This window comes from Pseudomonas sp. MAG002Y (assembly GCF_019400845.1).
Taxonomy (GTDB): domain Bacteria; phylum Pseudomonadota; class Gammaproteobacteria; order Pseudomonadales; family Pseudomonadaceae; genus Chryseomonas; species Chryseomonas luteola.
The window spans coordinates 1-57,235 of the sequence record NZ_WOEJ01000009.1 but is presented as its reverse complement, the minus strand read 5'-3'; the positions used below and the strand labels follow the sequence as shown (position 1 = coordinate 57,235).

At 54.2% G+C, this 57,235-nt stretch carries 57 protein-coding genes, 1 tRNA gene and 1 pseudogene (1 of these 59 cut by a window edge); 33 read left to right on the top strand and 26 right to left on the bottom strand.

Translation table 11 applies throughout. From position 1 onward, the window contains the following. Positions 1-120, bottom strand: the 5' portion of a protein-coding gene (rsmI, locus tag GM154_RS14260) for a 16S rRNA (cytidine(1402)-2'-O)-methyltransferase (RefSeq protein ID WP_074824803.1). The gene continues 729 nt to the left of window position 1, outside the view; only the first 120 of its 849 coding nucleotides appear in the window; it begins with the start codon at positions 118-120; its stop codon lies beyond the left edge, outside the window. A 122-nt stretch (positions 121-242) separates the two neighbouring features. Here rsmI and GM154_RS14255 point away from each other — a divergent pair, with 122 nt between their 5' ends. The 4 genes from GM154_RS14255 to GM154_RS14240 are packed head-to-tail and all read left to right on the top strand — an operon-like array spanning position 243 to position 3,555. Next, entirely contained in the window at positions 243-1,997 is a 1,755-nt protein-coding gene (locus tag GM154_RS14255) for a penicillin-binding protein activator (protein ID WP_010795327.1), read from the top strand. Beyond that, positions 1,994-2,365 (top strand): YraN family protein, encoded by a 372-nt coding sequence (locus tag GM154_RS14250; protein ID WP_219652574.1) that lies wholly within the window; start codon positions 1,994-1,996, stop codon positions 2,363-2,365. Before GM154_RS14255 ends, GM154_RS14250 begins: the two co-directional genes overlap by 4 nt. 27 nt (positions 2,366-2,392) lie before the next feature. Continuing rightward, positions 2,393-2,986: a phosphoheptose isomerase gene (locus GM154_RS14245; protein WP_010795329.1), complete on the top strand. Its 594-nt coding sequence runs from the start codon at positions 2,393-2,395 to the stop codon at positions 2,984-2,986. After that, a complete protein-coding gene (locus GM154_RS14240) occupies positions 2,983-3,555 on the top strand; it encodes a BON domain-containing protein (RefSeq protein WP_010795330.1) in 573 nt (190 codons plus the stop codon). Before GM154_RS14245 ends, GM154_RS14240 begins: the two co-directional genes overlap by 4 nt. 51 nt (positions 3,556-3,606) lie before the next feature. On the opposite strand, the gene GM154_RS14235 is transcribed toward GM154_RS14240, so the two are convergent. The 6 genes from GM154_RS14235 to queA all read right to left on the bottom strand — a co-directional run bounded on the left by GM154_RS14235 (position 3,607) and on the right by queA (position 9,599). Further along, complete coding sequence (locus tag GM154_RS14235) at positions 3,607-4,152, bottom strand: glycine zipper 2TM domain-containing protein (protein WP_010795331.1); 546 nt, start codon at positions 4,150-4,152, stop codon at positions 3,607-3,609. 55 nt (positions 4,153-4,207) lie between these two features. Continuing rightward, positions 4,208-5,116, bottom strand: coding sequence for a protein translocase subunit SecF (gene secF, locus GM154_RS14230; RefSeq protein ID WP_010795332.1), 909 nt, complete (start codon positions 5,114-5,116; stop codon positions 4,208-4,210). 9 nt (positions 5,117-5,125) lie between these two features. Next, on the bottom strand, positions 5,126-6,994 hold the full coding sequence (gene secD, locus GM154_RS14225; RefSeq protein WP_219652573.1) for a protein translocase subunit SecD: 1,869 nt from the start codon (positions 6,992-6,994) through the stop codon (positions 5,126-5,128). Positions 6,995-7,057: 63 nt separating this feature from the next. Continuing rightward, positions 7,058-7,396: a preprotein translocase subunit YajC gene (gene yajC, locus GM154_RS14220; RefSeq protein WP_010795334.1), complete on the bottom strand. Its 339-nt coding sequence runs from the start codon at positions 7,394-7,396 to the stop codon at positions 7,058-7,060. 30 nt (positions 7,397-7,426) lie between these two features. Continuing rightward, on the bottom strand, positions 7,427-8,545 hold the full coding sequence (gene tgt, locus GM154_RS14215; RefSeq protein ID WP_074825177.1) for a tRNA guanosine(34) transglycosylase Tgt: 1,119 nt from the start codon (positions 8,543-8,545) through the stop codon (positions 7,427-7,429). Positions 8,546-8,555: 10 nt separating this feature from the next. Beyond that, positions 8,556-9,599, bottom strand: coding sequence for a tRNA preQ1(34) S-adenosylmethionine ribosyltransferase-isomerase QueA (queA, locus tag GM154_RS14210; protein WP_219652572.1), 1,044 nt, complete (start codon positions 9,597-9,599; stop codon positions 8,556-8,558). A gap of 103 nt (positions 9,600-9,702) precedes the next feature. Here queA and GM154_RS14205 point away from each other — a divergent pair. The 4 genes from GM154_RS14205 to GM154_RS14190 all read left to right on the top strand — a co-directional run bounded on the left by GM154_RS14205 (position 9,703) and on the right by GM154_RS14190 (position 12,333). Next, a tRNA-Leu gene (locus GM154_RS14205) sits at positions 9,703-9,789 on the top strand. Between the two features lie 759 nt (positions 9,790-10,548). Further along, complete coding sequence (locus GM154_RS14200) at positions 10,549-10,797, top strand: hypothetical protein (protein WP_019364186.1); 249 nt, start codon at positions 10,549-10,551, stop codon at positions 10,795-10,797. A gap of 56 nt (positions 10,798-10,853) precedes the next feature. Beyond that, positions 10,854-11,774, top strand: a complete 921-nt coding sequence (locus GM154_RS14195; protein ID WP_219652571.1) for a bestrophin family protein — start codon at positions 10,854-10,856, stop codon at positions 11,772-11,774. 79 nt (positions 11,775-11,853) lie between these two features. Further along, positions 11,854-12,333 carry an RDD family protein gene (locus GM154_RS14190; protein WP_219652570.1) on the top strand — a complete coding sequence of 160 codons (480 nt, stop codon included), beginning with the start codon at positions 11,854-11,856 and terminating at the stop codon, positions 12,331-12,333. Between the two features lie 50 nt (positions 12,334-12,383). On the opposite strand, the gene lptG is transcribed toward GM154_RS14190, so the two are convergent. Together lptG and lptF are read right to left on the bottom strand one after the other, a co-directional pair. Beyond that, on the bottom strand, positions 12,384-13,445 hold the full coding sequence (gene lptG, locus GM154_RS14185; protein ID WP_219652569.1) for an LPS export ABC transporter permease LptG: 1,062 nt from the start codon (positions 13,443-13,445) through the stop codon (positions 12,384-12,386). After that, entirely contained in the window at positions 13,438-14,550 is a 1,113-nt protein-coding gene (gene lptF / locus GM154_RS14180; protein WP_219652568.1) for an LPS export ABC transporter permease LptF, read from the bottom strand. Before lptF ends, lptG begins: the two co-directional genes overlap by 8 nt. A gap of 156 nt (positions 14,551-14,706) precedes the next feature. On the opposite strand from lptF, the gene GM154_RS14175 reads away from it, so the two are divergent. The 7 genes from GM154_RS14175 (at position 14,707) to yejK (ending at position 22,473) form a co-directional block, all read left to right on the top strand. Next, complete coding sequence (locus tag GM154_RS14175) at positions 14,707-16,206, top strand: leucyl aminopeptidase (protein WP_219652567.1); 1,500 nt, start codon at positions 14,707-14,709, stop codon at positions 16,204-16,206. A 69-nt stretch (positions 16,207-16,275) separates the two neighbouring features. After that, positions 16,276-16,704, top strand: coding sequence for a DNA polymerase III subunit chi (locus GM154_RS14170; protein ID WP_219652566.1), 429 nt, complete (start codon positions 16,276-16,278; stop codon positions 16,702-16,704). Between the two features lie 5 nt (positions 16,705-16,709). Then, positions 16,710-17,078: a hypothetical protein gene (locus GM154_RS14165; RefSeq protein WP_010795345.1), complete on the top strand. Its 369-nt coding sequence runs from the start codon at positions 16,710-16,712 to the stop codon at positions 17,076-17,078. Positions 17,079-17,172: 94 nt separating this feature from the next. Next, positions 17,173-20,004, top strand: coding sequence for a valine--tRNA ligase (locus GM154_RS14160; RefSeq protein ID WP_073449445.1), 2,832 nt, complete (start codon positions 17,173-17,175; stop codon positions 20,002-20,004). Between the two features lie 74 nt (positions 20,005-20,078). Beyond that, entirely contained in the window at positions 20,079-20,375 is a 297-nt protein-coding gene (locus tag GM154_RS14155; RefSeq protein WP_010795347.1) for a helix-turn-helix domain-containing protein, read from the top strand. 16 nt (positions 20,376-20,391) lie between these two features. Further along, positions 20,392-21,381 (top strand): 23S rRNA (adenine(1618)-N(6))-methyltransferase RlmF, encoded by a 990-nt coding sequence (gene rlmF, locus GM154_RS14150; protein WP_219652565.1) that lies wholly within the window; start codon positions 20,392-20,394, stop codon positions 21,379-21,381. Positions 21,382-21,465: 84 nt separating this feature from the next. Next, entirely contained in the window at positions 21,466-22,473 is a 1,008-nt protein-coding gene (gene yejK, locus GM154_RS14145; RefSeq protein WP_019364196.1) for a nucleoid-associated protein YejK, read from the top strand. A gap of 43 nt (positions 22,474-22,516) precedes the next feature. Here the strand turns inward: yejK and GM154_RS14140 are convergent, their stop codons facing one another. From GM154_RS14140 to GM154_RS14115, 6 genes are all read right to left on the bottom strand, one after another. Further along, complete coding sequence (locus GM154_RS14140) at positions 22,517-23,452, bottom strand: glutathione S-transferase family protein (protein ID WP_219652564.1); 936 nt, start codon at positions 23,450-23,452, stop codon at positions 22,517-22,519. A 53-nt stretch (positions 23,453-23,505) separates the two neighbouring features. Continuing rightward, positions 23,506-23,772 (bottom strand): GIY-YIG nuclease family protein, encoded by a 267-nt coding sequence (locus tag GM154_RS14135; protein WP_019364198.1) that lies wholly within the window; start codon positions 23,770-23,772, stop codon positions 23,506-23,508. Between the two features lie 131 nt (positions 23,773-23,903). Beyond that, a complete protein-coding gene (locus GM154_RS14130; RefSeq protein ID WP_010795352.1) occupies positions 23,904-24,671 on the bottom strand; it encodes an amino acid ABC transporter ATP-binding protein in 768 nt (255 codons plus the stop codon). 13 nt (positions 24,672-24,684) lie between these two features. Beyond that, positions 24,685-25,782, bottom strand: coding sequence for an amino acid ABC transporter permease (locus GM154_RS14125; RefSeq protein ID WP_019364199.1), 1,098 nt, complete (start codon positions 25,780-25,782; stop codon positions 24,685-24,687). A 9-nt stretch (positions 25,783-25,791) separates the two neighbouring features. Beyond that, on the bottom strand, positions 25,792-26,967 hold the full coding sequence (locus GM154_RS14120; RefSeq protein ID WP_010795354.1) for an amino acid ABC transporter permease: 1,176 nt from the start codon (positions 26,965-26,967) through the stop codon (positions 25,792-25,794). Between the two features lie 71 nt (positions 26,968-27,038). After that, the gene (locus GM154_RS14115; protein WP_074824850.1) at positions 27,039-28,067 is read right to left on the bottom strand and encodes an amino acid ABC transporter substrate-binding protein; all 1,029 of its coding nucleotides are present in this window, start codon (positions 28,065-28,067) and stop codon (positions 27,039-27,041) included. Positions 28,068-28,469: 402 nt separating this feature from the next. Between GM154_RS14115 and GM154_RS14110 the strand changes: the two genes are divergently transcribed. The 3 genes from GM154_RS14110 to rhlB all read left to right on the top strand — a co-directional run bounded on the left by GM154_RS14110 (position 28,470) and on the right by rhlB (position 31,830). Further along, the gene (locus GM154_RS14110; protein ID WP_125887746.1) at positions 28,470-29,129 is read left to right on the top strand and encodes an alpha/beta hydrolase; all 660 of its coding nucleotides are present in this window, start codon (positions 28,470-28,472) and stop codon (positions 29,127-29,129) included. 205 nt (positions 29,130-29,334) lie between these two features. Then, entirely contained in the window at positions 29,335-30,273 is a 939-nt protein-coding gene (locus GM154_RS14105) for a GGDEF domain-containing protein (RefSeq protein WP_037030444.1), read from the top strand. A 105-nt stretch (positions 30,274-30,378) separates the two neighbouring features. Then, a complete protein-coding gene (gene rhlB / locus GM154_RS14100; protein WP_010795358.1) occupies positions 30,379-31,830 on the top strand; it encodes an ATP-dependent RNA helicase RhlB in 1,452 nt (483 codons plus the stop codon). A 44-nt stretch (positions 31,831-31,874) separates the two neighbouring features. Here rhlB and GM154_RS14095 read toward each other — a convergent pair whose 3' ends face one another. The 5 genes from GM154_RS14095 to GM154_RS14075 form a co-directional block, all read right to left on the bottom strand. Next, entirely contained in the window at positions 31,875-32,264 is a 390-nt protein-coding gene (locus tag GM154_RS14095) for a hypothetical protein (RefSeq protein ID WP_219652563.1), read from the bottom strand. A gap of 36 nt (positions 32,265-32,300) precedes the next feature. Beyond that, positions 32,301-32,750 carry a molybdopterin synthase catalytic subunit MoaE gene (moaE, locus tag GM154_RS14090; protein ID WP_219652562.1) on the bottom strand — a complete coding sequence of 150 codons (450 nt, stop codon included), beginning with the start codon at positions 32,748-32,750 and terminating at the stop codon, positions 32,301-32,303. Positions 32,751-32,752: 2 nt separating this feature from the next. Further along, a complete protein-coding gene (locus GM154_RS14085; protein WP_219652561.1) occupies positions 32,753-33,004 on the bottom strand; it encodes a MoaD/ThiS family protein in 252 nt (83 codons plus the stop codon). Next, a complete protein-coding gene (gene moaC, locus GM154_RS14080; protein ID WP_010795362.1) occupies positions 33,001-33,477 on the bottom strand; it encodes a cyclic pyranopterin monophosphate synthase MoaC in 477 nt (158 codons plus the stop codon). Before moaC ends, GM154_RS14085 begins: the two co-directional genes overlap by 4 nt. Before the next feature lie 101 nt (positions 33,478-33,578). After that, a complete protein-coding gene (locus GM154_RS14075) occupies positions 33,579-34,970 on the bottom strand; it encodes a PhoH family protein (RefSeq protein WP_219652560.1) in 1,392 nt (463 codons plus the stop codon). Between the two features lie 378 nt (positions 34,971-35,348). Here GM154_RS14075 and yaaA point away from each other — a divergent pair, with 378 nt between their 5' ends. The 9 genes and pseudogenes from yaaA to GM154_RS25980 all read left to right on the top strand — a co-directional run bounded on the left by yaaA (position 35,349) and on the right by GM154_RS25980 (position 46,411). Continuing rightward, the gene (gene yaaA / locus GM154_RS14070) at positions 35,349-36,131 is read left to right on the top strand and encodes a peroxide stress protein YaaA (RefSeq protein WP_219652559.1); all 783 of its coding nucleotides are present in this window, start codon (positions 35,349-35,351) and stop codon (positions 36,129-36,131) included. A gap of 104 nt (positions 36,132-36,235) precedes the next feature. Next, positions 36,236-36,910, top strand: coding sequence for a PilZ domain-containing protein (locus GM154_RS14065; RefSeq protein WP_219652558.1), 675 nt, complete (start codon positions 36,236-36,238; stop codon positions 36,908-36,910). Between the two features lie 496 nt (positions 36,911-37,406). After that, positions 37,407-38,858, top strand: a complete 1,452-nt coding sequence (locus tag GM154_RS14060) for a mannose-1-phosphate guanylyltransferase/mannose-6-phosphate isomerase (protein ID WP_019364371.1) — start codon at positions 37,407-37,409, stop codon at positions 38,856-38,858. 174 nt (positions 38,859-39,032) lie between these two features. Continuing rightward, on the top strand, positions 39,033-39,908 hold the full coding sequence (locus GM154_RS14055; RefSeq protein WP_219652557.1) for a TIGR01459 family HAD-type hydrolase: 876 nt from the start codon (positions 39,033-39,035) through the stop codon (positions 39,906-39,908). Positions 39,909-39,940: 32 nt separating this feature from the next. After that, entirely contained in the window at positions 39,941-40,912 is a 972-nt protein-coding gene (locus GM154_RS14050) for a D-glycerate dehydrogenase (RefSeq protein WP_219652556.1), read from the top strand. Between the two features lie 162 nt (positions 40,913-41,074). Continuing rightward, positions 41,075-43,693 (top strand): DEAD/DEAH box helicase, encoded by a 2,619-nt coding sequence (locus GM154_RS14045; protein WP_219652555.1) that lies wholly within the window; start codon positions 41,075-41,077, stop codon positions 43,691-43,693. Between the two features lie 157 nt (positions 43,694-43,850). Beyond that, positions 43,851-44,660, top strand: a complete 810-nt coding sequence (locus GM154_RS14040) for a SirB1 family protein (RefSeq protein WP_219652659.1) — start codon at positions 43,851-43,853, stop codon at positions 44,658-44,660. Between the two features lie 125 nt (positions 44,661-44,785). Beyond that, positions 44,786-45,553 (top strand): annotated as a pseudogene (locus GM154_RS25985) (MCP four helix bundle domain-containing protein); the annotation flags it as partial. Continuing rightward, positions 45,533-46,411, top strand: a complete 879-nt coding sequence (locus GM154_RS25980; protein WP_374940322.1) for a methyl-accepting chemotaxis protein — start codon at positions 45,533-45,535, stop codon at positions 46,409-46,411. The pseudogene GM154_RS25985 and the gene GM154_RS25980, both read left to right, overlap by 21 nt. Positions 46,412-46,444: 33 nt before the next feature. Here the strand turns inward: GM154_RS25980 and GM154_RS14030 are convergent, their stop codons facing one another. Both GM154_RS14030 and GM154_RS14025 read right to left on the bottom strand, forming a co-directional pair. Continuing rightward, on the bottom strand, positions 46,445-47,128 hold the full coding sequence (locus GM154_RS14030) for an LrgB family protein (RefSeq protein ID WP_125887754.1): 684 nt from the start codon (positions 47,126-47,128) through the stop codon (positions 46,445-46,447). After that, complete coding sequence (locus GM154_RS14025; RefSeq protein WP_010795374.1) at positions 47,121-47,495, bottom strand: CidA/LrgA family protein; 375 nt, start codon at positions 47,493-47,495, stop codon at positions 47,121-47,123. The genes GM154_RS14030 and GM154_RS14025 overlap by 8 nt, the downstream gene beginning before the upstream one ends. Positions 47,496-47,583: 88 nt before the next feature. Here GM154_RS14025 and GM154_RS14020 point away from each other — a divergent pair, with 88 nt between their 5' ends. Continuing rightward, a complete protein-coding gene (locus GM154_RS14020) occupies positions 47,584-48,486 on the top strand; it encodes a LysR family transcriptional regulator (RefSeq protein ID WP_219652553.1) in 903 nt (300 codons plus the stop codon). A gap of 86 nt (positions 48,487-48,572) precedes the next feature. On the opposite strand, the gene GM154_RS14015 is transcribed toward GM154_RS14020, so the two are convergent. Further along, entirely contained in the window at positions 48,573-49,025 is a 453-nt protein-coding gene (locus GM154_RS14015; RefSeq protein WP_219652552.1) for a flavodoxin, read from the bottom strand. Between the two features lie 280 nt (positions 49,026-49,305). Here GM154_RS14015 and GM154_RS14010 point away from each other — a divergent pair, with 280 nt between their 5' ends. From GM154_RS14010 to GM154_RS13990, 5 genes are all read left to right on the top strand, one after another. Next, positions 49,306-49,878, top strand: a complete 573-nt coding sequence (locus GM154_RS14010; RefSeq protein WP_219652658.1) for an antibiotic biosynthesis monooxygenase — start codon at positions 49,306-49,308, stop codon at positions 49,876-49,878. A 95-nt stretch (positions 49,879-49,973) separates the two neighbouring features. Continuing rightward, positions 49,974-50,684 carry a dihydromonapterin reductase gene (folM, locus tag GM154_RS14005; protein ID WP_150346823.1) on the top strand — a complete coding sequence of 237 codons (711 nt, stop codon included), beginning with the start codon at positions 49,974-49,976 and terminating at the stop codon, positions 50,682-50,684. Positions 50,685-50,719: 35 nt separating this feature from the next. Then, positions 50,720-51,013, top strand: a complete 294-nt coding sequence (locus tag GM154_RS14000; RefSeq protein ID WP_019364360.1) for a DUF1244 domain-containing protein — start codon at positions 50,720-50,722, stop codon at positions 51,011-51,013. Then, complete coding sequence (locus GM154_RS13995) at positions 51,010-51,357, top strand: HopJ type III effector protein (protein WP_219652551.1); 348 nt, start codon at positions 51,010-51,012, stop codon at positions 51,355-51,357. Before GM154_RS14000 ends, GM154_RS13995 begins: the two co-directional genes overlap by 4 nt. 167 nt (positions 51,358-51,524) lie before the next feature. Next, positions 51,525-52,244, top strand: a complete 720-nt coding sequence (locus GM154_RS13990) for a 16S rRNA (uracil(1498)-N(3))-methyltransferase (RefSeq protein WP_010795381.1) — start codon at positions 51,525-51,527, stop codon at positions 52,242-52,244. A gap of 36 nt (positions 52,245-52,280) precedes the next feature. On the opposite strand, the gene GM154_RS13985 is transcribed toward GM154_RS13990, so the two are convergent. The 3 genes from GM154_RS13985 to GM154_RS13975 form a co-directional block, all read right to left on the bottom strand. Further along, positions 52,281-52,760 (bottom strand): chemotaxis protein CheW, encoded by a 480-nt coding sequence (locus GM154_RS13985; protein ID WP_010795382.1) that lies wholly within the window; start codon positions 52,758-52,760, stop codon positions 52,281-52,283. Positions 52,761-52,771: 11 nt separating this feature from the next. Next, complete coding sequence (locus GM154_RS13980) at positions 52,772-53,794, bottom strand: chemotaxis protein CheB (protein ID WP_010795383.1); 1,023 nt, start codon at positions 53,792-53,794, stop codon at positions 52,772-52,774. Continuing rightward, the coding region (locus GM154_RS13975) for an Hpt domain-containing protein (protein WP_219652550.1) at positions 53,787-57,235 on the bottom strand (3,449 nt) is incomplete at its 5' end. The genes GM154_RS13975 and GM154_RS13980, both read right to left, overlap by 8 nt.

Below are 57,235 nucleotides of genomic sequence, written 5' to 3'. Positions count from 1 at the left end.
GCGCGTATCTTCAGCGGCAATCAACGACACTTCTTTCAGAATGCGAAGCGCCCGAGCACTGATGTCCTCCAGATTACCTATGGGGGTCGCGACGATATAAAGCGTGCCGGGAGTGCTCATAATGAAACTCTTGTATCAATAAAGGCCTCCATTGTACGCGTTTCGAGGCATCGCTATTCGCGCCGCTCACCAGCACTCGCTACAATCCAGCCAATTAATTGTTTTGCGCCAGGAATTACGCCATGACTGTTCGCCTGCGTACGCTAGTTAGCGTTCCACTTATTAGCCTACTTGCCGCCTGTGCAAGCTCGCCTTCCAACACATTGGGTGAGCTGCCTCGTATCCCCCAGGCCAACATACAGCAATTGCTTGAACAGGCAGGTAGTGATACATCAGAGAAGGCCAACATGCTGCGCCTCTCCGCTGCCGAGATTGCCTACAAGCAGCAAAACTTCACGCAGGCCAAGCAGATACTGGGCAGCATTCAACTGCAGCAATTGAAGCCTATACCGCAGGTATACGCCGGCACCCTGAGAGGTGAAATTGCTTTAGCGGAAAATCAGCCAAAGGAGGCTCTGAAAGCACTCCAACAGCCTGGCTTCGAACACCTGAGCGAGCTGCCTGTCGAGCAGCAGATCAGTGTATCCATGGTAAAGGCACGCGCCCTGCAGGCAGACAACCAGACCCTGGCGGCAGCCAAGGAGCGCATTTTCATTGCCCCGCTTCTCAAAAGTGATCAGGCCAGCGCCAACCACGAAGCCATCTGGAGTCTGATTTCGGCTCTTCCTGCCGACCAACTCCAACCTGTGGCAGGCAACAATGAGCTTAATGGCTGGCTGGCACTGGCCGCTATCACTCATTCAAACGGCTCACTGGATGATCAGCTCGCCGCCATTGATGACTGGCGCAAGCAGAATCCAAATCATCCAGCCGCCTCGCATCTTCCACAAGCGCTTGAAAAGCTACGCAACCTGGAGCAACAGCCGCTGACACATATCGCCTTGCTGCTACCGCAACAGGGACAACTTGCCAATGTATCGCGCGCCTTACAGGACGGTTTCATGGCTTCGCTTTACGAGAGTCAACAAAACGGCCAGACACCTCCTGCCGTATCCTTTTACGACAGCACACAGGTCCGCTCCATTGACGACTTTTATCGTCAGGCCAAAGCCGACGGCGCCCAGCTGGTGGTTGGTCCGTTAGAGAAAAGCTTGGTCAAGCAACTCAGCGATCATCAACAGCTACCTTTGCCTACTCTTGCGCTCAACTACAGCGACAGCCAAGGCGTAGGCCCAAAGCAGCTCTATCAGTTCGGTCTGGCGGCAGAGGATGAGGCACGCGAAGCGGCCGACCGCGCAGCGGAAGAAGGCAAGCACACTGCGGTAGCGATGGTTCCGCGCGGCGATTGGGGCGACCGTGTACTGGCAGCCTTTGACCAGGAGTGGCGGGCAAAAGGCGGCATGCTGCTTGGAGCCGAGCGAATCGATCAGCCGGTAGAGCTGGCACGCCAGATTACGCGTCTGCTGCAAAACCGTCAGGGCGGGCAAAGCATCGACTTTATCTTCCTTGCAGCAACACCCCAACAGGCTCGCCAGATCAAGCCTACGCTGGCGTATCAATATGCTGGAGATATACCCGTCTACGCCACTTCACACCTGTATTCCGGCAGCAGCAACCCTGCTCAGGATCAGGACCTGAACGGAATTCAGTTCTGTGAAACACCGTGGCTGCTCAATACCAACGATCCTGTTCGCCGCAAGGTTGTCACCCAGTGGCCCCAAGCGTCCAGCAGCCTGGGTCGTCTATATGCCATGGGAGCAGATGCCTACTTGCTTTCTACTCGTCTGCCACAGCTCAAGGCGCTCCCCAATACGCAAATAAATGGCCTGTCAGGTGACCTGACGCTAAGCCCAACGCAGCGCGTGGTGCGCAGACTACCTTGGGCCCAGTTCGTCAATGGGCAGGTTCAGCCTGTTTCACAATCCGGTACGCTGTGAAAACCACGACGCGAGAAAGTGGTCAGGCCGCCGAAGATCAAGCGCTTGCCTACCTGCAGAAACAAGGGCTCAAACTTGTAGTCCGCAACTGGTCGCGGCGTAGCGGCGAGCTTGATCTGGTCATGCTCGACAGGGATACAGTAGTATTTGTGGAAGTACGCTCCAGGCGTCATATTGCCTGGGGCGGAGCCGTTGAAAGCATTGACGCCAGAAAGCGTCAACGTCTGATTGCAACCGCACAGCTTTTTCTTCAAAGCGAGTCTTGTTGGGCTAAATCTCCTTGCCGCTTTGATGTTGTTGCGCTCAGCCCTGCTGTCGGCAGTACCTCTTCGCATCTCGAATGGATCAAGAACGCATTCGATTCCTGAGTAGTTTTACAAGGTCAAGCAAACCCGATGGACACGCAAGCCCGCATTACCAAACTTTTCCTGGACAGCATTGAGACCAAGCGTCAGGCCATGGATGTGCTTGTTCCTCACATCGAGCATGCCAGCCAGGTAATGGTCAATGCACTATTGAATGAAGGAAAAATCCTGTCCTGTGGAAATGGTGGCTCCGCAGGAGATGCCCAGCATTTTTCATCAGAGCTTCTCAATCGTTTTGAGCGTGAGCGCCCAAGCCTGCCCGCCCTCGCCTTGACAACCGACAGCTCGACCCTGACCTCAATTGCGAACGACTATAGCTACAACGAAGTCTTCTCAAAGCAAATTCGGGCGTTGGGCCAGCCTGGCGATGTACTGCTTGCCATTTCCACCAGCGGAAACTCAGCCAATATAATCCAGGCCATACAAGCCGCTCATGACCGCGAGATGACGGTTGTAGCGCTTACCGGGCGAGACGGGGGCGGCATGGCCTCGCTGCTTCTGCCAGAAGATATCGAGATTCGCGTCCCAGCCAAAGTAACAGCACGCATTCAGGAAGTGCATCTGCTAGTCATCCACTGCCTGTGCGACCAGATAGATCAGCAACTGTTCGGGAGTGAAGAATGAAAAAATGCTTGGCACTGTCCTGCCTCGCCCTCACCGTCGTACTCAGCGGCTGCAGCGGCTTTCTAAGCGCAACCCGTGACGACCCCATCGCGGACAACCGCGGCACGCGGACCATCGGTAGCAAGATTGATGATTCACTGATCGAGACCAAGGCAAAAGTGAATATATCCAAGGCCAACCCTGACCTGGATAAGTCGCATATTGTCGTTGTCAGCTATAACGGAGTAGTTCTACTGGCCGGCCAGACTCCGCGTCCAGAACTCAAGGCACAGGCCGAGCAGGTTGCGCGCAACGTACAACGTGTAAAGCTGGTTCATAACGAACTCCAGGTACTTGAGCCCTCTTCTTTGCTAGCTCGCAACAACGACACCTGGATTACCACAAAGATCAAAAGCAAGATGCTTACTGATAACAGTGTGCCTGCCTCTCGCATCAAGATAGTCACGGAAAATGGCATTGTTTACATGCTTGGCCTGGTGACGCATCAAGAAGCCAATCTGGCCACAAACGTTGCTCAGAGCGTCTCTGGTGTTCAAAGGATCGTGAAACTCTTCGAGTACATTGACTGATTCGAGCATAAAAAAACCCGCCATATGGCGGGTTTTTTGTGGTCACTTTTCTTACTGTACGGAAGCAGTCTGCTCGGCCAGTACCAGCTGACCACCCTGCACAGGGATCTGCTTACCGGGATCACGATCCATGCGGACCTGCCCCACCTTGCCATCCAGCAGATACTTGACGTCGTAAGCCACCACTTTTTCGCTCGCGTCTGTAACCGTGCTGCAGCGCTTTTGCGTGGTGGTATAGGTATCGGAGTTCTGCATGTGCTCCTGGGTTTTGTTACCTACGTAACCTCCACCCACAGCCCCGGCGACAGTAGCAAGCTTCTTGCCATTACCCCCACCGACCTGATTACCCAGCAGACCACCGACTACAGCGCCGATGGCAGTTCCGGCAATCTGATGCTGATCCTGTACAGGCCTGCGATGTGTAACCGCTACATCCTTACAGACTTCACGGGGCGTTTTGATCGTTTCCTTGACCGGTTGGACGGCTACGACCTCAGCGAACTTTGGACCTCGATCTGAAACACCATAGGCAACAGCACCTCCAGCCGTAACCAGAACTGCGCCCAATACCGTTCCAACGAGCATCGATTTATTCACGTCAATCTCTCCTGATTTACCAACAAGGCATCCACCTTATTCCAAGCCTTGGACATCAAGGCCTGTCATCAAGTTCCTTTGCTGCTGGTGGTATCAGGTCTTCCGAGTTCAAATTCAGCCAGATCAACACAACGTTTGCGATATAGATCGAAGAATAAGTTCCTGCGAGCACACCAATAAACAAGGCAACCGAGAAACCGAAGAGGTTATCGCCTCCAAAAACCAACAATGCTGTAATTGCCAACAATGTGGAAATGGATGTCGCCAAGGTTCTGAGAAGTGTCTGCGTAGTAGAGATGTTGATGTTATCGATCAGGCTTGCTTTGCGTAAAACACGGAAGTTTTCACGTACCCGGTCAAACACCACGATGGTGTCGTTCAATGAATAGCCAATGATAGCCAGTACTGCAGCCAGAACGGTCAGATCGAACGTAACCTGGAAGAACGACAGCACGCCAAGCGTAACAATAACGTCGTGCACGAGAGACAGGATCGCGCCCAACGCAAACTTCCATTGGAAACGAAAGCCGACGTAAAGCAATACCCCGCCCAGCGCCAGAAGCATTCCGAGTCCACCTTGGTCCCGCAGCTCTTCCCCTACCTGGGGACCTACGAACTCGACACGCGTAACAGAAGCCGGATTATCGTTACTGGCCTGCTGCAGCGCAGCCGCAACCTTCTGACCTAGCTGCGCATCATCGCCAGGCATACGTACCAGCACATCGGTAGTCGCACCAAAGCTCTGAACAACAGCATCCTTAAAGCCCGAACGCTCCAATTGAGTACGAATGCTTCCCAAATCCGCTGCTTTCTCATAACGCAGCTCAATCAGGGTTCCGCCTGTGAAATCCAAGCCAAAATTGAGTCCCTTGATAGCCAGGCTACCAATGGCAATCAATGTGAGCACCAGTGTCAGGGCGAAAGCAACATTGCGCACGCCCATGAAATTAATGGTTCGTTTCATCGCAGCTCCTCAAATCCACAGCTTCTTGATGTTACGGCCGCCAAAGCTCAGGTTGACCATTGCGCGAGTCACCATGATGGCTGTGAACATGGAGGTGAAAATACCGAGCGACATTGTGACAGCGAAGCCCTTGACCGGGCCGGTGCCCATTGCAAACAGGATCGCGCCGACGAGAAGCGTAGTCAGGTTGGCATCGACAATCGCACTGAACGCCCTGCTGAAACCTTCATGAATGGCTCGCTGTACGTGCATACCATTCGCCAGTTCTTCGCGGATACGCGAGAAGATCAATACGTTGGCATCAACCGCCATACCCATTGTCAGAACGATACCGGCAATACCTGGCAGCGTAAGCGTTGCATTAAGGACAGACATCAACCCGATCAAAAGAACCATGTTGAAGCCCAACGCCACTGTCGCGATCACACCAAAGACGCGGTAGATCACGATAATAAACAGGGAGACAAAAGCCATTCCCCAGAGCGCAGCATCAAGGCCCTTGGCAATATTATCTGCACCAAGGCTTGGGCCCAGCGTTCGCTCCTCAGCGAAATACATGGGCGCGGCAAGACCACCAGCACGCAACAGCAGCGCAAGCTCGGAGGCTTCACCAGAACCATTCAGTCCTGTAATACGGAAACTGTTGCCCAGCGCTGACTGGATGGTAGCCAGACTGATAATACGGCGATCTTCCTGGAAGCTTGGTACGGCGACATCCTTTTCAACACCATTAACGGTCTGACGCTCGTAGCGAGTCACCGGCTTCTGCTCAATGAACACAACGGCCATGCTGCGCCCAATGTTCCCACGCGTAGCACGACTCATCAGATCACCACCGTGACCATCCAGTTTGATGTTCACTTGCGGGCGACCATTTTCATCAAAGCTTGCAGAAGCGTCTGTAACCTGATCACCCGTGATGATTACACTGCGTTCCAGCGGAACGGATTGACGACCGGCATCACGGAACTCAAAGCTTTCTGTAGCACTGCGCGGAGTATCTTGCGTTGCTGCCAGACGGAACTCCAGGTTCGCCGTCTTGCCGAGAATACGCTTCGCCTCTGCAGTGTCCTGTACGCCAGGCAACTCTACTACAATACGGTTGGCACCTTGACGCTGAACAAGCGGCTCGGCCACACCCAGCTCGTTCACACGGTTACGAACAGTAGTAAGGTTCTGTTTGATGGAATATTCACGAATCTCCGTCAGCTTCGCCTGAGACAGTTCAAGACGTAACACCCGAAGATTGTCACGCGCTTCATTTGTCAGAACGAAGTCGTTGTAATTCTTCCGGATCAGATCGGACGCTTGTTCCAGTGCTTGCGCATCAGCAAAGCCCAGCTGAATGACATTGTCCTGCTGGGGAAGACTGCGGTACCGAACTCTCTCGCGACGAAGCAGTGTCTTCACTTCGCTGTCGTACACCTTCATACGCGCATCGACAGCCTTATCCATGTCAACCGATAGCAGGAAATGCACGCCACCCGACAGGTCAAGACCCAACTTCATTGGACTTGCGCCAAGCTTGCGCAGCCATTCGGGCGTAGTCGGGGCTAGGTTAAGCGCAACGACATAGTCATCACCCAAGGTCTTGCGCACTACGTCCTGAGCCGGCAATTGATCATCTGCCTTACTCAACCGAATGAGCCCGCGCTTACCGTCACTGGCAAGATCGACAGCCTTTACGCTGATATTGGCGTCGGCCAGCGCCTTGGTAATGTTATCCAATTCCGCCTGACTCACCGACAGTTCCGTGCTTGAGCTGCTGATTTGAATAGCAGGATCATCGGGGTAGAGATTGGGCGCGGAATAAATGAAGCCGACCACCAGCACTGCCAGGATCAGCAGGTATTTCCATAAGGGATATTTATTGAGCATGACACCGCCCGGATTAAGAAACGAGGCGCCTTGCGCGCCCCGTGCATATACCTAGAGGTAGGATTAGATTGCTTTCAACGTGCCCTTGGGCAACGTAGCGGCAATCGCACCTTTCTGGAACTTGAGTTCGACAGTATCGGATACTTCGATAACCACGAAATCATCCGTCACCTTTACTACACGTCCAGCGATACCACCGGACGTTACCACTTCGTCACCCTTCTGCAGATTGCCCAGCAGGTTCTTGTGCTCCTTGGCACGCTTGGCCTGCGGACGCCAGATCAGAAAGTAAAAAATGACCACGAAACCGATCAGGAAAATGAATTGAATATATTCACCACCTGGTGCGGCAGCCGCCGGAGCAGTCTCCTGGGCATAGGCAGCGGGGATCAGAAAGCTCATTGCAATAACTCCTGTTGCAAAGTCTGGAAATCAATCTGCCAACGGCGGGGTAGGCAAGCCGCGGCGCGCATAGAAGGAATCGACGAAGTCGGCCAATTTACCCTGTTGAATAGCATCACGTAAACCAGACATCAGCCGTTGATAGTGACGCAGGTTATGGATTGTATTCAGCATGCTGCCTAGCATTTCGCCGCATTTATCCAAGTGATGCAGATAAGCACGGGAAAAGTTGCGGCAGGTATAGCAGTCGCAGGTCGGATCCAAGGGTGAATCGTCATGCCGGTGGACAGCATTACGAATCTTGAGAACGCCGGTATCAATGAATAAATGCCCATTACGTGCGTTACGTGTAGGCATTACACAATCAAACATGTCGACGCCACGCCGCACACCTTCGACCAGATCTTCCGGCTTTCCAACACCCATGAGGTAACGAGGTTTGTCAGCAGGCAGATGCGGCGGAAGAAAGTCCAGAACCCTGATCATTTCTTCCTTCGGCTCTCCCACTGAAAGCCCGCCGATGGCGTAACCATCGAAACCGATGTTTTCCAGCCCCTCCAGCGAACGCAGACGTAGCTCCTCATGCATTCCGCCCTGGACAATGCCAAATAACGCCGAAGGGCTATCGCCATGGGCTACACGTGAACGCTTGGCCCAGCGCAGCGACAGCTCCATGGAGCGCTTGGCTGTATCGAAGTCGGCAGGATACGGCGTGCACTCATCAAAGATCATGACGATGTCCGATCCCAGCGCTCGCTGAACGGCCATGGACTCTTCCGGCCCCATGAAGACCTTGGCACCATCGACTGGCGACGCAAAGTAGACGCCCTCTTCCTTGATCTTGCGCAGCGCCCCCAGGCTGAATACCTGAAAGCCGCCAGAATCCGTAAGGATAGGGCCCTTCCATTGCATGAAGTCATGCAGATCGCCGTGACGACCAATGACTTCGACCCCAGGCCTCAGCCACAGGTGGAATGTATTCCCCAGGATGATATGTGCCCCAATCGCCTCAATGTCCCGTGGCAACATGCCTTTGACGGTGCCGTATGTGCCAACCGGCATGAACGCAGGGGTTTCGACTACGCCGCGAGGAAAGCTCAGTCGGCCTCGACGGGCCCGGCCTTCGGTCGCCAGCAACTCAAACTTCATGAAACTCATTTCAGGACTCTGGCCCTTTGGCGTTTGGGTTACGGGTAATGAACATGGCATCACCATAACTAAAGAAACGGTAGTTTTGCTCAACGGCAGCGGCGTAGGCGGCCATTGTCTCGGGATAACCTGCAAAAGCCGAAACCAGCATCAGCAACGTCGACTCGGGCAGGTGAAAGTTGGTCACCAGCGCATCGACAACGTGAAAAGGTTTGCCAGGATAGAGGAAGATATCCGTATCGCCACTAAAAGCCTTGAGCTGACCGTCACGCGCAGCGCTTTCCAAGGAGCGGACACTGGTCGTGCCCACTGCAATGACGCGCCCACCCCGCGCCTTGCAGCGCTCGACGGCATCGACGACCGCCTGACTGACCTGCAGCCACTCTCGATGCATATGATGATCTTCGATGCGATCGACCCGAACGGGCTGGAACGTACCGGCCCCCACATGCAACGTCACGAATTCGGTTTCGATACCTTTTTCGCGAATGGCTTGCAGCATGGCTTCGTCAAAATGCAGCCCTGCCGTCGGTGCAGCCACAGCCCCTGCATTGCGGGCATAAACGGTCTGATACCGTTCACGATCCTCTTCATCGTCCGGGCGATCAATGTAGGGCGGCAGCGGCATGTGCCCTACCCGCTCCAGAAGCCCCAGCACAGGCTCTGCAAAGCGCAGCTCAAACAGCGCATCATGCCGCGCCAGCATTTCCGCCTCTCCGCCACCCTCGACATGGATGATTGCACCCGGCTTGGGAGACTTGCTGGAACGCACATGAGCCAAGACCCTGAATTCATCCAGGACACGCTCGACAAGTATTTCAAGCTTTCCGCCACTGGCTTTTTGCCCAAACAATCGCGCAGGAATAACCCGCGTATCGTTGAAGATCATGAGATCCTCTGGACGCAGATAGTCCAGCAGGTCGGAAAACTGCTGATGTTTGATCGCTCCAGAAGGTCCGTCCAGCACCAGCAGCCGGCTTGCGCGGCGCTCGGATAGCGGATGACGTGCTATGAGCGATTCAGGTAGTTCAAAATAAAAATCGGAAACTTGCATGCAGGCTCATCTCGAAAGGTCGCACAGCTTACCGGAAGAGATGAAATAAGACCATTTAAAGCGTTGACTCGAAACAATCTCATCCCTATACTGCGCCGCCATTGCCTCGGTGGCGGAATCGGTAGACGCGGCGGATTCAAAATCCGTTTCTGGCGACAGAGTGAGAGTTCGAGTCTCTCCCGAGGCACCATACAAAGTTTTCAGGACTTCCCACCAAGTCCCGAAACATCAGAAGAACCGGCCTTAGAGCCGGTTTTTTTGTGCCTCACTATTCTGCCCTCTTCTGGTTCTCCCAAGTAATAACTACTTCCTTGGTATAAAGCGCCTCAGGCGTGCCTTGGAGTAGATCATTACAAGCCAACGCGAAAGATTTATCCTCCCGATCTCTCTGTGCATCGTTCTGTACCGTTTAACGCAGGCTTGAGCGGTCTTCCTGCCTCACCGCTTTACCCAACCTTTACCTGCCTTGACGTCACGTGACAGCCGTACGGTGCTTTATAGCAGCGAGGCAAAAGCTCTTGCTGAAGGAGGTACGTATGCTAGGTCAAACATTGAAGGCAGCCTTACTCATCGGCTGCCTTATCAGTGCAGGTGAAGCCGCGGCTTTTGAGCGTGAGCGGGTTTACGGGCCGCCGACTCATGAGACTTACAAAGCCCCTATTGCTTACCGTCAGCTTCAAAGGCTGCACTACCATAGGTTCCACGCAAGGCACTATTACGCTCCACCGCCACGTCATCGTGCCCATTATCACAAGCCTGCGCCGAGGTATTACAGGTCCGCGCCCCACTGGTAACTAAAAGCCGGTTGACGCTTTGTTTTTAAAGCCTCGTCTTGCACGAGGCTTTTTAATAGTGCATGAACGCCAGGCACACTCCTCCAAGCCTCTTCCGCCAAACGGCGAGAACTCAGGGACCGGAAGTCATGTCATTCTGATACATCTGAGGGGATATGGATATGAAGAACCTGCTGGCCGCATTAGTCAGTCAACTCGCTTGCGAAGGCAAGGTGGAATGCCTGGAAAGAGATGAGAATTTCGCCAGAGTCATTGTCACGACACCCCACGGCATCATTGTCGAGAGGGATCTACACGCCACCCAGCTTCATCATGCCGTTCTGCTCAAGGCTGTCGCCGATGAGATAAAGGAAGAAATTCAGGAACGAACCCTGCGTCTTTATGGTGATATTTCCGAATGCTAGCGGCACTCGGCTGACGCCCACTTCCCACCGTTTGGTATTTGAGCATAAGGGTTAGCATGATCGTACGCCCTCAGACCCCATCGCTATGGGTGCTGCTGTTTTCTCTGAAAGGCTCCATTATTCCCGCCATCTGGAAGCGAGTGCTCTACACGGTGCTGCTAAGCTCCTTTGTCGTAGCCACGCATGGCACCCTCTACCACTACAAGGTTATTTTGACAGCTACGCCTTTTACACTTTGGGGACTGACGCTAGCGATATTCTTGGGCTTTCGTAATAGCGTGGCCTACCAGCGCTTTTGGGAAGCGCGGGCCCTGTGGGGAGAACTGCTCATCGTCTCTCGCAACCTAGTGCGGCAAACGTTGAGTTTTTTTCCTGGAATGACTGTTGAAGAGCGACGCTCCATAGCCCTTCAACTGACCGCATTCAGCCATGCGCTTCGCGACCACTTGAGAAACGATGACCCAACGCCCGACCTGAAGCGCCTTCTGACACAGAACGATTGCGCCCGGGCGCTGGCAGCCGCCAATCGACCTAATGTGATACTGGGTCTTATTGGACAGAACATCAGTCAGTTGATGCGGCAACACAACTCCAGCGAAATTCTTCTTAGCTCTGTAGATCAACAGATCAGTCGTCTCTCCTATGTGCTGGGAGGCTGTGAACGCATCAGAAATACACCTATCCCCTATCCCTATATTCTGATGCTGCATCGCACCGTACACATTTACTGTTTTCTACTGCCGTTCTGCCTGGTAGATAGCATTGGCTGGTTTACCCCACTTGCTGTTTGTGTACTGGCGTATACCTTTTTTGGACTGGATGCCCTGGGAGATCAGATAGCGGACCCTTTCGATAAGATGCCAAACGACCTGCCACTCAATGCCATGTGCAGAGGTCTGGAAATCTCCCTGCTTGAACTGCTGGATGAACGAGACCTCCCGCCCCCTCTACACCCTCAGGACGGTTTATTGCTGTAAGCCTTTCGAGGAAAGACAGGCTTGCCATGCTAACTACCAGGTGTTGCAGTAGAACGCTTATTACGAACAGCAACGCCTCATGCCACGAACCCTATCTCTGCCTACCAGAAAATACCCACCCGCCGGTCTTGCCAGGCGACTAGCTGCAAGCCTCTATGACAGCATCCTGCTTGTTGCCTTGGTAATGGTGGCTACATTGGGTTATTTCGGCGGGTTGGCTGCCTGGATGGGAGGTTCCCGTCTCAAGGCAATGGCCGAACAAGGGGAGCTAATAGGCGACCCTATATTGAGCATCCTGATTGTATTGGTCAGCTTTGCTTACTTTGCGGGCTACTGGATACATAACGGCCAAACGCTCGGCATGCAGGCCTGGAAGATCCGAATACAAAATACCGACGGCACAAGGATTAGTCTGCCTCAAGCCGCCCTGCGCTTCGCCGCCGCTCTTTTCTCGTATCTCTGCCTGGGGGTAGGCCTTTTATGGATACTCGTCGATACACGCAAGCGAAGCTGGTCTGATCTGGCTTCCAAGAGTCAAACCATACATATCTTGGAGTAGGACACAAAAAAGGCCAAACAGATGAATGTTCAGCCTTTTTCGTGAGGACATCAGCCCGCTTTACGCAATAACCATATGCCTGCCAATGCACAGACTCCTGCAGGCACCAGGACCGCCAATATGGGTGAGAATCCAAATACCAGACTGGAGGGCCCCAACAGGTCCTGAGCAATACGGAATACGAATCCTACTACCACACCGGTAAAAATACGCTGACCCAATGTTACCGAGCGCAGCGGGCCGAAGATGAATGAAATGGCCATTAATACAAGTGCTGCTGTCACCAGCGGCTGGAATACCTTGCCCCAGAACGCCAGCCAGTAAGAGGCATTATTAAGCCCCTGATCCGCCAGGTAATGGATGTACCACCACAAACCAGAAATGGACAAAGCATCGGGCTCCATCACAACGGTGTCGAGTATTTGTGGTGTCAGTTCGATGTCCCAATTTTCTGTTGGAGCTGTTATGACCTCGGTGTGACGATCACGGAAGTGGGTCGTGGAGATCGTTTGCAGCTCCCAATGGTCGCCTCGGTACTCGGCACGCTTGGCAAAACTTGCCGACAGCAAATGGCGCTGCTCATCAAACTGATAACGTGTAATACCAAACAGAACACCGTTGGGCTGCACCGCATTGATATGAACGTACTCACGCCCCTGACGATGCCACAGGCCATGCTTGGAACTCTGGGCATCACCGCCGCCCTGCGCCATTGCACGGTTGCTCTGAGCAATGTTTTCCGACCAGGGAGCGACATATTCACCAATAAGCACGCCTGCAAGCATGATCAGCAGCATAGGCTTCATGACAGCCCAGACAATTCGAGCCAGCGAGACACCAGCGGCTCGCATGATGATCAGCTCGCTGCTACTGGCCAGCGAGCCCAGGCCAATCAGACAGCCTATCAGCGCTGCCATGGACAGGAGCTCATAAGCCCGCCGCGGGCCAGTCAATAGTACATACGTAAGCGCCTGCAGGGCGCCGTAGTTATCATCGAAATCCCCTAGCTGATCGATATAGGCAAACAGCAAGGCCAATCCAAGAATAACGCCAAGAACAGCCAGAATACTGACTAGAACCGAGCGACCTATATAACGATCGAGTTTACTCATGACCTTTCTCCGTAGCACGGCGGCGCATGGACAGGCGCAACGGCTCCCAGAAGGCCAGCAGCAAACCTAACGCAAGAAACAACAGATGAACCGGCCAAAGACCGATGGCAGGCGGAAGCTTGCCCTTATCGAGCGAACCACGGGCGGCAATCAGCAGGGAAAGGTAGGCCATATAAAGCAGGATGGCGGGCAGTAGTTTAAGGAAGCGTCCCTGACGTGGATTGACACGCGATAACGGCACGGCAATCAGCGTCACGATGAAAACCAGCACCGGAATGGAAAGACGCCACTGCAGCTCGGCCTTCTGACGGATGTCATCACTGGACATCAGGGCACGTGTCGGAATCGCTTCGCGTGCACCTACATCCGTACTGACTTCAGGTTTAGGAAGCAACACTCCGTAGGTATCGTATTGAACCGCACGATAGTCCGCCTGGCCTGGGGTACCGTCATACCGGAAACCACTTTCCAGAATCAGGTAACGACTGCCATCGGAATGGATTTCCTGGTGGCCCTTATCGGCGATCAGCACACCAATGCCCCGATCAGACCCGGCCTTGGCTTCATTCTTTTCAGAAATAAAGACGCCCGAGAGCTGGGTACGATCATTGCTGAGCGCTTCGGTATAGGTCACCCGCGAGCCATCACGCAGCGACTGGAAGCGACCGGGCGCCAGGGTGTCGAACTCGGTCAGCGCATCCTGCTGATTCAGGATCTCACCCACACGCTGAACGCCCATAGGGGTCAGCGACAGACTCAACCAGGCAACAACAAGCGCAATGAGTGTTGCCGGTGCCATCGTATAGGCCAGGAGGCGTTGCTGACTCATTCCGGTAGCGGAAAGGACCGTCATCTCACTTTCCAGGTACAGACGGCCATAGGAGAGCAGAATCCCCAAAAATAGACCAAGCGGCAGAATCAGCTCTAAGAAACCGGGAATCCGGTATCCCATGATCATCATCAAGGCGCCAGGATCCAGGATACCCTGCGCAGCTTGAGCCAGATATTTAATGAAGCGACCACTCATGATGATCACCAGCAAAACGGCGCTTACCGCGCCCATGGTGGTGAGAACTTCACGTGCTAGATAACGAAAGACGATCAAACAAGGCTCTCCAGGGTTGTCAGGCTCAGGCGCGTACGCTCAAACTAGCCGCCGTTGCTAAACCGACCCGCGCAAGGCAGCCCGCAGGGCGGCCCCGGCGAAAATAGCTGGCATTATCCTGCAAACCTACTCGTTTGTCTTGGGGAGCTTCTCGTAATGGAATTTCTCGTTAAAAGTGCAAGTCCGGAAACACTGAAAACAGCCACACTGGTTCTTGCTGTTGGTGAACATGGTTATATGGACGCCTCGGCGGCCGCGATCGATACCGCTACCGGTGGCGCCCTGAGCGCTGCAGTCAAGCGCGGTGATCTGGCAGGCAAACCGGGGCAGACGCTGCTGCTGACCGGCGTTACCGGTCTGAAAGCCGAGCGCGTTTTGCTGGTGGGCACTGGAAATACTGAAGAAGGCCTGGGCGATCGCGCATATCGCAAAGTGGTCAGCGCAGCATTAGGCGTACTCAAAGGTTTGGGCGGTACTGATGCCGCCTTCTTCCTCGGCGATGTAAACGTCAAGCAGCGTGACAGCTATGCGAAGGCTCGCCTGCTGGCTGAAACGCTGGCGGATGGCCTGTATGTTTTCGATCGTTTCAAGAGCAAGAAAGCCGAGCCTCGTGCTCTGAAGAAAATCATTCTGGCAGGCAGCAAGGCCGCTCAAGTTGACATGGAGCGAGGCCTTGCCCACGCCCAGGCCATTGCTGCAGGCGTTGCCTATGCCAAGGATTTTGGCAACCTGCCGCCAAACATCTGTAACCCCGCCTACATTGCGGACGAAGCCAAAGCACTTGGCAAGCAGTACAAGGAAACCGGCCTCAAAGTCGATGTACTGGACGAAAAGAAGATGCGCGAGCTGGGCATGGGTTCGTTTCTCGCCGTGGCACAAGGCAGCCAGCAACCGCCCCGCCTGGTAGTGCTTCAATACAAGGGTGCTGCAAAAGACACAGCCCCCCATGTTCTGGTCGGCAAAGGCATTACGTTCGATACCGGCGGCATCAGCATCAAGCCCAGCCAGGGCATGGATGAGATGAAATACGACATGTGTGGTGCTGCCAGCGTACTGGGTACATTCCGTGCCGCGCTCGAGCTCAAGCTCCCAATCAACCTGGTAGGCCTGTTGGCTTGCGCCGAAAACATGCCTAGTGGAACGGCGACCCGCCCTGGCGACATCGTCACAACCATGAGCGGTCAGACGGTGGAAATCCTCAATACAGACGCTGAAGGCCGTCTGGTGCTGTGCGATACATTAACCTATGCCGAGCGCTTCAAGCCCCAGTCCGTGATCGATATCGCTACACTGACCGGCGCCTGCGTCACAGCCCTGGGGTCGGTTGTATCCGGCCTGCTAGGTAACGATGACAACCTGATCCAGCAGATCAAAGCCGCCGGCGATGCGGCTGATGACCGCGTATGGCAGTTGCCTCTGCATGATGAGTATCAAGAGCAACTCGACAGTCCCTTCGCTGATATCGCAAACATTGGTGGCCCTAAAGCAGGCACCATTACGGCAGCGTGCTTCCTGTCGCGCTTTGCCAAGAACTACAAATGGGCTCACCTGGATATCGCTGGCACCGCCTGGATCAGTGGCGGCAAGGACAAGGCCTCTACCGGCCGCCCCGTCCCATTGCTTATGCAGTATCTGCTAGACCGCAGCCAAGGCTGAATCGGTGCAGCGCGATAGGGTTCGCTTCCCTATCGCGCCGCTGCTGCCAGCCATACTCCGGAGCCAGACATGACCCGTGTCGACTTCTATGTTCTTCCCAGCGACGACCCTGACGCCCGACTGACGTTTGCATGCCGCCTCGCCGAAAAAGCGTGGAGACAGCAGATGCAGACGTATATCCATTGCGCTGACGAAGCCCAACGCAGTCAGCTGGACGAACGGCTTTGGGACTTCCGTCCCGACAGCTTCCTGCCTCACGATTTTGCCGAGGACAAGCCGGATAGCCCAATCTTGCTGGGTATTGACACCCAACAGGAGCGAACCGGCGAACTGTTGATCAACCTGGATACTCGTATTCCTGCTTTTTTTGCCGGCTTCAGCAGAATTGCCGAACTGGTCATCGAAGAGGCTTCAATACGCAAAGCGGCTCGTGAGAATTTCCGCTTTTACCGAGAGCGCGGCTATGCTTTACAAGACCATCGTCTGCCGCGAGTCTGACAATCATGGACAAAGACCTCCCGCCTCGCCCGGCACATCTCATGAATGATCTGGAATCGATCCGCCAGCTACTGGATAAACACGACCTTCCCATGCTTACCGACCGGCTGGACCAGGATGGTATTCCTGTACTGTCCGATGTAGTCGTACCCTCTATTGAACGGCTAAGCGCTATTCCTCCGCTGCTTGATCAGATCGAGCCGGAGCGCGTTTCTCGACAGGATGAGGAATCCCTGGAGGAGCTACTTCGCCAGGAAGCGCGCCTCATACTCCAGGAGGTCATTGCCGAATTCGCACCTAAAGTTGAAGCCGAACTGCAAAAACGCCTGGATGCCCGCCTCGATGAACTGATCAGGCAGCGCGAGCAGGTCTGATTACAAGACGGTCAGTGTTGCGATCAATCGCACCTGACCGTTATCCCCGTTATACTCAAAGGCTTTCCCTCTTCAGACGCCTTTGCCAACGTACATGGACAAGACTTACCAGCCACACGACATCGAAACCTCTTGGTACCAGACCTGGGAATCCAAGGGATACTTCGCGCCTCAGGGCTCCGGCGAGCCCTATACCATTATGATTCCGCCGCCCAACGTCACCGGCAGCCTGCACATGGGCCATGGCTTTAACAATGCCATCATGGACGCCCTGATCCGCTTCCGCCGCATGCAGGGCCGCAATACCCTGTGGCAGCCCGGTACGGACCACGCAGGCATTGCCACCCAGATGGTGGTGGAGCGCCAATTGAGTGCGCAGGGCGTCAGCCGTCATGATCTGGGTCGCGAGAAGTTTCTAGAGAAAGTCTGGGAATGGAAAAACGAGTCTGGCGGCAACATCACTCGCCAGATTCGTCGCCTGGGCTCTTCCGTAGACTGGTCACGCGAACGCTTCACGATGGATGACGGTCTGTCTGAAGCAGTCAAGGAGGCCTTTGTCCGTCTACACGAGGACGGCCTGATTTATCGCGGCAAGCGCCTGGTCAACTGGGATACCAAGCTGCATACGGCTATCTCCGATCTGGAAGTCGAGAACCATGATGAGAAAGGCTCATTGTGGAACCTGCGCTATCCCCTGGCTGATGGTGCCAAGACGGCAGAGGGCAAGGATTACCTGATCGTTGCCACGACCCGCCCGGAAACCATGTTGGGCGACTCCGCCGTAGCGGTACATCCTGAAGATGAGCGCTACAAGGCACTGATCGGCAAATTCATCGAGCTGCCGCTGGTAGGCCGTCGCATCCCGATCGTGGGCGACGACTATTGTGATCCAGAATTTGGCACAGGTTGCGTCAAGATCACCCCTGCTCACGACTTCAATGACTATGAGGTCGGCAAGCGCCATAACCTGCCCCTGATCAATATTTTCGATAAAAACGCAGCGGTACTTGCTACAGCACAAGTATTCAACCTGGATGGCAGCGTAAACACTGAAGTCGACGCAGGGATTCCGTCCGCATACGCGGGCCTGGATCGTTTCGAAGCCCGCAAGCAGATCGTAGCGGCCTTCGACTCTGCCGGTCTTCTAGAAAAAATTGAAGACCATGCGCTGAAAGTACCCAAGGGCGATCGCTCCGGCACTGTTATTGAGCCGTGGCTGACCGATCAATGGTACGTCTCCACCAAGCCTTTGGCTGAAAAAGCCATTGAGGTCGTGGAAAACGGCTCTATTCAGTTCGTACCCAAGCAGTATGAGAACATGTACTTTTCCTGGATGCGTGATATTCAGGATTGGTGCATCAGCCGTCAGCTCTGGTGGGGCCACCGTATTCCGGCGTGGTATGACGAGGCTGGCAACGTCTATGTTGGTCGCGATGAAGCGGAAGTCCGCAGCAAGCACAATCTGGGCGAGATCGCGCTGCGCCAGGACGACGACGTACTCGACACCTGGTTCAGCTCGGGTCTGTGGACATTCTCTACCCTCGGCTGGCCGGAACAGACCGAATTTTTAAAGACGTTCCACCCCACCGACGTTCTGGTAACCGGCTTTGACATCATCTTCTTCTGGGTCGCCCGGATGATCATGCTGTCTACTCACCTGACTGGGCAGATTCCGTTCAAAACCGTCTACGTTCACGGTCTTGTACGCGACGGTCAGGGCCAGAAGATGTCCAAATCCAAGGGCAACGTGCTTGACCCGCTGGATATCGTTGATGGCATTGATCTGGAGAGCCTGCTGCAGAAGCGCACCAGCGGCATGATGCAGCCCAAGCTGGCGGAAAAGATTGCCAAGCAGACCCGTGCTGAATTCCCGGAAGGCATTGCCAGCTACGGTACTGATGCCCTGCGTTTCACATTCTGCTCCCTGGCCTCCACCGGCCGCGATATCAAATTCGATATGGGCCGTGTCGAAGGCTTCCGCAATTTCTGCAACAAGATCTGGAATGCGGCCAACTTCGTGCTGGAAAACACCGAAGGCAAGGACTGTGGCGTCAATGACGAACCGGTCGAATTGTCTTCTGTGGATCGCTGGATCATCTCTCAACTGCAGCGTACAGAAGCTGAAGTGACTCGCCAGCTAGAACAGTTCCGCTTCGACCTGGCTACTCAGGCACTCTATGAATTCATCTGGGATGAATACTGCGCTTGGTATCTGGAGCTAGTGAAGCCGGTATTGTGGGATGAAAACGCTTCTATCGAACGTCAGCGCGGCACACGCCGTACCTTGGTACGTGTGCTGGAGGTTGCACTGCGTCTGGCGCATCCGTTCATGCCTTTCATCACGGAAGAAATCTGGCATCGCATCGCACCGCTTGCCGGCCAACAGGGCGAAACCCTCATGCTGCAGACTTGGCCCATTGCCAATGAGGCCCGTATCGATAGCGCGGCTGAGGGTGATATCGAGTGGATCAAGGCGCTGATGCTAGGAGTGCGTCAGATTCGTGGTGAGATGAACATCTCCATGGCCAAGCGCATCGACATTCTGCTCAAGCATGCCAGCGCTGAAGATCAGCGACGCATGAGCGAAAACGAGCCCCTACTCAAGAAGCTGGCCAAGTTCGAGTCGATCCGCATTCTGGCTGCCGATGAAGAGGCACCGCTTTCTGCTACAGCGCTTGTTGGCGAGATGGAGGTATTGGTACCGATGGCAGGTCTGATCGATAAGGCTGCTGAACTGGGTCGTCTGGATAAGGAAATCCAGCGTCTGGAAGGCGAGGTAAAGCGCGTCGGAGGCAAGCTGAACAACGCCGGCTTCGTGGACAAGGCGCCAGCCGAGGTGATTGCCAAAGAACGCGCCAAGCTGGCCGAAGCCGAGCAGGCGCTCGCCAAGCTGGCCGAACAGCGTGGACGAATCGCCAGCCTGTAACGGCTGAATGCCACCATAGGCCCGCTTAGGCGGGCCTTTTGATTTGTTATCGATGGATGCTCAAGGATTGGACAATGGACGTAAGCAAAACCAAGACAAGCTTCTACCGCCGCCTGTACGTCGCCTGGCTGGTCGACTCTGGAGTCGCAACGAGTGTACCGGCCCTGATGGAAGCGACAGGCATGCCCAGACGTACTGCACAGGACACCCTTTCGGCGTTGAGCGATCTGGATATCGACTGTGCATTTGAGCAGACCGAAGGCGCTCGCAACCATGCAGGACATTATGTCATCCGTGATTGGGGCGCTATCGATAAGCGCTGGATCCGCTCCAACCTCCCCACCATAAAAGCCCTGCTGGGCTACCCCTAATCGTTCGAGCCTTTTCATGACTCAGCCACCCAAGCGCCCCGCTGCCCCCAACCTGAATAAAGGGGTTCTGCATCCCCGCAACCGTCACCAGGGGCGCTATGATTTTGCCAAGATGATCAAGGCCTGTCCTGAACTGGCGCCCTTCGTCATCATCAACCCCTACGGCAAGCAAAGCATCGACTTTGCCGATCCTGCCGCTGTCAAAGTCTTCAATCGCGCCCTGCTCCGGCAATATTATGGAATTGCCCACTGGGACATCCCGGAAGGCTATTTATGCCCCCCTATTCCAGGCCGCGCAGATTATGTTCATTCCTTGGCAGACCTGCTGACTGAACGTAATGAGGGTATTGTTCCTCGTGGCGCTATGATCAAGGCGCTGGATATAGGGGTTGGCGCCAACTGCATCTATCCGCTGATTGGCCATCACGAGTACGGCTGGCATTTCGTTGGGGCCGATATCGACGCAACGGCGCTGGCCTCCGCCAAGACCATCCTGCAAGGCAATCAGCTGACCAAGGCTATATCGTTACGGCAGCAGACCGAGCCGAACCGCACGTTTCGAAACATCATCGCCCCAGATGATCGTTTCGATATAACTCTCTGCAATCCGCCCTTTCACACCTCTCTGGAAGAGGCGCGCAGCGGCAGTCAGCGCAAGTGGAAAAACCTTGGCAAACTGGACCCGAAGCGCAAATTGCCCGTACTCAACTTCGGCGGTCAGGGCGCTGAGCTATGGTGCAAGGGCGGTGAAGCCCGCTTTGTACGCACCTTGGCAGAAGACAGTGCCTGCTATGGTATGCAGGTGTTCTGGTTTAGTACTCTGGTGTCCAAGGTCTCCAATGTCGACAGTCTGGTGGCTGCTCTAAAGCAGGTCCATGCGGTAGATATCCGTACGATCGACATGTCCCAAGGTCAAAAACGTAGCCGGCTGGTGGCCTGGACTTTTCTTTCACCGGATGCTCAAGACCAATGGCGCCGCACACGCTGGATCAAGAATGCCGATTAAGCCCGTCGCACGGGTGCGGTACACTATCAGGCCACATCTGATTTTCGCGGCAATGTCGCCTGCGCTTCATTGATAGAGAGTCCCATGCCCATTCGCCACGCTATCGTTCACCTGATCGACAAGAAACCCGACGGTCAGCCCGCTACGCTGCATGCCCGTGAAGCCGAGCTCGAGGCATCCCAGGCCATCGAAAACCTGATGGCCGATCTCAACGAAAGCTATAACGCCAAACCCAACAAGGCCTGGGGCCTGTTCCACGAGGAGTCCGGTGCCTATCCCTTCAGTGGCTGGCTCAATGAGTATCTGGACGGCGGCAAGAACTTTGTTGCATTCAGCCAGCAGGCCGTCGAGCACCTCAAGCAGCTTATGGAAGGCTCAAACCTTTCAACAGGCGGCCATGTTCTCTTTGCCCATTATCAACAAGGCATGACGGATTACCTTGCCATTGCCCTGCTGCATCATAGTGAAGGCGTAACCGTAACCGACACCCTGGACGTAGCGCCCGCCAAACACCTGGACCTCGGGCAGCTTCATTTGGCGGCACGCATCAATATTTCCGAATGGCGTAATAACAAGCAGTCCAAGCAATACATCTCCTTTATCAAGGGCAAGGGCGGCAAGAAGGTCTCGGATTATTTTCGTGACTTCATTGGCTGCCAGGAAGGCGTTGATGCGCCCAGCGAAACGCGCACCCTGCTCAAAGCCTTTAGCGACTACGTGGAAAGCGAAGACCTGCCCGAGGAGAAAGCCAAGGAAAAAACCGACACCCTGGTCGACTATGCCAGCACCCAGGCCCGTATTGGTGAGCCCATTGCCCTGGATGAACTGTCGGAGCTGATGAGTGAAGAGCAGCCCAAGGCATTCTATGATTACATTCGCAACAAGGACTACGGGCTTGCGCCTGAAATCCCGGCAGACAAGCGCACCCTTAACCAATTCCGCCGCTTTACGGGGCGCGCCGAGGGCCTGTCCATCAGCTTCGAGGCTCACCTGCTTGGCTCCAAGGTAGAGTACGACGAGTCTCAGGACGTATTGATCATCCGGCAGGTTCCTACCCAGCTAAAGGATCAGATCAAGCGTCGCAAGGACTAACCGCCAGACAGGGCGACACGTTTGATCGCTCTGCCTGTCAGACTCATCGCGTTTCGATATTGAATCCTATTCTGGGAACATGAACGTGCACAGTGCCGGCACGCTCGTCCCTGCGCCTTAAAATGACTTCTTCCACCCCTGCGTACAGCAACTCACCCTCTACAGTCTCCAGACCATAATCCTGAGCTGAAATCGCCACACGATCGCCTTGAGCAAGGCCCGCCGGCAAGAACATTTCCCCTTCTGGAATAGGGGCAGGATCGGAATCATACGCAATGCGTATGGCCTCCTCTGCGCTCAGGTCGGAATAAGTGCCATGACCGAATCCCAGCACTCGACCTAGCCAGGTGGATACTTCAGGATAAGTGTCCACCAGAGGCGCAGTCTGGCGAGCTGACTGCAAAAACCAGAGGCAATGCGCCAGCGAGAAATCTGCGATAGAGGGAGCATTGAAGAGGTATTCGCCACTGCTGCGCGCCAATTGCTCATCAAGTCGTGCCATCAGGGTAGGCCAATGTTGCGCCGCCTGCCTTGCTGTAACCCGAGGAGCATTTCCCTTTTCGAAAAGCGCCTTACGGTCCGCCATGAACGCGTGAGCCTGCTCAGGCGGAACATTGGCCATGCGCTCGGCGATGACGTCGGGCTGGAAAATCAGTGCCACGGCGTGCTGGAACACTACACTATCGGCCCAGGCTGCAAAGGCGCGACAGGCAAACTCCTGGCCCTCTGGAAAGAGCGTGGGCGTGGCCTTAGCCTGCTCCAGGCGCTGCGCGATCAGCGCCGTATCACAATAGATATCTGCCCCAACCTGAAGCACAGGCGTCTTACGATAGCCGCCGGTCAATGCGGTGAGATCCGGCTTTGGCATGACACGGGGAATAATGACGGAGCGCCAGGACAGCTGCTTGAAACCCATCAGCAGATGAACTTTTTCGGCAAACGGAGAGGTCCAGTAGTGATGCAGGATGAGATCGGTCATGCGCACGTCCTCTTATTGTAGAAGCTCAGAGTAACCGCCCCACCCTTTAAAGACTATCCTCCCTGAGCCATTGCCATGGCTTCCTTGATGCTCTTCTTCAGCTTTTTGATGGCGCGTTCACGGCGAAGCGCTGCAGATTTGTCTACACACGGCTCCGTATAGACCAGTGCCTTGGCAGGACTTGAATGAAAAAAGCGAGCCCCCTTGCCTTGTTGGTGAGCCTTGAAACGGCGCTGAGGGTTATCGCTGATGCCGCAGTAGAGTGAGCCATTTTCAGCTCTGACCAGATAGACGAACCACGGCCGCAGCGGATGAGTCATGGTCAAGGATAAGGGTAAAGCGTCCACGTACAGCAAGCCATTCAACCAGAGAGCGTAGCTGTATTCTCCCGCCTGGCCCGGTAAAAGAACAGCCTATAAGAAAGGCGCCCTGAGGCGCCTTTCTTGATGGATCAGTGAAGGATCTGACCCAGGAAGAGCTTGGTACGCTCGTTTTGAGGATTATCGAAGAACTGATCCGGCGGGGCCTGCTCCACGATTTCACCCTTGTCCATGAAAATCACACGGTTTGCTACCGTTCGGGCAAAACCCATTTCGTGAGTCACGCACAGCATGGTCATGCCATCCTGAGCAAGGCCGATCATGGTATCGAGCACCTCCTTTACCATTTCCGGGTCAAGCGCTGAGGTAGGCTCGTCAAACAGCATGATCTTGGGCTTCATACACAACGCACGGGCAATGGCCACACGCTGTTGCTGACCACCGGAGAGCTGTCCCGGATACTTGTGAGCCTGATCTGGAATGCGTACGCGCTTCAGATAATGCATCGCGACTTCTTCGGCTTCCTTCTTCGGTAGCTTACGTACCCAGATAGGGGCCAGCGTACAGTTTTCCAGTACCGTTAAATGAGGGAACAGATTGAAATGCTGGAAGACCATCCCGACTTCACGGCGAATGGCCTCGATGTTTTTCAGGTCCCCATTAAGCTCTACATCATCAACGACAATATTGCCCTTCTGATGCTCTTCCAGGCGATTGATACAGCGGATCGTGGTCGACTTGCCTGACCCTGACGGGCCGCAGAGCACGATACGCTCGCCCTGTCGGACCGTCAGGTTGATGTCCTTAAGCACGTGGAACTGACCGTACCATTTGTTCACGTCTTGCATCTGGATCATGATCTTGTCACCGATGCCCAGAGTCTTGGCATTTTCACTCATGCTGATTCGCTCCTTAGCGGCGATGGCCGGTGTCGAGACGGCGTTCCAGACGCTGACTGTACTGCGACATACCGAAACAGAAAGCCCAATAAATCAATGCGCCAAAGACATAGCCTTCGGTCGACATACCCAGCCAGGCTGGATCAACGGTAGCCTGGTGCAGGCTGTTCAAAAGATCGAACAGACCAATGATGATCACCAGACTGGTATCCTTGAACAGCGCGATAAACGTGTTCACGATTCCCGGGATCACCAGCTTCAATGCCTGAGGCAGTATGACCAGCCCCATGGCGCGCCAGTAGCCCAGCCCCATGGCTGACGCCGCTTCGTACTGCCCTTTCGGGATCGCCTGCAAACCACCACGCACGACTTCGGCAATGTAAGCTGACTGGAACAGGATGACGCCAATCAGTGCCCGCAAGAGTTTGTCGAAGCTCATACCTTCGGGCAGGAACAACGGCAGCATGACGGATGACATGAACAACACCGTGATCAACGGAATACCCCGCCAGAACTCGATAAAGGTCACGCACAACACGCGTACGGCCGGCATCTCCGAACGACGTCCCAATGCTAGGAATATACCCAGCGGCAGCGCACCGGCAATACCTACAGAGGCAATGACCAGTGTCAGCGTCAGGCCACCCCAACGGCTGGTGGGCACCGCGTCGAGACCCAGCACGCCGCCATGCAGCAACACCCAGGCAACAACGGGATAAACGATCAGAAAAACGATGCCATAAACTACCTTTCGGGGCATCGCTTTGATGAACAGCGGTGCAGCACCCAAAACCGCGAGCACCAGCGCCACATCCACACGCCAGCGCAGCTCCGGCGGGTAAAACCCGTACATGAACTGACCAAAGCGCATCTTGATGAATACCCAGCATGCGCCTCCTGGCGTGCAGTCGGAACGCTCGGTCCCGCTGAACGTTGCATCCAGGAAAGCCCATTTGATCATGGGCGGAACCAACAGCCAGACCAGATACAAAGCAAGTAATGTAAGCAGCGTGTTGTAAATGCTGGAAAAGAGATTGGCCCGCATCCAGGCCCACGCACCGACCGAGCGATTCGGCGGCGGCAGATCAGGTTTGAACGTATGTGTAGTCATGATCGCCTCTTATCGCTCACGCAAAGCCATTCGCTTGTTGTACACGTTCATCAACAGCGAAATGCTCAGGCTGATAACCAGATAGACTGACATCGTGATGGCAATGGTCTCGATCGCCTGCCCGGTCTGGTTCAGTACCGTACCGGCAAACAGCGACACCATGTCCGGATAGCCAATACCTGCAGCCAGTGATGAGTTCTTGGTCAGGTTAAGGTACTGACTGGTCAGTGGCGGGATGATGACCCGCATGGACTGGGGAATGATGACCAGGCGTAGCGTCCGGCTAGGCTTCAACCCCAGGGAATTGGCTGCCTCGGTCTGACCATGGCTCACCGACTGGATACCCGAACGTACCGTTTCAGCAATGAATGCTGCGGTATAAACGGAGAGTGCCACCAGCAAGGCGAACAGCTCAGGAATCACCACCCAGCCGCCCTGAAAGTTAAAGCCTTTGAGCTGCGGAACGGTCCAATGGAACGGTGCACCAAATATCAGGGCTGCCAAACCTGGCAGAACGATCAGCAAAGCGATAATCGAGATCAGCAGCGGAAAGCCTCTTCCGGTCCTGTCACGCCGAACCTTTACCCAGCGCGCCAGGGCAATACTGGCCACAACAGCTAGCGCAATCGCCACCAGGAACGGTACGACACCTTCTGCCGACACGGGTGCTGGAACGTACAGTCCTCGGTTGTTCAGAAACAACGTGTCGAAGAAGCTGAGACTCTGTCGGGGTCCAGGCACCAGACGCAACACAGCGAAATACCAGAAGAATATCTGGAGCAGTGGCGGAATGTTGCGAAAGGTCTCGATATAGATCGCGGCGAGTTTACGTACCAGCCAGTTCGGCGAAAGACGAGCAATACCGATGATAAAGCCCAGCACAGTGGCCAGGATGATACCCAGGATGGATACCAGAAGCGTATTCGCCAGGCCGACCAGAAAGAGTCGGCCATAAGAATCCGATTCCTTGTAGTCGATCAGACTCTGGCTAACGCCAAAGCCTGCGCTATGCTCAAGAAAAGCAAAACCGGAGGTAATCCCCCGGTGTTCCAGGTTGGTTTGTGTGTTGTTGAATAAGTACCAGCCAAGTGCAGCGACCGCCACAATAGCCAGTATCTGAAACGCCCAGGCGCGAGCGCGCGGATCGTTGATCAACGACCCAGACGTGCCTATTGATTTAGACATGATGTTTTCCGAGATGCGATGAAACAAAACGCCGCGACCTGGCTATTAACCAGGCCGCGGCGATAGGCAAATCAGCGCACGGGAGGTGCGTACAGGATGCCGCCTTTGTTCCATTGAGCATTCAGGCCGCGCTTGATCTTGAGCGCGCTACCCATGCCGACGTTACGCTCGAAGACCTCGCCATAGTTACCAACCTGCTTGACAATCTGAACCGCCCAATCTTTGGGCAGCTTCAGGTCGTTACCAAAGTTGCCTTCGGCACCCAGCATACGAGCCACATCAGGATTCTTGGCGTTCTTGGCCATATCTTCCACGTTGGCAGAGGTAATACCTAGTTCCTCAGCGCCGATCATGGCGAATAGCGACCATTTTGCAATGGCAAACCATTCATCATCACCTCGGCGTACAGCAGGACCGAGAGGCTCCTTGGAGATCACTTCCGGCAGAACCACGTAATCGTCCGGGTTCGCCAGCTTGATACGCTGGGCATAGAGTTGAGACTGATCGGACGTCAGTACGTCACAACGTCCGGCTTCGAGGGACTTGGCGCTTTCGTCAGAACGATCATAAGTGATCGGGGTGTACTTCATGCCATTGGCACGGAAGTAGTCAGATACGTTCAGTTCGGTCGTGGTACCCGCCTGAATGCAGATCGTTGCACCATCGAGCTCTTTAGCGCTGGAAACACCTAGCTTCTTATTGACCAAAAAACCAACGCCGTCGTAGTACGTTACGCCCGTGAAATTCATACCCATGCCAGCGTCCCGTGAACTGGTCCAGGTAGTATTACGGGAGAGAATATCGATTTCGCCAGACTGCAACGCCGTGAAACGCTCCTTGGCAGTCAATGGTGAATAGCGGACTTTCTCGGCGTCACCGAATACGGCAGCAGCCACTGCCCGGCATACATCAACATCAAGACCTGCATACTTGCCACCCGCCTCTGCATAGGAGAAGCCAGGCAGACCATCACTGATACCGCACTGCACGAAGCCCTTTTTCTTCACGGCATCCAAGGTCGCACCTGCATGGGCGAAGCCACTGACACCCAATACAGCCGCAGTGGTCAGAATCGCCAGGGTGGATTTCACCATTTTCATCGATAACCTCCAGTTGTTATAAAAGTCAGCATCCGGTCCCGCTTGCCCTTTAGGGCTTGTACGCAGCCATGAGAGCAACGTATACATCGCAAGAACCATCGAGGAATTGAGAGGTTCAACCCCTTCGCTCTCGGCTCGCTGCTGGAAATATTTGTTTTTATTTGCTTGACCGAGTGGCCTTTAATACACCAGACAACATGACAACGTTGTGTTACCTGTCGGTGCATCAAAAAGCACACATTGCAGATACAGCAAAAGGCGGACCACTTATAGCGACATGGCAGAATCGAAGCGGCTTAGTAAACTTCACTGAGACTGCAAAAGAATTTATATAAATGCGACATCCTCTTAACGCACCATTTGTTACCGCTGCCGATCAGAACGCACTTTTATGGAGCACACATGCCTGAAATAACTCCGCTGATCATCGAATCCCCCCAACCCGCAGACTCATGCGTGATCTGGCTACACGGCCTGGGCGCAGATCGTTATGATTTTCAGCCGGTGGCCGAAATAGTGCAGCGCGTGCTCACGACGACCCGTTTTGTACTGCCTCAGGCCCCTTCACGCCCAGTCAGTATCAACGGCGGATGGGCCATGCCGTCCTGGTACGACATCCTGGCCATGTCACCTGCACGCGCCATTGATCACTCACAACTGGATGAGTCGGCCCGCTATGTCGATGAGTTGATCACGCAGCAGATGGACATGGGCATTGATGCCCGACGCATTGTGCTAGCAGGCTTTTCACAAGGCGGAGCAGTCGTGTTTCATACTGCTTTCGCCATTGCCCACAAACCTCTGGGTGGCGTACTGGCTCTTTCGACCTATGCACCCGGCTTCCAGGAAACGCTTGCCAGTGAGGCTCAGCGAGACATTCCGGTGCTATGCATTCATGGCACGCTCGATGATGTTGTACCACTGGGGTTGGGACGTGAAGCCTATGATTTTCTCGCCAAAGAGCAGGTGCCTGTTCAATGGCAGGACTACCCCATGGGCCATGAAGTAACACAGGAAGAAATCGCCCTGATCGCTCAGTGGTTACAGGACCGTTTGGCTTGAGAGTGACGGCTCAACGGCTGTTGTCGTTGAGCCTTTGTACCAGTTCATATACAAAACAAGATAACGCTCACAGTACTGAACAATGGATGAAGAACTTTCTTTACTTATCTCAGTCAAGAAGTGATCTCTATACGTCCGCTTTCTGTAGTTTTGGAGCGACCATGCCTTCTGGCGCCGTTTTCACTCTTGTAATGCCATGCTGATGATGGCTATTCCTCAGTGGCAGGAAAACCTTCAGCATATACGCCATCTACGGTTGTTCCGGGATGTTGATCTGTCGCACCTTGAAAAACTGGCCCGCACGCTGACCAAGCGTGTTCTGAATCCAGGCGAGATGCTTCTGTCACCCAGCGAACATAATCACTACCTTTATATGATTGTCCAGGGCCGCTTCAGGGTTCATCTGGAGTCGCTGGATAATCAACCTGTATCCGTTCTGAGTGAGGGCGACTGTGCAGGTGAGGTCAGCTTTCTCGACAATCACAAGCCAACGGCGTACGTGATCGCCGATGAAGTCTGCGAAGTCATAGGCCTGCATCGCAAGGATCTGTTCCAACTGATGGAGCATTCTCCTAAAACTACTCAGAACCTGCTTGAAATCCTGTGTGAGCGTGTCCGCCAGAACAATCGAATCATTCTGGATACCGAGCGCAACGCGAATGTCGACACGCTTACCGGCCTGTTCAATCGCAGGCGCCTTGAACAACTCTATGAGCGCGAAAGTACCCGCTGCGCATTCAACCAGCAGCCGCTTTGCCTGTTGATGCTCGATGTGGATCATTTCAAACGCTATAACGATACGTATGGGCATCTGGCAGGCGACTACGCACTTTGCATGGTAGCCAATACCCTGCGCTCCCAGTTAAGGCCTAAGGACAGCATGTCGCGCTACGGTGGAGAAGAATTTGTCATTCTGCTTCCTGAGCTGGATAAGCCTGAAGCTCGAATGATTGGCGAGCGTTTGCGGGAAAGCCTTGCCAGTATCGCCGACTTTTACTCTCCTGCCGGCAAATTACCAGGCGTTACCATTTCAATCGGCTTGGCTGAAATGCATAAACAGGATACGCTCGAGACTCACATAGAGCGTGCAGATAAAGCGCTTTATGAAGCCAAGCGCAACGGAAGAAATTGCCTGTTTGGCTAAAACAGGCAACACTCCCCTCCCTCCTCTCGATCAAGCCTCATTTGCCAGGCCCGTAACTTGCTTTACACTCCTGGCTTAATTTCTATTCAAATTACGAGATAAACCGTGCTCAAGGCACTAAAAAAACTATTTGGCAAAGGAGATGCGCAAGCACCTCAGCCCACCCCTGAAAAGGTTGCGCCCCTTCAGCGCGACGAAACCCCGTCACAGCCTGAACAGGCACAACCCACGACTCAGGCGAAAGCCGAGCGTCAGCCCAGGCCACCGAAGAAAGAAAGCGGGAAACCTGCAGCGACCAGATCACCAAAGCCACGACGCGAGCGCAAGGCGCCTGTCAGCAACTGGACGCTTAATGACTTTGCAGTAGAGCCTCAGGAAGGCAAGGTCCGCTTCCACGACTTTAACCTTGCACCCAGCCTGATGCATGCCATCCATGACCTGGGTTTTCCTTATTGCACGCCCATCCAGGCACAAGTGCTGGGATTTACACTGAAAGGCCAAGATGCCATAGGTCGAGCTCAAACCGGGACAGGCAAGACAGCCGCGTTTTTGATTTCGACCATTACCCAGCTGCTTACCACCCCGCCGCCTGAAGAGCGCTACATGGGTGAGCCACGTGCACTTATTATTGCGCCGACTCGAGAGCTGGTTGTACAGATTGCCAAGGATGCAGAAAATCTGACCAAGTACACGGGCCTCAATGTGATGACCTTCGTAGGCGGAATGGATTTCGACAAACAGCTCAAGCAGCTGGAGTCGCGGTTCTGCGATATCCTTGTCGCAACACCAGGGCGTTTGCTGGACTTCAACCAGCGTGGCGAGGTTCATCTGGATATGGTGGAGGTCTTGGTTCTGGACGAGGCGGATCGCATGCTCGACATGGGCTTTATCCCCCAGGTCCGCCAGATTATTCGCCAGACTCCCCACAAGAACGAACGTCAGACCTTGCTGTTCTCGGCTACCTTTACCGAGGACGTCATGAACCTTGCCAAGCAGTGGACAGTCGATCCAGCCATTGTGGAAATCGAGCCTGAAAACGTAGCCAGCGAGACCGTTGACCAACGCGTATATGCAGTGTCTTCAGATGACAAGTATCGTTTGCTATACAACCTCATCAGCCAGAACAACTGGGAACGTGTGATGGTTTTCGCCAACCGCAAGGATGAGGTGCGTCGCATTGAGGAACGTCTGACTAAAGACGGCATCAGTGCAGCGCAGATGTCAGGCGATGTTCCGCAGCATAAACGGATCCGAACGCTGGAAGGCTTCCGTGAGGGCAAGATTCGTGTCCTGGTCGCTACAGATGTCGCGGGTCGTGGCATTCATATCGACGGCATTAGCCACGTTATCAATTTCACGCTACCGGAAGATCCAGATGACTATGTACACCGGATAGGACGTACAGGTCGTGCAGGTACCAGCGGAATATCAATCAGTTTTGCAGGCGAGGACGACGCATTTGCCCTACCGCCAATCGAGACATTGCTAGGCCGCAAAATCGCATGTGATATGCCTCCGGCAGAGCTACTCAAGCCAGTCCCACGCAAGCATTCCTGACGACTCGGGAGCGGAGTCGAACACTCTGCTCCCCTTTGCGCGCCTTAAAAGCCAAAAGGTGCCAGCGGTGCCAACAGGTTCAACAACCAGACCTTAACGATACTCCTGCGTGTCGGTTTAAAGCCCACACAACAGAACGAAGGGTCGCTGGTGCAATAGTAAACCTTGATCCTATCGCCTATTGCTACCTGCTCCGCCAAGGCTTTTAGACTGGAAGACGAATACCCCATCAGCGTATCCAGGAAGTTCAGGCTGTAGCGCTGCTCTTGGACCTGATAGCTGAATGTCAGCCGATAGAGTGGGGCCTTTTCCAGAGAAGCGATATACCCTTCTGTCAATGCGCTGTCTGACAGCTTCAGCCATTGCCACAGCTGACAGAGGCTTATAACGAGTGCCAGCCCAAGAATGGCACCCATCGCACACAGCCAAACCATACCTGCCCTCCGGTTTTACGCTGTCAGAGCATGGGCCTACTCCCAGCGCTGGGCAGCGCTGATATCGCTGCTCTTGCCTTCAACCCAGCGTGGGCCTTGGGGAGTGTCTTCCTTCTTCCAGAAAGGCGCCCTTGTTTTCAAATAGTCCATGATAAATGCACAGGCTTCGAACGCCGCCTGACGATGTGCGCTTGCCGTACCTACGAAAACGATAGGCTCACCAGGCTCCAGACGCCCTACCCGATGGATGATATCCACCTTGAGTAGCGGCCAACGCGAGTTTGCCTCATGAGCGATCTTCGCCAGCGACTTTTCAGTCATGCCAGGAAAATGCTCCAGATAAAGACCAGATACATCCAGTCCGTCATTGAAATCGCGTACATAGCCTATGAAGGTTACGACAGCACCTACGCCTACATTGGCCGCATGCATTGCGCTGGTTTCGACGCCAGGATCGAACGCCTCGGCCTGCACTCGTATGGTCATGTCTAACCTCCCGTTACAGTCGGGAAGAAAGCCACTTGATCACCGTCAACCAACGGCTCATCCAACATGCATAGCTCTTCGTTACGTGCGCACATCAGGTTTCGCTCGCTTAACACATCCGCCCACACACCACCTCTGGAGACCAGGTGAGCACGAAGATCGTTTAGTTGAGTAAATTTATCCTGCCATTGGATGCGCTCGTGCTCGCATTGCAATGCTTCACGGTAACGCGCGAAATAATGCACTTCGATCATGCGTCGTGCTCCACTTTGAAATGGCCGCTCTTGCCACCCTTCTTTTCCAGCAGACGAACCGCTTCGATACTCATACCCCGATCCACAGCCTTACACATGTCATAGATCGTCAAGGCCGCCACGCTGGCAGCAGTCAAGGCTTCCATTTCCACGCCCGTCTGGCCTGACAATTTGCACGTTGCCTGAATATGAACGCTATCGGGCTCACAGGCAGTGAGCTCAACTTTCACGCCTGTCAGCAGAAGCGGATGACACAAGGGAATCAATTCATGGGTTTTCTTGGCCGCTTGAATACCGGCTATACGCGCCACCGCAAAGACGTCACCTTTCGGGTGGCCGCCCTGCTGAATCATTTGCAGCGTTTCAGGGAGCATGCGCACTTGCGCTTCAGCAACAGCCTCACGAAACGTTACCTGCTTGTCGGTAACGTCCACCATGTTGGCGCGGCCCTGGGAATCAAGATGGGTCAGCATGTTTGGCCTTCCGTTATACAGAGGCCCTTGATTCTACTATGGACGAAGGGGATAAGCAGGAAACTGGCAATATCCTTTGCCGGTTTCCTGCCAGGAGGTCATTACATATGCGCTTCGGCGTACTCGGCCAGCACCGAGCGAGGCACGCCTTGCAACGTAATATGCACCCCGTGGGGGAAGCCTTTGAAACGCTCGCTCAGATACGTCAATCCTGAACTGGTTGCTGACAGATACGGCGTATCGATCTGTGCCAGGTTACCCAGACAGATGACTTTTGAGCCGGCACCGGCGCGGGTAATAATGGTTTTCATCTGATGCGGCGTAAGGTTCTGGCACTCATCAATGAGGATCAGACTCTGCTGGAAACTACGCCCACGAATGTAATTCAAGGATTTGAACTGAAGCGGCACCTTACTCAGAATGTAGTCGACACTGCTATGAGGACTTTCATCATCCATATGCAGCGCTTCCAGGTTGTCGGTAATGGCGCCCAGCCATGGCTCCATCTTTTCCGCCTCGGTGCCGGGTAGGAAGCCAATATCCTCATCCAGTCCCTGAACGCTACGCGTCGCGATGATTCGACGATAACGCTTGGTAACCATGGTTTGTTCAATGGCTGCGGCCAGGGCAAGAATGGTTTTCCCCGACCCGGCGGCCCCGGTCAGGTTTACCAGGTGGATGTCAGGATCCAACAGAGCGAACAACGCTAGGCCCTGGTAGATGTCTCGAGGCCGAAGGCCCCAGGCCTCTTGATGCAGCAGAGGCTCCTGATGCATATCGAGAATGATGAGTTCATCATCTCGAACAGCCTTGACCCAACCAACGAACCCCTGCTCGTCGACAATGAAGTCATTGAGGTGCATTGGCGGCAAACCCTCGGACAGCTGTACCCGATGCCAGACGCGTCCTACATCCTGTCGTGAATCGACCTTGCTGACGCGATCCCAGAAAGAGCCTTCAAGGGTATGATAGCCACGCGACAACAGTGCAATATCATCTACCAGCTGATCGGTATGGTAATCCTCAGCATCAATCCCGCACCCCCGCGCCTTTAAACGCATGTTGATGTCTTTGGTTACCAGTACTACGCGCTCACCGGGATGGTGAGTACACAGCTCAACCAGCTGATTGATGATGCGGTTATCGTTGTGATTATCAGGCAGCCAGGTAACAGGGGCCGCCCGCTTGTTCATCAGAATGGAGAGATACCCTTTCGTCTCCCCTTTGCCGCGCGGTATGGGCACACCTTTTTCGACATCCTGAGGAGAGGCCTCAGCAAGAACGGTATCAATCAGCCGAATCGCCTGACGGCACTCGGCAGCCACGCTATGTTTCCCGGTTTTTAACTTATCGAGCTCCTCCAACACCGTCATCGGAATAGCAACGTGATGTTCTTCGAAGTTCAGTAGTGCATTAGGATCGTGAATCAGTACGTTGGTGTCGAGCACATAGAGGGTGGGCTGGGTGGGGCGGGAGCGTCCATGATCATCCATACTCGTTCACCTCATCGAGAATCCCAACGGGACTCTTGTGGCCAGTCGACGGAGGCCAATACGGCGCTCCGCAGCGAAAGGTGCCACCACACCTCGGGGCTTCAGGGCCAAGCCTGCAACTCAAGGGCAACCCCGTTCGTGCAGCGGACATCTTGGTAATACCCTAATCTTTGAGCAGGCAAAACCCCTTTTTTCTAACTGGACACCATTTTTTTCTTATTGGCTAATACCACTGGCAACGTTGCCGATGTAGTACTAAAGTTTTTACCCGCTGTTTACAGAGCCTCCTACCTTCATATGCCATATAGCTTTTTCCAACTGGAGCTACGTTTTGTGCACGGCCTACAATGAGCCGTTAATCGAAAGGAGCTCTATATCATGCTGATGGTGATTTCACCCGCCAAAACCCTTGACTACGAAACACCGCCAGCCACTCGGCGCTATACACAGCCTGAATGCCTCGACGACGCTCAAGCGTTGATCAATCAGCTCGTTACGCTTTCGCCTGCCGATATCGCAAAACTCATGGGAGTTTCAGACAAGATCGCCGGCCTTAACGCTGCACGCTTTGCCAGCTGGTCTCCAGACTTTACGCCTGAAAACGCCAAACAGGCTCTACTGGCCTTCAAGGGTGACGTCTATACCGGCTTAGCGGCTGAGGATTTCGACGACGCTGACTTTGACTTTGCCCAGACGCACTTGCGCATGCTGTCCGGCCTTTATGGCATCTTGCGTCCTCTGGACCTTATGCAGCCCTACCGGCTGGAGATGGGAACCAAGTTGGTCAACTCACGCGGCAAGGACCTTTACGCCTTCTGGGACACGCACATCACACAGCGATTAAATGATGCGTTGGAAGATCAGGGCGACGATATTCTCATCAACCTGGCCTCGAACGAATATTTCGGCTCTGTCAAACGTGCACAGCTCAAGGGACGCGTTATCGATATCGAGTTTCGGGATCTTAAAGGCGGTCAATATAAGATCATCAGCTTCTATGCAAAAAAAGCCCGCGGACTCATGACGCGTTACATCATAAAAAACCGGTTACGAGACCTTGCTGATTTAAAGTCATTTGATGTTGAAGGCTATTTCTTTAGTGAACCATCTTCGACTCAGGAAAAGCTGGTTTTCTTACGAGACAGTCCTGTTAAGGCATAAATAGTTTATTTATATAAGCCCTCTTTTTAACCATGCGTAACTTCGTCTGCTTACCTTTATTGGAATTTTAGCAAGACAAGAACTTTACAGTGGAGATGGATCCAATGAGCGCACCCGACATCAGTTCCATACAAAGGCAGCACCTGCGCGTTCAGTTGCCCGCCAGGATCCGTTATCAAGGCGCCCACCGTGAAGGCATGGAGCATCAATTGCTTGAGCTTTCCACAGGCGGATTTAGTTTTATTTCAAAGTCTATTACTGCTCATACGGGCGATAACCTCAAGGGCAAACTCCTTTTTGCAATCAACTCCCTCAGTCTTGCTATCGACGTAGCATTTGAAATCAAATCTATTGATCGGGATACAGGTCGGGTAGGCTGCGCCTTTTATAACCTCGCCCCCAGAGAACTCTCTGCGCTTCAATATCTGATCGAGGCTTATCGCTTTAACGATGACGTTACCGTCAGTCATATGATCGACTCGGCGTTTGCCCAAAAGCGGCTAGGCAGAGGTGCTACCGGGCTTGTAAAGGAAAGCGGAGCAGCATTACAAATCGAAGGACGATTCGAATTCGATGAGTATCGTCTTGTGCTGCCCGGCTCGTCAGTTGACTTCTATCTTTTTGACGAGCAACAGCCAAGATCAGGTACGATCACATCGTTAACACTCGAAGCAGCGGGAAGCACCTACGTCGTTATTGCAACCATAGAACCCAACCAGCAGATTCCCTCCTCCTACATGGGTACGCCTATCAAGCTCTTCATTGCGCCTCAAGCCTAACGGCGATCCAGTTCTGGCAGCTCTGATCAAGGGCTGCCCTGCTTAGCGAGAGCTTGACCCAGATCACAAAAAGAAAAGAAGCCATCTTTTTTAGTGAACGTTTCACAGAAAAGAAGTCTCACAGGGACTAGCGTTACTACAGTTGATTCCTGCCCTGGCATCTTCAAGTGTTTAGGCTTTAATGAACTTTTTTAAGAGCACCATGTCAATGAAGACCTTGATGGCAAAAAGGAATCACTCTAGCCATCTTCCTAAATTATCATTCTAATCAGCGGTAACGATCATCATTTGGGTAAAGCAGTTCAATGCTTATTAGCCTGCCGGTGATGTACTGCATATAAGTTGTAACTAATTTGTAACTAAAAAAGCTAATTAATTAGCTTGGCTTTTTATTTTTATTCATAACCCTGCTTAGGCAGGAAATAGAAGCACGGACGCTTCGTCCCGCCCGAAGGGACTGCGACCTACAACTCAGCAAGCGCTGAAGGAGAATGCCATGATTCCAGTGATTCTTTCCGGGGGAAGCGGTTCACGACTCTGGCCGCTATCTCGAAAAATGTATCCAAAGCAGTTCCTGGCTTTGGCAAGCGAAAAGACCCTTTTCCAGGAAACCATATCAAGACTGGCCTGCGAAGAGCGCATGCAGCAGCCCTTGATTGTTTGCAACATTGAGCACCGCTACATTGTTGAGGAACAGCTCAAAGCCCTTAAGTGCCAGCCTCAATCACTGATCATGGAACCGTTTGGTCGCAATACGGCTCCTGCCGTGGCGATTGCTGCCATGAAACTGCTGGCCGACGGCAAAGACGAGCTGATGCTTGTTCTGCCAGCGGACCATGTCATTGAAGATATCGATGCGTTTAAAGCATCCTTGAATTCGGCCACCGAAGCCGCTGAAAAAGGCGAAATGGTCCTGTTCGGCATTCCTGCACTGCGTCCGGAAACCGGCTACGGCTATATCAAGGCAACCCACTCAGCTAACCTGCCTGAAGGGGTCAATCGCGTCGAGCGCTTCGTAGAGAAGCCAGACGCCATTCGTGCCACCCAATACGTAGAGTCAGGCGATTACTACTGGAACAGCGGCATTTTCATCTTCCGCGCCAGCCGCTTCCTGGAAGAGCTGAAGCTGCACGATCCTGATATTTACGATACCTGCCTGCTTGCGCTTGAGCGCAGCCAGGTTGATGGCGATCACATCATTATCGACCGCAACTCGTTTGCCGTCTGCCCGGACAACTCCATTGACTATGCTGTCATGGAAAAGACCACTCGCGCTTGTGTGGTTCCGATGTCTGCCGGTTGGAACGATGTAGGCTCCTGGTCAGCCATTTGGGATGTGCATGACAAGGATAGCGATGGCAACGTTACCAAAGGTGACGTGGTTCTGCACGAGGCCCGTAACTGCCTCGTTCACAGCACCAACAAGCTGGTCTCCCTGATCGGCATCGAAGATGTCGTGGTTGTAGAGACCAAAGATGCGGTCATGATCGCACACAAGGATAAGGTCCAAGACGTCAAGAAGGTGGTCAACAAGCTCGAAGCGCAAGGTCGCCAAGAGGTCAAGAGCCATCTGGAAGTGTTCCGTCCTTGGGGCTCTTACGATTCCGTCGACATGGGTCAGCGCTTCCAGGTCAAGCGTATCACTGTCAAACCAGGCGCTCAGCTGTCTCTGCAGATGCACCACCACCGCGCCGAGCACTGGATCGTGGTCTCTGGCACAGCGCAGGTCACGTGCGATGACAAGACCTTCCTGCTGACCGAAAACCAGTCCACTTACTTGCCGATGACGTCTGTACATCGCTTGGCCAATCCTGGCAAGGTACCGCTGGAAATCATCGAAGTACAATCAGGTGGCTACCTGGGCGAAGACGATATCGTTCGCTACGAAGACGTTTACGGTCGCGTCGACGCACCACAGACCAAGAGCACTAACGCTGTAGCGCGTTAATCGCTCTGAGCTGAGCCAAGAGAAAAAATAAAAATAAGGGTCCTCTTGTCTCCAGATTCAACAACACCGGCCAAGCGCCGGTGTTGTGCTTTCTAGGCCGAAGTGATCTCAATCGCTAAAGCAGGTACCCTGGCTCCTTTCAGCTTTTGCAACCTTATCAGGACGTTATTTTCCATGACGCCATCCACGCCCCTTCCTCACCTTGTCTCCCATTCTGATCTGGATGCTGTATGCGATCAGTACGATGGATTTATTCTCGACCTATGGGGGGTACTGATCGACGGCTACGACGCCTTTCCCGGTGCGCAGAACTGGCTGGCACGGCGTGCAACCGAAGGCAAGCCCGTCTGGTTCCTGAGCAACGCATCCCGTGATGCCGCTTCCATGACGGATCACCTGGTTGAACTGGGTATCGCTCGGGAGCAATTTGCCGGTATAACGACCTCAGGGCAACTGGCCATCGACGCGATTAGCCAGGAATCAGCGCTGGCACAGGGGGGTATCTATCTGACCGGACCTGGCGAAGGTCAGACTGGCTGGCCCGAGCACATACGCAGCCGATTCGTGACCGACATCCAACAGGCATCCCTCATCCTAGGCGTAGGGAGCTTCCCTCAGGATGAGCTGGCGCTTCGTCAGGCCCCGCTCAAGGACTTCATGCATTTACCGTTTCTCTGCGCCAACCCTGATCGCACAGTAGTTTCTGGCGGCCTACCCTACTACGCCGCCGGTAAGCTGGCCGACTACTTCGCTTCGCTGGGCGGAAGTGTGCGCTGGTACGGAAAGCCTGATCCCTATGCGTTTCTTTGTGCTCAACGAGAACTGGCAACTTTAGGCGCCACCAAGCTGCTGTTTGTGGGTGACTCACTGGTCACCGACGTACCGGGTGCAGTTTCGGCCAACATTGATTGCTTATGGCTGGCGTCAACTGGAATCCACCGCGAGGCATTGGGTGTGGAGTTCAATGAGCAACCGGAGCAAGAGCAACTTGAGCGCTTCCTGATGGATTATTCGATACGCCCTCAATATGTCGCTGCTGGTCTAGTCTAAAGAGACTAAACCCTAACGGAGATCCGTTGCCCGTGAGAAAGAATGTCGTTATCTATAATCGTCTTCCCGCTCCACTGGTTCAACAGTTGAGCGAAGCCTTTAACGTCACCGTCATTGATACTCAGGGCAATGTCGATGAGCAGTTCCAGCATGCCCTCCTTCACGCACACGGCCTGATTGGTGCCAGCAAGACACTAGGCCGCCATGAGTTGCAACATGCAGAAAACCTGGAAGTAATTTCCAGCGTTTCGGTTGGATATGACAGCTATGACGTGCCCTACCTGTCCGAGCAGGGCATTCTACTGACCAACACCCCCGATGTACTGACCCAGACCACAGCAGACCTTGGATTTGCTCTGCTGATGAGTACCGCTCGCCGCCTGCCTGAGCTGGATGCCTACACCAAGGCAGGGCAATGGACAAAAGGCGTAACGGAAGAGCATTTCGGTACGGACGTTTATGGAAAGACGCTGGGAATCGTAGGTATGGGTCGCATAGGTGCAGCCATTGCAAAGCGCGGCCACTTCGGCTTCGACATGCGGATTCTTTATCATGCAGGCAGCTGCAAGCCCGAACTGGAGAAAGAATTCAAGGCAGAGTATCGAGACCTTGAAGCTCTGCTTCAGGAATCCGATTTTATTTGCCTGGTAGTCCCTCTGACAGAGTCCACTCGCCAGATGATCGGCGCACGTGAACTAAGGCTCATGAAGCCCAGCGGTATTCTGATCAATATTGCGCGCGGGCCAGTGGTTGATGAAGCAGCTCTAATCAAGGCGCTTTCCAACCAGCAAATTCGTGGCGCAGGCCTGGATGTTTTTGAGCAGGAACCGCTTTCATCATCGCCCCTGTTTTCGCTGAAGAATGTCGTCACCTTACCGCATATTGGTTCAGCGACTCACGAGACACGGTATGCCATGGCAGAGCGCGCCGTCTCCAATCTGACAGCCGCCTTAAGCGGCAATCGGCCACAGGATTTGGTTAATCCTGAAGTATGGAAGGGTTAAATCAAGCCAATCTGAAACCAGCGCTTAACAGCAGACTCTTTAGATAAGCCATGCTGTCGTAATTAAGTGATATCTATTTGAGCAACCTGAGCGACTTCAGTACGGGGACGCTTTCGGTCTGTGGCACAATTACCCGTTTGTGCTTCGTGTTACAGGCTTCATATGCGTCTACGTTTCGACCATCTGCACTGGCAAGACTGGAAAGGCTCCTTTACTGAGCGCAACTATGAGCGTGGCCGGCGCTATGCTCAAGAAGGTTACGCCACGGTCCGGTCAGCCGCCGATGGGCTGGTCTATGCCATATGCAGCAGTCCTTCAGGATTGGATTACCGCCAATCCATCACGCTCAAGCCTGGTCCAAGAGGTTGGTTTGTTGATGGCCGGTGCACATGTGGGGCTGGCAGAAACTGCAAGCATACTGCTGCCGTGCTGTTCGAGCTGGAGCGCCTTCAGCGGGCCGGCAGCCCTCCTCCTCGCCGCGAAGCAGCCGAGACAGCCATCAATCTGGTCAAGCCGCCCAAGCCATTGTTGGTATTGGGTAGCCACACACAGGTTGACTATGATCGGCAAACCGCACGCATGCGCCCCGTCACCCGCCACAGGGCTGCCCTGGCGTTTCTTTATGACGGCAAAAAAGTGTTCGGCAAGCCTGTACCGGGTCGTAGTAGCGCGGCAACGCTGCCAACACGCCACAGTGAAGCCGAGCAGCGCCTACGACAAGTCTTACAGGACGCAGGCCTCCGAGTAGCGACACGGCGAAGCGCAGCCTTGCCCGAAGATGCGGGCGAGATGTTTGAAATGCCTGATGACTCCAGTTGGCTGCGCTTTATCGAAGTCACACTTCCGCAGCTGCGTGAAGCGGGCTGGCAGATAGATATGCGTCCAGAATTCGCCTTTGAGCTGACCGAGGTGGAGAATTGGTACGGCGAAATTGAGGAGGCGCCTGATCATGAATGGTTTGATCTGGAGCTCGGCATCGTCGTACAAGGGCGGCGCGTCAGTCTGCTGCCTATCCTGATCGATCTTATCCGGCGGGATCCCCAATTATTCGAACCGGGAGCACTGGCCAGACGCTCTGACGATGAGCGCCTGCTGCTCCGCGTGGAAAGCCCTGCTGCACGCAAGCAAGGACGCCCCGCACGTATCGCCCTGTCTCTATGTAGACTAAAGCCCTTGCTTGCCGCACTCATGGAACTGCATGGGCATTCGTTACCTGTTAATACCAAGCAGATACGTTTGTCTCATCTGGACGCCGCACGGCTGGCTGAACTTGAAGAAAATATCCCACTGACATGGCAGGGTGGTGAGCAGCTCAGAAACTTCGCCCATCGACTACGCCATTACTCAGCTTCGCCCCTGCACGTCCCGGAAAGCCTGCGTGCCGAGTTAAGACCGTATCAGCGCGATGGCCTGGCTTGGTTGCAGGCACTTCGCGAGCTGGATGTGGGCGGGATCCTGGCCGATGACATGGGTCTTGGTAAGACCTTGCAAACCCTGGCTCATATCCTGGTCGAGAAAACGGCTGGCCGGTTGACCAGCCCTGCCATGATCGTCATGCCTACCAGCCTAATACCCAACTGGCAGGACGAAGCAGCCAAGTTCACACCTGAGCTGAAAGTACTGGCCCTCCACGGTACTCAACGGCGTAACCTGTTCGAGCGGATACCTGAGCACGATATCATCCTGACTACCTACGCCCTGCTACCGCGCGATGCCGAGCAGTTGGCCAGCTTCTCCTTTCATCTTCTGGTATTGGATGAAGCACAATCCATTAAGAATGCGGCAACCAAAGCGGCGCAAGCGGCGCGGGGACTCAATACGCGACACCGTCTATGCCTGACGGGCACCCCGCTGGAAAATCATCTGGGTGAGCTTTGGTCTCAGTTCCACTTCCTGATGCCAGGCTGGTTAGGCGATATAAAGGACTTCAAGCGCGACTACCGAACGCCGATCGAAAAAAATGGCGACACCCAACGCCTCGCCCAATTAAAGGGACGAGTAAAGCCTTTCATTCTGCGTCGTACCAAACAGCGAGTAGCCAGCGAGCTGCCACCCAAGACGGAAATTGTCCAGTTGGTCGAGCTGACTCAGCCACAGCGCGATCTTTATGAAACGGTACGTGTTGCACTTGATGAGAAGGTCCGTAACGAAATCTCCAAGAAAGGCTTGGCCAGAAGCCAAATTATCGTTCTTGATGCACTGCTGAAACTCCGCCAGGTCTGCTGCGATATCCGACTGGTCAACGGCAACGAAACATCCGCCAAGTCGTCTGGAAAGCTACTCGGCTTACTGGAATTGCTCGAAGGCCTATTGGCCAATGGCAGTCGTGTCCTGCTGTTCTCGCAGTTCACTTCCATGCTGGCGCTGATCCAGCAGGCGCTGGATGAAAGACGGATCGACTATGTCACCCTTACCGGTGAAACCCAGGATCGCCGTACGCCTGTCGAACAGTTTCAGTCCGGTGAGGCCCCGGTTTTCCTGTTGAGCCTTAAAGCAGGCGGTACGGGACTCAACCTGACTGCGGCCGACACGGTGATTCACTTCGACCCCTGGTGGAACCCGGCGGCGGAGAGCCAGGCCACAGATCGTGCCTATCGCATAGGGCAAGATAAGCCGGTTTTTGTGTACAAGCTCATTGCAAGAGGCACCCTGGAAGAGAAAATCCAGCAATTGCAGTATGAGAAATCCCGCATTGCCGCAGGGATTCTTGAGGAGAACACAGCCGACTGGCGAATGTCGGAATCGGATATCGAAGCGCTTTTCACCCCATTGGGTAAATAGACTTTCCTCCTTGGCCGTTCTGCTTGTCTGAGCAGAGCGGTGCATCACTCGAGAAGCGGTCTAAACTTGTCAAACATAATAAAGTCCATATCCCTTATGATCTGGATGCTGTTTGTCTGCGCTTACCCTGCTGTGGCATGGGGTTTGGGAGATTGCGATGGAGTTACCGCGCCAAGCCTGCCTGGATGCGCTCAACCGTGAGCCACCTGCTGTATTTGAGGCAGCACTCTGGATAGCCGCTGAACATGACCTGACCTTTCAGCCTGAAATGGCCCAGCATCTTCTGACGGATCTCATCCCTTCTGTCGAGGCAGCTATTGATCATCAAGGCTCGTCCGCCGAGCGCGCGCAGCAGCTCGTACGTCGGATGATCGAGCTGGGTTTTCACGCCGATGACTGGCCGATGAAGCCTCAGGCAGCGTTGCTGCACAAGGTGCTGGCTCGTCGAAGGGGACAGCCACTTTCCTTATCAATGATCGCGATGGAGCTGGCCCGCAGACTGGACATTCCTCTGGTTGGCGTCAACTTTCCAGGCCATTTCCTGCTACGTGTCCCTGAGGCGGATCACCTGCTTGACCCCACCAGTGGAAGACGACTTTATTCCAAGGATTGCCGCGGACTGCTCGCCTATCAGTTTGGTCCACATGCCCAACTGCAAGCGCAGCACCTACGCACTGCTCAGCCTCGCGAACTGCTCCAGAGACTGTCTCGAAACCTTCGTCAGTTGCATGAATTTGATAACCAACTATTGGCAGCCCTGAAAGATGCGCAGCGGGTATTGGAAGTAGGGCCGCCCAGCGTCTCGGATCATCTAGCTCGTGCAGAACTGTATAGCCGACTGGACTGCCCTCAGGCCCAGCGTTATGACCTTGAGCATGCCCTATTGTTAAGCGATGACCCAGCCGAGCAACTGCACCTGAGCCGTCGCCTGGCCGCGCTGAGTGATAGTCGCCGCCGTCTTCATTGATAGGTGTGGAAACATGCCTTAACAGTCAGAACCTTCTATCTCCAGCCAGGCGGGTATCAAGTCCTGCCAAGCACAGCCGATAGTCAAGCAACCTCCTTTACGCTGTACTTAGCAGGACCTAAGCAATGACCCTTCGTAACTTAAATATCGCACCTCGTGCTTTCCTGGGGTTTGCGTTCATAGCTGTACTCACTCTTTTTCTAGGCATTTTCTCGCTCTATCAGATGCGTGATATACGCCAGAACAGTGTTACTTTTGAGCAGAACGTACTTCCTAGCGTAACGAGCCTTGATGACATTACATCATTAACCCTGCGCCTACGCGTCCTTTCATACCGTTTGCTTATCAACCGTGAGCCAGAGAATCTACAAAAGACGTTGGCACTGTTTGATCAGCGCACTAGTCAAGTCGAAACAGCTAGCGCTAACTATGAAAGGTTAATCTCATCAGATACTACACGTGCTTTATACAGCGAATTTCGAAAGCTCTGGAGTGATTACCTTCAGTTGAAAAATCGTATGTTGGAGCTTTCTTCGGCTAACCAGCTTGATGAACTCAAGATCGTTCTGAACGAAGAATTACTTAAAAACTCTGATGCCATTAACGCTATTCTGGCCAAGCTCATTCAGTACAATACTGACGCAACAAAGGAAATGAATCAGAATGCCGCCCAGAGCTATTCCACCTCTGTCGCTACCGCTATTACTTTGTTGGTCATCGTCGCATTACTGACCGTACTCCTGGCTTGGCTGCTGACGCGCAGCATCGTGCAGCCGGTTGATCAGGCCCTGCGTGCGGCTGAAGAAATTGCCAGCGGTGACCTGACCAAGCACATTCAGGTCACCGGCAAGGATGAGCCCGCTCGTCTCTTGATGGCCATGCGTACCATGCAGGAAAAACTGCGTCATACGTTAGAGCGCATCTCAGGCTCTTCGAGTCAGTTGGCTGCCGCCTCCGAAGAGCTCAGCAGCATTACTGACGAGAGTGCACGTGGCCTGAATCGCCAGAATGACGAAATCCAGATGGCTGCAACGGCCGTAACGGAAATGAGCTCGGCAGTAGAAGAAGTGGCTCGCAATGCCATGACAACGTCCGAAGCCTCCAAGCACTCTGCCAGCGCGGCTCAGGAAGGTCAGGGTCGCGTGCTGGAGACCGTTTCGTCCATTGAGCACATGACCTCGGAGGTTCAGACGACCGCATGTCTGGTCGGTGAACTTGCCAGTCAATCGCGCGATATTGGCAAGGTGCTTGATGTGATTCGTGGCCTGGCTGACCAGACCAACCTGCTGGCACTCAACGCCGCGATTGAAGCGGCCCGTGCGGGAGAGGCAGGTCGCGGCTTCGCTGTCGTCGCCGACGAGGTACGAGCTCTGGCGCATCGTACCCAGGAGTCGACTCGTGAAATTGAGCAAATGATCATGAGTATCCAGAATGGCACTGAGCAGGCCGTGAACTCAATGGAGTCCAGCACGACCCGAGCAGGTTCTACGCTGGAAGTGGCTCGTCGTGCCGGCGAAGCGCTGGAAGAAATCACCCGCGCCATCAGCGAGATCAATGAGCGCAACCTAGTCATTGCCAGCGCAGCCGAAGAACAGGCCCAGGTAGCTCGTGAAGTAGACCGCAATCTAGTCAATATTCGGGATTTGTCAGTCCAGAGCTCGGAAGGTGCTCGTGATACCACGGCAGCCAGCCAAGAGCTGTCGCGCCTGGCTGTTGAGCTGAATACCTTGGTATCTCATTTCAAGGTTTAAGGATGAACGTGGTGCAAGGATGCACCCCCTCCATCAAAGCACCCAGATCAGCAGTTGGGCGCCCAGCAGATTGAACAAGCCGGTCAATACCATCGTCAGTCCGGCCACTGTCCCCTCCTCAATGCCTACTTCGTAAGCGCGGCTTGTACCGGCACCATGGGCACCTACGCCAAACATCGCACCTCGCGCCAGAGCAGAGCGCAACGGAAGAAAGCGCAGAAGAAGGCTACCCACCACAGCGCCAAAAACACCTGTGACCAATACGAAAGCAGCGGTCAGTTCAGGTACGCCCCCCAGATCCTTGGACATAGGCATGGCAAACGGTGTCGTAATCGAGCGTGGCAGCAGGGATAACGTGACAGGCGCTTCCAAAGCCAGCAAATGGGCCAATGCCCAAGAGCTGAAGATTGACACAAAGCTGCCTACTACAATGCCGGCCATAAGTGCTCGCCAATAACGGACCAGAAGTCGACGCTGCTGCCAGATCGGTACGGCAAACGCGACGGTAGCCGGCCCAAGCAGGCCGATCAGCCAACCGGTGTAGTGGGAATACTGCGCATAGCTCGTGCCTGTCGGAATGGCAATCAGGTAAAGAATAGTCGGCACAAAGACAATAGGGGCCAGCACATACCACTTGATGCGCTTGTAAATCATCCGGCTCAGGATATACCCACCCAACGTCAGAAGCAGCCAGAACACGCCAGTCCAATCAAGCATCCTGGCGGCTCCTGCGACGAAACATCCATTCCACCGTCAAAGCGGTACTGATCATGACCAGAAGCGTGCTGAAGCACACCGCCATAAGAATACGGATGCCCTCTTCCCGGACAAGAGGCCCATAATCAAGCAGACTCATCAGCGCTGGGATGAAAAACAGCAGCATCTCACCGACCAGCACACGGGCACCGCTTTCAAGCCACTCTGGTTTTATCACTCGCAGCGCAAGAGATAGCAGAAGGATCGCCAGACCTAGAACACCTGCTGGGATAGGCAAACCGAAATACTGCCCAAGCCATCCGCCTAGCCACCAGATACCTAACAATACAGCCAACTCAACCAGCGTCCGCATGTAACGGGGAACCATAAGACATCCATTACGTTTAACTGGCTTCAAGGATACGCCCGGCCTTACTATCCCAGAAGCGAATTATTAGAATCAGAGCCATTCCAAAATGGAATTCAAACAACTCCGCATGTTTGTCGAGGTTGTACGCCAGGGCGGTTTTACTGCCAGTACACGCGTGCTTCACGCGACTCAATCGACCGTCAGCAAGCAGATTGCCCATCTGGAGCAAAGTCTGGGGTTGCGTCTGCTGGATCGGACAGGCCCCGCCCTACAATTGACCGATGCAGGACATGTTGTGCTCAAACATGCTGAGCACATATTGCGCCAACACCGCGAAATGCTGACGGAGCTGGATGATCTGGCCCGCCTGGGTCAAGGACAACTGCGCGTTGGGCTACCCATTCTGGGTGCAGAAACATTGTTTGCAGCCCCCTTTTCCCTCTACCGTAAGCGCTATCCGCAAATTACGGTTCACTTGGTGGAAGGTGGCAGCAAGCTCATGGAGGAGTTGGTCATCAAGGGTGATATAGAGATTGGTGGCTGTCTTACCCCTAATGATCCTTCTTTTGATTATCAACCTTTTTGCAATGAGCCTTTGGATGCCGTGCTGTCATGTATTCATCCATTGGCCAATAGGCCCCGACTGGCATTAGCGGAGCTGGCCGCTACGCCCTTCTTGCTATATCAGCAGAGCTATACCTTGAACGATCGACTGTTACAGGCGTGCCGCGAAGCGGGCTTTACGCCCCAAGAAGGTGGCAGAAGTGGACAGGCGGACTTTCTGATAGCATTGGCAGCAGCAGGACAAGGCGTTGTTCTCCTACCCCGAATCGTGGCCCAAAAGCTGATACGTCCCGATGTCGTACGCATTCCTCTGACCCAACCTGACCTCCGGTGGGACGCCTCCTTTATCTGGCGGCGTGGTGCATACCTTTCCCGGGCGGCAAGAGCCTGGCTCGATCTCATGCGGGAAGTCAGCCTGGAACAATTCGGCAAAATGGATACTTGAGTCTGAATATCCTGAATTAAAGTCTGCCATGACAACATAGTCATCAAGCCATTAGCGCCTGATGACTTAGCAGACTGCCGTTCCCCTCAGCGGATCAAGGCTGTTATCAGAAGATCCAGCCACGGCTCCGCGTCTGTTTCGGGAGTAACGGTTTCACTGGCATCGAGCTTTAATATAGGCAGCACTTCCTGCAGTCCAAGCTCGGCAAATAGCTCCTGCATTTGCATACCACCACCACAGTAAGTATCGCCGTAGCTGGCGTCCCCCAAACCGATCACGGCTGCGGGCCTGCCACGCCAATCCGGAAGCGTATCGCGCAGCGCATAGTAAAGCGGCTGTACGTTGTCCGGCAGCTCTCCCATTCCGGTTGTCGATGTCACGGCAAGAAACGCATCGGCATCGAAAGCCAGCAAATCGTCCAGTCCTCCACGCAAATTGAGCCAGACCTCATGCCCACCTGCCTCCAGAATCTGCTTGGCGTGCCTGGCGACCTCCTCGGCCGTGCCGTAAACGGAGCCACATAAAATGGCGACTTTCATGACACCTCCTTAATCACTGGTATGCCTAACCTTACCATGCTGCCCTTTGGTTCACACACAGCGCTTCTTGCACTGACATGACGCCTACTACTTAGGTCTAGCCAGCGCTCATCGGCATTTAACGCAAATGGAATGAACCTTGTATATGCTTGCACAGCCTGATACTCAGGCGATCGAAGCACTCCAAACCGATTCGCTTCCTGTTCTCGACCGCAGTGCCTACCCGGCGCTGTGTGATCAGACCGTCCTATCCGGATAGTTGCATGTGGAGAGTTCTATGATGCATCCCGTCACCCTGATGGTGGCTCGCCGTGTCGCCGATGGCTGTTACGATAATTTTCTCGAATGGCTCCGCGAAGGTGAGCGCTTGGCGACCTGCTATGAAGGCTATCTTGGATCGGGCGTCCTCTCCCCACCGCCAGGCGATAATGAAGTCCAGATCGTGTTTCGTTTTTCTAATGAGCAGACATTAGGTGCGTGGGAGCACTCCTCGACGCGTCAGCACTGGCTTGAGCGGGGCAAGGATCTCTTCGAGCAGCCGCAGGAGCTTCGTGCACAGGGCCTTGATACCTGGTTTGGCGATGCCCGCCGCACACCTCCTCGCTGGAAGCAAAGCATTGCTGTCTGGCTTGCGTTCTTTCCTGTATCGCTGCTATTCAATGCCTTGTTAGGCGACAGGTTGGCTGGGTTGCCACTGGTACCCAGAATATTGCTCAGCACCCTGATCCTGACCCCTACCATGGTGTGCTTCTTTATCCCCTGGGTAACTCGCCTGCTTTCCGGCTGGCTCAACAGTGATGCCTCGCAGGCTCGCCGGAGAACACTCCGGCCTGCTACGACTCGTCATTCATGATGTCACGATGGTGAAGGGTTTGCGATAATCGAAAGCTGTCTGCAGAGTATCGAATCTCTAACAGACAGCCCTTTCGTCTGTCGGAGCCCCATCCCATGCATCACACGTTTGCTGCCCCGCTGATTATCACGGGCGCCAATAAACGAGTCGGCCTTGCCTTGACCAAAACATTGAGCAGTCAGGGGTATGAGATCGTAGCCACGTACCGCAACGATCCTGGCGAGCTGGTGACGCTGGAAAATGTTTACCCTTTTCAGGTAGACCTGACCTCCGTTGAAGACAGGCAACAGTTTATCGACTATGTACTCACTTACGCCAAAAGCCTGCGCGGCATCATTCATAATGCATCGCTTTGGCTGGACGACTCGCTTCATCATTTCCAGACCATGTATCAGGTGCATCTCGAAGCGCCGTATCACCTGAACCTGGCTCTGGAGCCGCTCCTGCTTGCCAGTATGCGCGCCGATATCATCCACATTTGTGACGACAGTGCCTCCCGAGGCAGCAAGAATCACATCGCCTATGCAGCGACCAAGGCGGGGTTGAGTAACATGACACTGTCGTTCGCTGAAAAGCTCGCACCGACTGTCAGAGTGAATACCATTGCTCCCGGTCTCCTCATTTTCAAAGAAGACAGCAGTGCTGATTATCAGAAGGCTACGCTGAAAAAGGCTCTACTTCCGTATGAGCCTGGAGCCGCGCCGATCATCGAGGCTGTGACCTATCTGTTGCAGTCCACCTATACAACAGGCAGTACGGTTACGGCCAATGGTGGCCGCCACCTGCGTCATTCGAAGAATGCCTGATTGTCCCAGGCATTCATTTTTGGAGGAATCGATCCATGACCGAACAAGAGCGCATTGAGCTGGAGGCTGCGGCCTTTCGTACACTAGTAGAACATTTGCGCAAGCGTACCGACGTACAAAACATCGACCTGATGAACCTGTCAGGCTTTTGCCGGAACTGCCTATCGAAATGGTATAAGGCGGCGGCGGATGAAAAGGGCGTGGAACTGAGCATGGACGATGCACGTGAGGCCGTCTATGGAATGCCGTATGCCGAGTGGAAATCGCTTTACCAGAAGGAAGCCACACCTGAACAGGCTGCTGCTTTCAAGGAGAGTGCCAAGCCATGACTCCCCTCGAGACCTTTCGCGCTCGGCTTCGTAGTGATGAGCATCTGTTCGCCGATACTTTGGCTTTCATTGCAGAGCACTATGATTACACGCCTCAAGCCTTTGTAAATGGTTCGGTAGAAAACGCAGCTGGCCAAAATGAAGGCTCCTGCAAAACCCTAGGCCTTGCGCTGCTGGAGAGCTTCGAGACACAGGAAGCCCTGCTGGCCTTTGGGGAGCATTACCGTAGCGTTATTGCGACTCCTGAAGGTGCTGACCACGCCAACATCCGTTCGCTGATCACCCATGGTCTGGCGGGCGTCCGCTTCGCCCAGCCGCCATTGGCAGCAAAACAGTCGGTTTGATCTGTCGCTTGCGCCTTGATCCGAAACGATCAAGGCGCAACAGTGTTACTCATAGCTTGTTCGCGTTCAGTGGCTAGATTCTACTTACCTAATTGAATCAAGCCGTGCCTTCAGCTCATGGGTCAGTAATAATAGGCAGCGACTGCTTTCTAAACCTGTGACTGCCAATGCGCCTATCTCGCTTTTACGTCGACCTTCCCCTTTCGCTCGGGCAACAGATCCTCCCTGAAGCACAGGCTCATTATATGGGACGTGTATTACGTCTTACCTCGGGTACAGCCGTACAGCTATTCGATGGGTCTGGCTATGAATACAAGGGAGTGCTAACCGAGATCGGGAAAAAATCGGCGCACGTGGACATACAGGAGCGCTTTTCCGGAATGGAGGAATCAACGCTTCGTGTCCATTTAGGGCAAGGTCTTTCCCGAGGGGAAAGAATGGATTGGGCTATACAAAAAGCGACAGAACTGGGCGCCGCCGAAATCACTCCTGTCATGACGGAGCGCTGCGAGGTGCGCCTGAAAGATGAGCGAGCCGACAAGCGTCTTCTACATTGGAAGCAGGTCGCTATTAGCGCCTGTGAGCAGTGCGGACGTTCAACCCTCCCTATCATCCATGCCCCCGTCACGCTAGCCGAGTGGCTTGGAAAGGTCGAGGCCGATTTGAAGCTTGTACTTCATCCCGTTGCGGAGCCGCTTACCAGCCACACGCCACCCTCTAGTCTCGCCTTTCTGATAGGCCCAGAAGGTGGTCTTACTGATAACGAGGTGGCAGAGTCCCAAAAGGCCGGTTTTGTTTCTGCACGTCTGGGACCGCGTGTACTCAGGACTGAAACAGCGCCGGTTGTGGCGCTGGCTGTAGCACAGCAGCTTTGGGGAGACTTCTAGAAGGTTAGAAAGCCTGGTCTCAACCGGGCTTTCTGATTAGATCACTCCGATTTCAGCCAGCTTTTCTTCCAGCGCAATCAGATCGGGAATCTTCACTACACTACCCTGATGCTTCACAGCTGCCAGCTCCAGAGGATCCAGAGGAACATCAGCCGACTCAAGGTCAGGTGTAACTCTCATGGAACGTGGAATACCTTGCACGAGGATGGCCAGGAAACGCACATGAGCACGCCCTCCCAAGGCATTGATGATCGCGACCCGGGCTGACGTACTGTTACGGTCAAACTGCAACGGCGCTCCCGAGGCGGCTTCGAAGCTGAGCAGCGGGAGCCGAAGGTCTCGCCACGCTACCTGCCCCAAACACCAGTCAGGCTGATCAGCCAGCTTGGCAACCGGACGATACGGTATCAGCTCAGCCACAGCAACGTTAGGCAGCAAAAGCGTGCGGTCCGTAAGGGAAAGCAGCAGTCCTGTCAGGTTTTCAGGTGTGCTTGTGAGTGCTGGTGTTTGGCTCATAGGAACTCCTTTCAATGAGCATGCTGCTTGGCTAGGCGGTTGACCAGTGCTTCGGCCAGCCCCCGCGGATCACTCGTGAACGAAGAGAATCCTGCCTCTCGAAGTGTCTCTGGCATACTGGCGCAACTACAACTGTCGGCGCTTTGAGTCCATATCTCCGCACCTCTTCGGCGCATATAGGCTGCTGAGCTGCTACCGTCATTACCCATGCCACTAAAAATGATCATGCCGCAACGCGAACCGAAATGTTGAGCCAGATTGAGCATCATCTGGTCGACCGAAGGCGTATAGGGCTCCGGCCATTTGCGGCTCAGGACATCCAGCTTGGAATCATTACGAAAGCTCAGCTCGTTCTGTGTTGGAACGACTATGACCTCACCACACCTGACCTCAAGTCCCGGCTGCGCAATTTGTACATGCCATTGACTGTGGCGACCTACCGCCATTGGAAGTGTCGCCTCAAAATTGGCATCGATATGCTGCGCATAAAGAAAGCCAATCGGCAGTCCGCCTGGCAAAGCGTCAAGAAAAGTCTTTACTGCATCCGGTCCGCCCAGCGATGCGGCCAACAGCCATACCTCTTTGGCAGACTCCCCCATCTGCAAGGGTGTTGAGGCCAGAGACGCTGGCAAACTCAGTCGCTCCGGACGCTCGGTATCAGCCAGAAGCGCCTGAAGGCTCGGACCAACTGCCTCGGTCGTATCACCCACCAAATGCTTCAGCTTGGTAATAAGACGGCGCTCCCAGCGCGGGAAAAGATCCGAGCTGAACTCAGGTGCCTGGCCTTCTCCAAAGAGGACAGGCGTAGAGGTATGTTCAAGCAGATCCTCCAGCACGTTGGAGTCTTCCGACTCAGCCAGATCCACCAGCCAAAGATCCGTCTCACAGGCTCGCAAGGCTTCCACATCAAGGCGCGTCGGATCGCTGTTGAATACCACCTGATAGCCGTTGCCAGCCAATACCTGTTGCAACACATACCGTTGCAACGAGGTATCAGCCAGAATGGCAACTCGAACTATTGCTTTCTCAGTCATTTACCTTGACCAACTGTTGGATGTGATTGAGAAGCTCATTTTCCTGGTACGGCTTGCCTAGGTAATGATTTACGCCAATAGTGAAAGCACGATCACGGTGCTTCTCGCCTGTGCGTGACGTAATCATGATGATAGGCAGGTCCTTGAGATGCTCATCGTGACGCACGAGTGAAGCCACCTCGAAGCCATCCATCCGCGGCATCTCGATATCAAGCAACAGGATATCGGGCTTGCGCTCCTGAAGTAGAGCAATCGCATCCACGCCATCCTTAGCGGTAATCACGTCCATCCCGCTCCGTTCAAGCAGACGGCTAGTCACCTTGCGAACCGTAACCGAGTCGTCAACCACCATAACCAGTGTCGGCCGCTCAACTTCGGTCTCCACGGCATAGTCGATCGCAATAGACAGGTCGGCCGGCGCGCCAACGGCACGAGCATAGCGGCTGCGAATCAAGGCCAGCAGGTCAAGAATCACGACTACTCGACCATCCCCTAGAATCGTAGCGCCAGAGATACCATGCACGCCGGTAAACTGTGGGCCCAGGCTCTTTACTACGATCTCTCGCGAACCGGCCAGGCTGTCAATCTGTATAGCCACGGCATGGTCATTCGAGCGCACCAAAATAACCGGCAAGGGAAGCGGCTGGTTGATCAGTTTAGGCCGTTGCCCATTTTCCAGCAGCTCACCCAAGTATTTCAGCTCATACGTCTGGCCTGCATACTCGAAGGAACGAGCACCGGCCTGATAGTAAGCTTCCAGCTCCGTCGCCGACACACGAACGATACCTTCGATTGTGTTCAGCGGAACTGCATACAGGTCCTCGCCAGAGTGCACCATCAGTGCCCGGTTGACCGACACCGTAAAGGGCAAACGGATCGAAAAGGTCGTTCCCTCTCCTGCAACCGAGTGAATACCCATGGTTCCACCCAATTGTTTAACCTCGGAGTGGACCACGTCCATACCAACGCCGCGTCCGGAAATCTGAGTCACCTGTGCAGCGGTGGAGAAGCCCGACTCCAGGATGAACTGCATGACTTCCTGCTCGGAAAGCTCACTGCCCTCATCCATCAGGCCGCGCTCTATGGCTTTGCGACGTACCGCAGACAAATCGATACCACGGCCATCGTCAGAAAGCGTCAGCAGAATATCACCGCCCTCACGACTCAAGGAGAGGTGGATATTGCCCGTTTCGGGCTTGCCTGTTTCCTTACGTGCTTCACTGTTTTCGATACCATGGTCTACCGCGTTACGCAGCATGTGCTCGAGCGGAGCGACAATACGCTCCAGCACATTGCGATCCATTTCGCCTTCGGGGTTGTTTACCTCAAACTCAACCTGCTTTCCCAGCTCACCCGCCACCTGCCGAACAACGCGGCGCAGACGTGGAACCATACGGTCGAAAGGCACCATGCGCGTACGCATCAGGCCCTCCTGAAGTTCCGTGTTGACGCGAGCCTGCTGTAATAGCAGGGTCTCCGCATCACGGTTACGGGATGCCAGTGTGTTTTTCAGATCGAGCAAGTCAGACGCCGACTCGAACAAGGAGCGGGACAGCTGTTGCAGTTGCGAGTATCGGTCCATTTCCAATGGATCGAACTCTTCATAGCCCGCACGCTCATGCTCATCCTGGTGACGGCTGAGGATCTGGGCCTGCGTTTCGGTATCCAAGCGACGTAACTGATCGCGGACCCGCTCAATGGTCGCCTCCATCTCACTGAGCGTGGCACCGATATCACTAACCTGCTGCTCGACACGACCTCGGAAAATGGAAGTCTCACCGGCCAGATTAACCAGGTTTTCAAGCAGATCAGCCGGAACGCGTACCAATTCCTGAGGAGCTCGACGGTTACTGTCTTTGCGCGCCGCTTTCTGCGCCCGTTGTACGAAAGGCAGCACCTGAACCTGATCATTGGACTCTTGCGGTGCGGCGGCCATGACAGGGGCAAGCACCTCCAGAGGTTGCTCGGGCTCGCTCACTGGTTCAGGTTCAATCGCTACAGCCAATGCAGGCATGGGCGCTGCGGTGAAATGTTCACGCAGGTCCGCAATTCGTGCCCCTAGATCAGCCAAGCCGTCACGGGCCTTGCCTTTCAACTCAACAATACGGTCCGAGGCAACGGGCCCGTTCAATGGGCTGGCGTCCCCCAGCTCCTGTTCAAGCAAGTGGGCCTGGTCACCCAGTGCGAACTGGCCTGCGAGACGAGCACCACCTTTCAAGGTATGCAGGCAGCGCAGCAGATCATCAACGGCCTCATTCGAGCCTTCGACTTCCTCCCAACGATGGAGCGCCAACTCCATATTGGTGAGCAAGTCCTCAGCCTCCTCGATAAAGATCTCCAGAATTTCGTCTTCATCGGAGTCTTCTACTTGAGCAGGCGGCAATGTAATGCTGACAGGCTGCTCCAACTGCTGATCCGTGCTGGTACGGAAAGCATGAATGGCCTCCACCAGACGCTGGCCAGACGGTACAGGTTGGCGATTACGGACACTTTCCAGCATCTCAAGCAACAGATCGTGGCTTTGATGTAGAAGGCCAAACAAGTGCTCACTCGAACGGAGGCGTCCTGCACTCAATCCTTCGTATAGGAATTCAAGCTCATGGGCCAAATCGCTGACGGGTGTGATGTCAGCCATACGGGCACCGCCCTTGAGCGTATGCAGGTCACGCTGCAAGGCTTCCAGTTCAAAGCTGTTATGCGTATCCATCTGCCAACGTTGCAGAGAACCTGCCGCGCTTTGAAGAATATCGAAACCTTCCTCAAGGAAAATATCGATCAGTTCCTCGTCAGCCTCGTCCAGAGGCTCGAAAGGTTGTACCTCTGACGTTGACGTGTCCTCGGAATACGCAGCGTCTTCATCCTGCTCGACCTGCTGCGTCCGCTGTATACCCTGCCGATAGGCCTGAATCGCATTGACCAGGTCATCAGGCTGACTAAGCGCTTGATGATTCTGCAACTGGTCAAGCTGCTGAGCCAAGCGGTCATGACAACGCTGGAGCAGCGGTTTTAAGTCGTCACTTGGTTGGTAACGACCGTCAACAAGCCCCTCGTATAACGTCTCAAGTTCATGGGCCAAAAGGCTGATGGGCTCGATATCAGCCATCCGCGCCCCGCCCTTGAGAGTATGTAGGTCGCGCTGCAGAATCCAGAGATTGTTATGGTTGGTCGGCTCCTTGAACCAACGCTCAAGTGCCTGCCCAGCGCTATCAAGCAGGTCGACCGCCTCTTCCAGGAAGATGGCCACCATCTCGCTGTCAAGCTCATCGTCAACTGGAATAGCAGGAGCCTGTGCAACGGGCTCGGCCGTACTGATCGCAGAGGACTCGACTACCGGATCGACATCATCAGCCGACACTGCCTCAGCCTCAGTCTCAGTCTCAGTCTCAGTCTCAGTCTCAGTCTCAGTCTCAGTCTCAGTCTCAGTCTCAGTCTCAGTCTCAG

Excerpts from the sequence above, each read along its gene's own strand:
- GM154_RS14125 (WP_019364199.1), bottom strand. The coding sequence starts at position 25,782 with ATGACTACACATACGTTCAAACCTGATCTGCCGCCGCCGAATCGCTCG.
- GM154_RS14015 (WP_219652552.1), bottom strand. The coding sequence starts at position 49,025 with ATGAAAGTCGCCATTTTATGTGGCTCCGTTTACGGCACGGCCGAGGAG.
- GM154_RS14065 (WP_219652558.1), top strand. The coding sequence starts at position 36,236 with ATGAGCGCACCCGACATCAGTTCCATACAAAGGCAGCACCTGCGCGTT.
- yajC (WP_010795334.1), bottom strand. The coding sequence starts at position 7,396 with ATGAGCTTTCTGATCCCCGCTGCCTATGCCCAGGAGACTGCTCCGGCG.
- GM154_RS13990 (WP_010795381.1), top strand. The coding sequence starts at position 51,525 with ATGCGCCTATCTCGCTTTTACGTCGACCTTCCCCTTTCGCTCGGGCAA.
- GM154_RS14190 (WP_219652570.1), top strand. The coding sequence starts at position 11,854 with ATGCCACGAACCCTATCTCTGCCTACCAGAAAATACCCACCCGCCGGT.
- yejK (WP_019364196.1), top strand. The coding sequence starts at position 21,466 with ATGCCCATTCGCCACGCTATCGTTCACCTGATCGACAAGAAACCCGAC.
- GM154_RS14010 (WP_219652658.1), top strand. The coding sequence starts at position 49,306 with ATGCATCCCGTCACCCTGATGGTGGCTCGCCGTGTCGCCGATGGCTGT.
- GM154_RS14160 (WP_073449445.1), top strand. The coding sequence starts at position 17,173 with ATGGACAAGACTTACCAGCCACACGACATCGAAACCTCTTGGTACCAG.
- GM154_RS14130 (WP_010795352.1), bottom strand. The coding sequence starts at position 24,671 with ATGAGTGAAAATGCCAAGACTCTGGGCATCGGTGACAAGATCATGATC.
- GM154_RS14115 (WP_074824850.1), bottom strand. The coding sequence starts at position 28,067 with ATGAAAATGGTGAAATCCACCCTGGCGATTCTGACCACTGCGGCTGTA.
- moaE (WP_219652562.1), bottom strand. The coding sequence starts at position 32,750 with ATGACCATACGAGTGCAGGCCGAGGCGTTCGATCCTGGCGTCGAAACC.
- GM154_RS14200 (WP_019364186.1), top strand. The coding sequence starts at position 10,549 with ATGGATATGAAGAACCTGCTGGCCGCATTAGTCAGTCAACTCGCTTGC.
- GM154_RS14120 (WP_010795354.1), bottom strand. The coding sequence starts at position 26,967 with ATGTCTAAATCAATAGGCACGTCTGGGTCGTTGATCAACGATCCGCGC.
- GM154_RS14075 (WP_219652560.1), bottom strand. The coding sequence starts at position 34,970 with ATGGATGATCATGGACGCTCCCGCCCCACCCAGCCCACCCTCTATGTG.
- GM154_RS14060 (WP_019364371.1), top strand. The coding sequence starts at position 37,407 with ATGATTCCAGTGATTCTTTCCGGGGGAAGCGGTTCACGACTCTGGCCG.
- GM154_RS14195 (WP_219652571.1), top strand. The coding sequence starts at position 10,854 with ATGATCGTACGCCCTCAGACCCCATCGCTATGGGTGCTGCTGTTTTCT.
- GM154_RS14025 (WP_010795374.1), bottom strand. The coding sequence starts at position 47,495 with ATGGTTCCCCGTTACATGCGGACGCTGGTTGAGTTGGCTGTATTGTTA.
- GM154_RS13980 (WP_010795383.1), bottom strand. The coding sequence starts at position 53,794 with ATGACTGAGAAAGCAATAGTTCGAGTTGCCATTCTGGCTGATACCTCG.
- GM154_RS14140 (WP_219652564.1), bottom strand. The coding sequence starts at position 23,452 with ATGACCGATCTCATCCTGCATCACTACTGGACCTCTCCGTTTGCCGAA.
- GM154_RS14170 (WP_219652566.1), top strand. The coding sequence starts at position 16,276 with ATGACCCGTGTCGACTTCTATGTTCTTCCCAGCGACGACCCTGACGCC.
- folM (WP_150346823.1), top strand. The coding sequence starts at position 49,974 with ATGCATCACACGTTTGCTGCCCCGCTGATTATCACGGGCGCCAATAAA.
- GM154_RS14095 (WP_219652563.1), bottom strand. The coding sequence starts at position 32,264 with ATGGTTTGGCTGTGTGCGATGGGTGCCATTCTTGGGCTGGCACTCGTT.
- rlmF (WP_219652565.1), top strand. The coding sequence starts at position 20,392 with ATGACTCAGCCACCCAAGCGCCCCGCTGCCCCCAACCTGAATAAAGGG.
- GM154_RS14055 (WP_219652557.1), top strand. The coding sequence starts at position 39,033 with ATGACGCCATCCACGCCCCTTCCTCACCTTGTCTCCCATTCTGATCTG.
- GM154_RS25980 (WP_374940322.1), top strand. The coding sequence starts at position 45,533 with ATGGCCATGCGTACCATGCAGGAAAAACTGCGTCATACGTTAGAGCGC.
- GM154_RS13985 (WP_010795382.1), bottom strand. The coding sequence starts at position 52,760 with ATGAGCCAAACACCAGCACTCACAAGCACACCTGAAAACCTGACAGGA.
- GM154_RS14135 (WP_019364198.1), bottom strand. The coding sequence starts at position 23,772 with ATGACTCATCCGCTGCGGCCGTGGTTCGTCTATCTGGTCAGAGCTGAA.
- yaaA (WP_219652559.1), top strand. The coding sequence starts at position 35,349 with ATGCTGATGGTGATTTCACCCGCCAAAACCCTTGACTACGAAACACCG.
- GM154_RS14105 (WP_037030444.1), top strand. The coding sequence starts at position 29,335 with ATGGCTATTCCTCAGTGGCAGGAAAACCTTCAGCATATACGCCATCTA.
- GM154_RS14155 (WP_010795347.1), top strand. The coding sequence starts at position 20,079 with ATGGACGTAAGCAAAACCAAGACAAGCTTCTACCGCCGCCTGTACGTC.
- GM154_RS14165 (WP_010795345.1), top strand. The coding sequence starts at position 16,710 with ATGGACAAAGACCTCCCGCCTCGCCCGGCACATCTCATGAATGATCTG.
- secF (WP_010795332.1), bottom strand. The coding sequence starts at position 5,116 with ATGAAACGAACCATTAATTTCATGGGCGTGCGCAATGTTGCTTTCGCC.
- GM154_RS14245 (WP_010795329.1), top strand. The coding sequence starts at position 2,393 with ATGGACACGCAAGCCCGCATTACCAAACTTTTCCTGGACAGCATTGAG.
- GM154_RS14020 (WP_219652553.1), top strand. The coding sequence starts at position 47,584 with ATGGAATTCAAACAACTCCGCATGTTTGTCGAGGTTGTACGCCAGGGC.
- secD (WP_219652573.1), bottom strand. The coding sequence starts at position 6,994 with ATGCTCAATAAATATCCCTTATGGAAATACCTGCTGATCCTGGCAGTG.
- GM154_RS13995 (WP_219652551.1), top strand. The coding sequence starts at position 51,010 with ATGACTCCCCTCGAGACCTTTCGCGCTCGGCTTCGTAGTGATGAGCAT.
- GM154_RS14030 (WP_125887754.1), bottom strand. The coding sequence starts at position 47,128 with ATGCTTGATTGGACTGGCGTGTTCTGGCTGCTTCTGACGTTGGGTGGG.
- GM154_RS14175 (WP_219652567.1), top strand. The coding sequence starts at position 14,707 with ATGGAATTTCTCGTTAAAAGTGCAAGTCCGGAAACACTGAAAACAGCC.
- GM154_RS14110 (WP_125887746.1), top strand. The coding sequence starts at position 28,470 with ATGCCTGAAATAACTCCGCTGATCATCGAATCCCCCCAACCCGCAGAC.
- queA (WP_219652572.1), bottom strand. The coding sequence starts at position 9,599 with ATGCAAGTTTCCGATTTTTATTTTGAACTACCTGAATCGCTCATAGCA.
- GM154_RS14085 (WP_219652561.1), bottom strand. The coding sequence starts at position 33,004 with ATGATCGAAGTGCATTATTTCGCGCGTTACCGTGAAGCATTGCAATGC.
- GM154_RS14240 (WP_010795330.1), top strand. The coding sequence starts at position 2,983 with ATGAAAAAATGCTTGGCACTGTCCTGCCTCGCCCTCACCGTCGTACTC.
- GM154_RS14000 (WP_019364360.1), top strand. The coding sequence starts at position 50,720 with ATGACCGAACAAGAGCGCATTGAGCTGGAGGCTGCGGCCTTTCGTACA.
- moaC (WP_010795362.1), bottom strand. The coding sequence starts at position 33,477 with ATGCTGACCCATCTTGATTCCCAGGGCCGCGCCAACATGGTGGACGTT.
- tgt (WP_074825177.1), bottom strand. The coding sequence starts at position 8,545 with ATGAAGTTTGAGTTGCTGGCGACCGAAGGCCGGGCCCGTCGAGGCCGA.
- GM154_RS14040 (WP_219652659.1), top strand. The coding sequence starts at position 43,851 with ATGGAGTTACCGCGCCAAGCCTGCCTGGATGCGCTCAACCGTGAGCCA.
- lptG (WP_219652569.1), bottom strand. The coding sequence starts at position 13,445 with ATGAGTAAACTCGATCGTTATATAGGTCGCTCGGTTCTAGTCAGTATT.
- GM154_RS14045 (WP_219652555.1), top strand. The coding sequence starts at position 41,075 with ATGCGTCTACGTTTCGACCATCTGCACTGGCAAGACTGGAAAGGCTCC.
- GM154_RS14255 (WP_010795327.1), top strand. The coding sequence starts at position 243 with ATGACTGTTCGCCTGCGTACGCTAGTTAGCGTTCCACTTATTAGCCTA.